Source organism: Corynebacterium sp. HMSC055G02, from assembly GCF_001809065.1.
GTDB classification, from domain to species: domain Bacteria; phylum Actinomycetota; class Actinomycetes; order Mycobacteriales; family Mycobacteriaceae; genus Corynebacterium; species Corynebacterium jeikeium_D.
Window position 1 is genome coordinate 1 of the sequence record NZ_KV795637.1, and the last position, 57,671, is coordinate 57,671.

Sequence of the window (57,671 nt, forward strand, 5' to 3'; positions counted from 1 at the left end):
TCGGTGGGCGCCGTATGTGTGGCATCATCCCGGGGCGAGCGCACATGGCACGGTTGAAGCTGGGGTACCGGGAGGCTGTGGCGCTGACTGATTCTGCGCTGTGCCCGGTAGGAACGCGCGTGCGCGGTCACGAGTTCCACAAGACAGCCCTCACCGATGACACCGCAAGTGTCGCTGCTGCGGCCGGGTGGCAACCAGCCTGGGGTTGGCGTGGATATCAAGGCGAAACAGTTCGCGACGGCTTTGTTTCCGAGTCTGGGCGGATTCATGCCGGTTACCTGCATGTTCATCCGGCGGGTGCGCCGGGGAACGTCAGTCGCTTTGTCGCTTCGTGCGCCGGGTAAAGTGTTAGCTATGAGTTTGCTTCTCAAAGACTACGGTGTGTTGGTGATTGGCGGTTCCACGGCTGCAGAGCGCGTGATTCCTCGGCTGTTGGACTCTGGCGCTGATGTCACTGTGTGTGAAGGTGGGGAAGTAACAACTGCGATTGAGGCCTGGGCTGCAGACGGCCGTATTACTTTGACCCGCACCGGTTTTACCGAGGCGATGAGCTGGGGCAAGGCTCTCATGGTCTGCTGTGACGAGGCGTTGCTGCGTGAGGTGACTCTAGAGGGACACCGCCGAGGTATTCTCGTCGATGATGAAACCGGGGCTTCCAGCCCGCTTACTCCTGTGGCGCTGACCGGCCGTCGCGCGTCGCGCGCTGGGGACCTCGCTGGTCAGGTCGCGCTTGTGGGTGGTGGCCCGGGCGACCCCGGTCTGATTACCGTTGAGGGGCGTCGCTTGCTCCGGCTTGCCGACGTCGTCGTTGCAGACCACCTCGGTCCACTGTCGCTGCTCGGTGACTTGGAGCCGGATGTCGAGATTATTGATGCCGGCAAGCTTCCTTACGGTCGCGCCATGGCTCAGGAGCGCATCAATGAACTGCTAGTTCATCGTGCCCGCGAGGGCTACTTTGTGGTCCGGCTCAAAGGTGGCGATCCGTACATCTTCGGCCGCGGTTTTGAAGAGCTTCAGGAGCTGCAGAAGGCAGGGGTACCGGTTCGAGTTGTGCCGGGTATCACCTCGGCACTGGCGGTACCGGGGACGATTGGCATCCCAGTTACCATGCGTGGCGTCAACCACGAATTCACTGTCGTGTCCGGTCACGTCCCACCGGGGCACAAGACTTCGCTAGTCAATTGGGATGCGCTTGGCCGCATGCACGGCACTATTGCCATCATTATGGGAGTTAAGAACGGGCCGAAGATTGCCGAGGTTTTGATGAAGGCCGGCCGCAGCCCGAAGACTCCGGCAGCGGTCATCCAGGACGGTACGCTGCCGAATCAGAGGTCGCTACGCTGCACGCTCGGCGAGCTCGGCGAGAGAATGGTCGAAGAGGCAATCAAACCGCCCGCCGTTATCGTCATCGGTGAAGTCGCCGGTCTGGATGAGGGCGATGAGTAAGAACAACAGGTCGAGCAACAACAAGTCGAAGAAGCGTGAGCCAGGGCAGCAAAAGGCAGGGTTTGTTACCCGACTGCTTGCCGACGATCAGCTGCGTAGCGCTATCTGGATGGGCGCTGCGACCTTCCTGGTGTTCTACCTCGGAACCATGATCATCTTCCGACTCCTTCTCCTCGGCGGAGAAGGATCGCGATACGACAGCATTTTCATCGCTATTATCGCTCTGATTGCCGCCATTGTGGCAGGCCGAAAGCGCTACAACGACGACATTTAGTTTTCCGGGACGCGGAAGATGAGGGTGTCGTCGTCAAGCGAGACGTCGTATCCTGCGGCGCGTGCGATGTCGACGGCCTCTGTGGGGGAGGTCGGTGTCGTGTCGGAAAGGGCGATGGCGCGGGCAAATAGGCCCTTGTAGTGCTTGTTGAAGTGGCTGACGATTTTGCCCTCGGCGGTGAGCACGGTCATCGTTGTCGCGCTCTTGACTTTGCCCAAATTGGCGTAGGTGCCGGAACGAAGGTCGATGAGGAAGTCGACATCATTGAGAGCCTCGGTGATGGCGGTACCCCAACGGCGCTTCATTGTGGGAGCCGCGTCGGCAGGCTGATCCGCGAAGGGGAGCTTGACCGTACCAGAGAGACGGTAGTGGGGGATGAGGTCGTCCCCGCCAATGACACCGAAGAGCGCTGACCCGATGGCGAGTCGAGCACGGCCGGTTTCCGGCAAATCGCTGGGGGAGAGTGCGTCGTAGAGCACCCCGGTATAACGCTCGAGAGCCGGCATGGTCGGCGACTCTAGGAGCGCGGCATTAGCTGTGACTTCGTCAGCAAGCCGTGGCCCCAGCTTCAGTGTTTCCATCGCGGCTTCCCTGTTCGCACTTAGCGCCACGAGATCGGCTGCAATGCGCTCGCGGATGGGGTTGAGGGAGCCGAAGCTCAGCGAGGAAAAGTCTACTGCGGGATGGCTGCCACCAGTGGCTTTGGTTTCAGAGGGGGGTAGGACTACGAGCATGGGCACCATAGTAATGCCCCGCATGTTGCGAAGAATGATCGACGGGTAAAATCAGCATTCATGATTACGCGAATGTCCCAGCTGTTCCTGCGCACACTGCGCGAGGATCCAGCTGACGCCGAGGTCCCTAGCCACAAGCTGCTCGTCCGTGCCGGCTACATCCGGCGAACTGCCCCTGGTGTGTACTCCTGGCTGCCACTGGGCTTGAAGGTTCTGCGCAACGTAGAGAAGGTTGTGCGCGAGGAGATGGAAGGCATTGGCGCACAGGAGCTGGCATTCCCTGCACTGCTCCCGCGTGAACCGTACGAGGCGACGAATCGGTGGACCGAATACGGCCCCGAGCTGTTCCGTCTGAAGGATCGCAAGGGCGCGGACTACCTGCTGGGGCCGACGCACGAAGAGATGTTCGCGCTGGCTGTCAAGGATCTTTTCAGCTCCTACAAGGATTTCCCGACGACGCTGTTTCAGATTCAGACCAAGTACCGCGACGAGGCTCGCCCGCGCGCTGGTATTCTGCGTGGCCGCGAGTTCGTGATGAAGGACTCTTATTCCTTCGACATGGACGACGAGGGGCTGGAGAATTCTTATCAGCAGCACCGCGGTGCCTACCAGCGAATTTTTGACCGGCTGGGCATTAAGTACGAAATCTGCCACGCCACCTCCGGCGCTATGGGCGGTTCGGCCTCCGAGGAGTTCCTGGCTGTTAGCGAAAGTGGCGAAGACTCCTTCGTAGTCTCCACCGACGGTGAGTACGCCGCCAATGTGGAAGCCGTGAAGATTCCGGCAGTTGAACCGCAGCCGATTGAGGGACAACCGGAGGCGAAGGTTTACGAGTCTCCGAACTGCACCACAATCGCAGCACTTGTTGATTGGGCCAATGGTGCGGACCTCGGACGCGAGGTCACTGCTGCCGATACTTTGAAGTGCGTTCTCGTCGCCGTCGACCCGAAGAAGGTCGATAAGGAGGGCAACGCCCTGCCGGAACAGCTCACCGCAATCCTGGTTCCCGGTGACCGTGAGGTCGATGAAAAGCGTCTTGAAGTCGCATTTGAACCGGGTGAGGCGCGCTTGCTGGAGGACAAGGACTTCGCAGCCAATGACTTCCTGATCAAGGGCTACGTCGGCCCGCAGGGGCTCGCCGATCGCGGTGTGAAGGTCCTAGCTGACCCCCGCGTGGCGGAGGGCACAAATTGGATTACAGGAGCCAACGAGGAAGGCAAGCACATCGTCGATGTGGTCGCTGGTCGCGACTTCCAGATTGATGGTATTTGCGATGTCGCAGAGGTGCGTGACGGCGACCCGGCTCCGGAGGGGCATGGCACGCTAAAGATCGAGCGCGGAATCGAGATCGGTCACATTTTCCAGTTGGGCCGCAAGTACACCAACGCCTTTGAAATCGACATCCTCGATGTCAACGGTAAGCGTGCTCGTCCGACGATGGGGTCCTACGGCATTGGCGTGTCCCGCCTGGTCGCTGTCCTCGCGGAACAGCAGTTGGATGAAAAGGGCCTCAAGTGGCCAGTTGCCGCGGCACCGTACAAGGTTCACATCGCTGTGGCCGGCAAGAACGCCGAAGCAGCTGAGGCCGCTGAACAGCTGGCGGAAGACCTCAGCCAGCAGGGCATTGAGGTGCTTTTCGACGACCGTCCGAAGGTCAGCCCCGGTGTGAAGTTCAAGGACGCCGAGCTGCTGGGTATGCCGTTTGTGGTCATCTTTGGCCGTGGCTACGCGGACGGCAAGGTGGAGCTGCGTAACCGCCTGACCAACGAGACCGACGAGGTCGCCGCTGACGGCATTGCAGCTCACGTCGCGGAGCTGGTTCGCAAGGCTTAGAGCCCGGGCAACGGCTCCAAGTTGTTGCCACCTAGCGCTGCCGCTCCGGCGGCAGCCACGCCAGCTGCCTGCAGCGCGAACATACGCATCCGAGGGTTATTAGCAGCGAGCAATACGTCTTCCCACGCCTGGGCACAATAGCGCTCCAATGCAATCATGTAATCGACGGGTGCCGTATCTGGCGAAGGAGCGCCTTCCGGCATATAGCCAGGTGCGCTCTCCGGCACCTCAACGTCGGAATCCTCCAAAATTAGTCGGGCACGATCGCGCAAAATTCGGTGGCGCTCGCCACGGGCCAAAAGTGCAGTAGTGGTATCGCCTCCGACACGTGGTGCGGCTACGCCGACACCGTAAATCATCATGTATTCGGCTTGCAGTGCCTTAGTCATCTGTTCTTCGGCACCCGAGATTTCATCCCTGTCACTGGGAATCAATGGGACAAGCTCCTCCCACTCAGCGCCCGCAACACGCAGAGCGAGGACGATACCGCCATCGACAGCCGTGGCGAGGCGCGCAGTGTGCTCCTCCCGCAATGCAGTGCGTGAATCCAGGGCATTCGTCAGTACGGGATTGTTTCGCGAGTCCGTGAGCAGTAGCTTCGCGTCGGAACCGGTAACCAGGGATCCTGGGACTGCTACGTCCGAGCCACATTCATCGACAGGTTTACCGTCCTTGTGGGTGCCGCAGGCGCGTGTGATTTCCTTATCCAGTTCGGTAACCTGCGCGGAGCGCACCGCTGCGAGGTCAGGATTGGCGTCGCTAAGCGACTGTGCATCGCGCGCCGCCAGCGCATGGAGAACCTCAATGGCGTAATCGGGGCGCGGTGCCACCAGATGCGAGCACGCGGAAAGCGCAGGAAGTGATCCCACGGCGAGGGCAGCAGCGAGGAAGCCACGGCGCGAGAGAGTACGAGTGCGATGCGATGCGGAAGCAAAACTGGGGGAGGGAGGTTCAACAATCACCTCACTATGGTGCCACGGCGGGCGGCACTTTGTGTCAATGCGGTATGTGGAAAGCGCCCAGGTGCGCAATTCCTAGTACTTGACCTGTAGACTCTACGACTATGGCGATACCCGCACCCGAGAAAATTGAACAGTTTGTGAGCCCGGCGCTCGCACAAATCGGCCTGGATGTGGAAGATGTCAAGGTCGTTCGCGCCGGCGCAAAGTCACAGGTCATTGTGTTAGTTGACGCAGATGAGCGTCCTGACCTCGATGTTCTGGAACAGGCCACGTATGAAGTATCTTCGGCTCTGGATGCCGCGGAGGCACGTGGTGAAGCGGACTTCGGCGCTCAGGGCTACACCTTGGAAGTTTCCACTCCTGGTATTGACGCACCGCTGACCCAGCCTCGGCACTGGCGTCGTAACCGTGGTCGTATTGCGGAGATTTCGCTTGCCGACGGTTCCGCGATTGCAGCCCGCATTGGTGCGCTGTCGCCGGATGAAGAATCCATCATTCTCGTTACCTCTAAGGGGCCAAAGGGACGTTTGAAGGCTGTTGGCCAGCGTGTCCAATTAACCAATGTGGCCCGTGCAGTGGTACAAGTTGAATTCTCTAATCCGCCCGCAGCCGAGAAGGATTTTGCGGGACTAGACTATGACGATGCCTTGACCAGGCTGGAGGATAACAAGTGAAGATTGAACTAGCTGCCCTGCGAACCTTGGAAAAGGAAAAGGGTATTCCTGTCGACGAAATGCTGGGACTGGTCGCCCGAGCATTGCGTGAAAGCTACCGTAACACCACCGCACCGGCACAGTATGCGCGCGTCGAAATCGACCGTGAGACCGGTGACGTCATAGTCTTTGCCCAGGAGCGAGACGACGAGGGCAATCTCATCTCCGAATGGGACGACACTCCGGAGGACTTCGAGCGTACCGCTGCATTCGCTGTTCGTCAGACCATCCTTTCGCGTCTGCGGGATGCGGAGAGCGATAAGGTTCTCGACGAATACGCAGACCTGTCTAATCAGGTCATTTCCGGCGTGGTCCAGCGCGATGTCTATGCCAATGAAAAGGGCATTGTCGTCGTCCACATCGGTTCGGAGGCCAACGGCCGAGACGGTATTCTGATGCCGGCTGAGCAGCTGCCAGGTGAGGAACTCAAGCACGGTGACCGCATCAAGTGCTACGTCGTCGGTGTGAACAAGACACCGCGCGGTGTTGCGATTCACCTGTCACGCACGCATCCGGAGCTCATTCGTAAGCTCTTCGAACTTGAAGTTCCGGAAGTTGCCGATGGGGCAGTGGAATTGATTTCCATTGCGCGCGAGGCCGGTCACCGCACCAAGGTTGCTGTACGCCCCACGGTCAAGGGCCTCAACGCTAAGGGCGCCTGCATTGGGCCCCGCGGTCAGCGTGTGAACTCGATTATGAATGAGCTCAAGGGCGAGAAGATTGACATCATCGACTACGACGAGGATCCGGCGAAGTTCGTTGGTAACTCGCTGGCGCCCGCCAAGGTAGTTAGTGTCAAGATTCTGGACATGGACGAGCGCCGTGCACACGTTGTGGTGCCCGACTACCAGCTCTCTCTTGCTATCGGCAAGGAGGGACAGAATGCCCGTCTGGCGGCTCGTCTGACCGGCTGGCGAATCGATATCCACTCCGACGCGGAGTAGACACAACGTCAGCGTCCCAGCGGTTGCGAAAGTGGCGGGAAAGTGCCTAGGGGGTTGGCACTTTTCCGCCTTTTCGGGTTATGCTGGGAGGTGGCCAAACGACAAGGCGTGATTTTCCTATGCGAATTTTCGCGCTGAATTTCTTAGCAGGAAGGTGGGTGCGTCAGGAGTATGACGACTTCGCGGGTGCTAAACCCGAATTCGACAACTCATACGCCTGCACCCACACGTACCTGTATTGCAACTAAGCAGCGCCACAATTGCTCGGAGCTGCTACGCATTGTCGCCACCACCCGTTCAGATGGCTCAGTAGCCGTCGTTGCTGATCCGCATCGTCGGATGCAGGGGCGAGGTGCCTGGATCACCCCAACACTAAAGGCTTGGGAGATCGCCGACAAGCGCCGTGCATTTGGCCGCGCACTGAAGGTATCTACGCAGGTAGATGCGTTTCCGGTTAAACAGTTTATCGCCACGCACTACGAAGCGGCGGAGGGTTTCGCCCCCGCTGACGATGTGCGTGTCGCTAAGCAGGGAGGCAGGAAAAATGACAACAGAAAGACCTGAACACTGATGAGCACACGATGAAGCATCAGCGATGAACGGCAATAGATAAGAGGGAGCCCTGCAGGCGCTCTCGGTGCGCGGACAAATCCGCCATCGGGCGCTGCTCGGCCCCCACTAGTGAGGAGAGCAGTGTCCGGAAAGCTACGTGTCCATGAGCTCGCTAAGCAGCTCGGGGTCACCAGCAAAGAACTACTCGCCGAGCTGAAGGCTCAGGGCGAGTTTGTTAAGACCGCTTCTTCGACGGTGGAACCACCCGTCGTCAGGAAGATGAAGAAGGTCTACGAAGAGAAGAATGCTGGCGCAGGTGCTGACGCGTCTGCCCAGGCCCCAACTACCAAGGCTGCTGCTAAGTCGGGTGCCAAGCCAGCTGCAAAACCAGGCGCTAAGCCTGCTGCACCAGCGGCGGCAAAGCCGGGTGCCAAGCCAGCTGCACCGTCCCGTTCGCCGAAGCCGGGACAAGAAATGCCACGCCCGCCGAAGCCTGCTGGCCCGAAGCCAGGGCCGAAGCCAGGCGCACGCGCACCGCGTGTGGCGAACAACCCATTCTCGACCGGCGGATCCTCCCGTCCGGCACCGCGGCCGTCCAACATGCCGCGTCCGCAGGGTGGAAACGGCCGTCCGGGCCCGAAGCCGGGAGCACGCCAGGGTGGCCCTCGCCCGCAGGGTGGAAACGGCCGTCCGGGCCCGAAACCGGGAGCACGCCAGGGTGGCCCTCGCCCGCAGGGTGGACAGGGCCGCGGTAATAAGCCGAGCGGCAATCGTCCGACTCCGGCAATGATGCCTTCGCACCCGAACCCGGGGCAGATGCCTGCAAAGGCAAGCCGCGGTGGCGGTGGCGGTGGCTTCGGCGGCCGTGGTCGCGGCCCGGGTGGCCCGGGTGGCGGACCGCGCGGTGGTCGCGGCGGACGTCGCGGTGGAACTGCAGGTGCATTCGGGCGACCAGGAGGCGCCCCGCGTCGCGGACGTAAGTCGAAGCGTCAGAAGCGCAACGAGTACGAGGCAATGCAGGCACCATCCGTGGTAGGCGGCGTTAAGCTGCCCAACGGTAAGGGCACGACCATTCGCCTCGCACGTGGTGCATCCCTGTCTGACTTCGCTGAGAAGATTAACGCCGATGCAGCATCGCTGGTCCAGGCGTTGTTCAACCTCGGCGAAATGGTGACGGCAACTGCATCGGTCTCCGACGAGACCCTGCAGCTGCTCGGCGACGAGATGGATTACAAGGTCCAGGTCGTCTCGCCTGAGGATGAGGACCGCGAGCTCCTCGAGTCCTTCGACCTCCAGTTCGGTGAGGACGAGGGCGACGATGAGGACCTGGAGCAGCGCCCGCCAGTGGTAACTGTGATGGGTCACGTCGACCACGGTAAGACGCGCCTGTTGGACACGATTCGTAAGGCCAACGTCGGTGGCCACGAGTCCGGTGGTATTACCCAGCACATCGGTGCCTACCAGGTGCCGGTGGAGCTCGACGGTGAGAAGCGCAAGGTTACCTTCTTGGATACCCCGGGTCACGAGGCGTTTACCGCCATGCGTGCTCGTGGTGCCAAGTCGACCGATATCGCGATTCTGGTTGTTGCAGCTGATGACGGCGTCATGCCGCAGACGGTTGAGGCTATTAACCACGCCAAGGCCGCTGATGTGCCGATTGTCGTTGCAGTCAACAAGATTGATAAAGAAACTGCAGATCCGCAGAAAATTCGTGGTCAGCTGACTGAATACGGTCTCACTGACGAAGAGTGGGGCGGCGACACTATGTTCGTCGATATCTCCGCTAAGCAAGGTCTCAACATCGATCAGCTTCTCGAAGCAGTGCTGTTGACTGCCGATGCTTCGCTGGATCTGCGCGCCAATCCGGATATGGACGCTCAGGGTGTCGCCATTGAGGCTCACCTTGACCGTGGCCGTGGTCCGGTGGCAACCGTTATCGTTCAGCGCGGTACGTTGCGCGTCGGTGATTCCATCGTTGTCGGTGACGCATATGGTCGTGTTCGCCGCATGGTCGATGAGTACGGCAACGACGTCGATGAGGCCGGTCCTTCCCGTCCGGTTCAGGTGCTCGGCCTGACCTCCGTACCGGGTGCTGGTGACAACCTCCTGGTTGTTGACGAGGATCGTACGGCCCGCCAGATTGCAGACCGCCGCGACGCACGTCGTCGTAATGCGCTGCAAGCACGTCGTCGCAAGCGCGTCTCCCTGGAGAACCTGGACGAGATCCTGAAGGAGACCAACACCCTCAACCTGATCCTGAAGGGCGACAACGCCGGTACCGTCGAGGCACTGGAAGAAGCCCTGCTCAAGATCGAGGTCGACGACGAGGTCGCACTGAACATCATCGACCGTGGTGTCGGTGCTGTTACTCAGACCAACGTCACGCTGGCTGCTGCGTCTGACGCCGTCATCATCGGCTTCAACGTTCGCTCCGAGGGTAAGGCCACAGAGGTTGCCAACGCTGAGGGCGTTGACATCCGCTACTACACGGTGATTTACCGTGCTATCGAGGATGTTGAGGCTGCTCTGAAGGGCATGCTCAAGCCGGTCTACGAGGAGAAGGAGATTGGTCGTGCAGAGATTCGCGCCATCTTCAAGTCCTCCGCAGTTGGCCTCATCGCCGGCTGTATGGTCGAGTCCGGCAAGGTCCGCCGCAACGCGAAGGCTCGCCTGGTTCGTGACGGCAACGTCATTACGGATTCGGCGACTATCGAGTCGCTGAAGCGAGAGAAGGACGATGCTACCGAGGTCGCAGCCGGTTACGAGTGCGGTATGGTGCTGTCTTACCCGGACATCCAGGTGGACGACGTTATCGAGGTCTACGAGATGGTCGAGGTTCCGCGCACGTAGCAACGTAAGCTAAACACTGCGTGAACTTTGATAAGGCGCTCCCTTCGGGGAGCGCCTTTTTGCGTATCGTGTTCGTTATGGGCTTCAAAACTAATCTCTTTGCACTCTCAGATGAACTGCCGCGAACGAATATTTTGAATTATCCTCCTGCGAGCGCAGAGGAGACTCTTGCGCAATTGGACAAGATTTGGCCAGGGAAATTCGCCTTTGATTCCGAAGAAACCATTGAGGATGGTCATAATTGGTACTTCCACGCGGTAGCGTTTGGGCCAACGCTGCTTTTCGGGACCGACGACGTATACGACCTTATTGAGGACCCAGCGTTGGCGAACGATCCTCGCGAAAGTTGGTCACTGTGCATCAATAGTGTTGTCGATTTCTGCCACTATAAGACTCCTACCAGGGAATTAGAAGCAAGCTGCGAAGACTATGATTTTGACATGCAGCGGTTTTTCAGCTCTGGACGACTGTTGGATTTTGAGGTACCGTTCGCTAACGGTGAACACGTCGAGGTACTACATCCGACGGATGTGGCTGAATGGGAACAAACCCATGGCAGTGTGGCGCCCAAGGATAAAAATGGTGAGGTAAGTTACCTTTTCCATCCGCTGGAGCTAGGTAATGCTGCGGTTAAATGGATTTTCGGCATCGAGGGAGAAACACCATTGCAGGATAGTGTGATGGATTCACTGCCTGACTGCTCCCATGTTAATGGGTTACCGATGTACAACTTCGTGGAGCGCCGTTAAGAGCGTACGGGTAGGCTGCGTTTCAGCTGCGCAATTCCGTAGTAGCGACTCCCCATGCCGTCGATGACATCGATGGTGGTGGCAGTGTTGTCGTGATGATTAATGGGTTAATAACAAAGGGCGAGCGTGCGGCGAAGCAATTGACTGCACTCGGTAAACGGGTGCGGGCGAAGTCGCGAAACATGCGGTTCGAAGTTGAGTAGTGTTTTGCGTGTTAGTATTAGCAGTCCTTTGTATTGAACCGTTTTGCCGGATCCCAAATGGGTCTTTGTCAGCGAAGGGGCACTTCAGGCCCCACGCTAAATGGGGTCTAGCTACGAATCGTTACGCACAGGTAGAGATAGATAGGGAGTAGCCAAAAATGGCAGATCCAGCACGCGCGCGCAGGCTGTCCAAGCGTATTCAGGAGATTGTCGCCAGCGCAATTGAGCGTGAGATTAAGGACCGGCGGCTGGAGTTTGTGACTATCACCGACTGCCGCGTCACCGGCGATTTGCACGACGCCACAGTTTTCTACACTGTGCGCGGACGTACGCTCGACGAGGAACCGGACTACGAGTCGGCAGCAGCAGCGCTGGAAAAGGCGAAGGGGCAGCTACGTTCCCTGGTCGGTCGTGGCACCGGTGTGCGCTACACACCGACGCTGGCTTTTGAGGTTGACACGGTGCCGGAGATTTCCGCGCACCTTGAGGAGCTGCTCGATAAGACTCGCGCGCGCGACGCGGAATTGGCTGAGCAGGCTAGAAACGCAAAGCCCGCAGGCGATGCCAACCCATACCGCGACGAGGAGTAAAACTCTCCACCGGCCACATCTATCGATGAAAGGGGCACCCACGTGACCACTTCTCCGCAGGCTCAGGAGCAGGCAGCTCACCAGCTTTCCCAGGCGATTAATCGCCGCATGTCCAAGCCGATTCAGCAGATGCAGGATATGCTTGCCGACGCCAAGAAGGTCGGCGTCATTGCCCATGTTCACCCCGATGCGGATGCGATTGGTGCTGCATCTGCGATGGTCATGGCACTTGTACAGCGTGGCATTTCGGCTGTAGCCAGCTACGGTGAGAGCGATTTGCCAGCCAAGTCGCTGTTGACCATCCCCGGATGGGAGCGATTTGTCGAGTACACGGACTTGGATGAAGACATTGACACGTGGGTGACTGTCGACTGCGCAAGCCCGGGGCGCCTCGGTGCGCTGGAAGATCGCGTGATGGCCTCCGACCGCGTTATCAATGTTGACCATCACGCGACCAACACTCGCTTTGGGTCCGTCAACATGGTTGACGAACGCGCAGAGTCCTCGACCATGGTGCTCCTGGACTTCTTTGGTGTCTGGGGTATCAAGCTGACCACGCCGATGGCTCATGCTCTCTATGCAGGGCTGTTGACGGACACCGCATCGTTCCAGTTCGGCCATTCCCGCATGCACACTGCAGCGGCGCGCCTGCTGGATAAGGGGCTCAATCCGCGCACGATTGGTGCACAGCTGCTGGAAGAACATCCGTTTGCCTACCTTCCATTCCTGGGCAAGGTGCTTTCCACCGCGACATTGGTGCCCGAGTGGGGCGACGGCGCTGGCCTAATCCACGTCGTCATTGAGCACGACCAGACCGCCGAAGTTGGCCACGATGAGATTGAATCGGTCGTGGACATTGTGCGTACGACTAATGCGGCCGACGTCTGTGCCGTGCTTAAGGAGTATGAGCCAAACCAGTGGGCCGTCTCGCTGCGTTCTCGCGAGCTTGTCGATGTCTCCCAGGTCGCCCTGGAAATTGGCGGCGGTGGCCACGAGCGTGCCGCCGGTCTGACTCGGGAGTGCAGCAAGGATGAGCTGCTGCAGGCCATCCTGGACACCAGCGATGTCGCAGCCCAGGCACGCCGAGGCACGAGCGAGGCCTAGGGGATTGTCGGACTCGCGAGAAACTCAGGAGCGCACTGAGATTGAGCAAACTGGCATAGAGCGAACCGGGCACAGTGCGAAGTCAGATGTCAGCCTTCGCGCAATCGTTTCGCTGGCGCTGCCAGCGTTGGGTGTTCTTGCCGCGCCCGCACTCTATGTGCTGCTGGATACGGCTGTCATTGGTCGGCTTGGAGCTGTCCAGCTTGCGGCGCTTGCCGCTGGTTCGACGGTATTTTCCGTGGTAACTACGCAGCTCACTTTCTTGGCTTACGGCACGACCGCCCGATCAGCGCGAGCCTTTGGCAGGGGCAACGTGGACGAGGCGGTTGAAGAGGGATTGCAAGCGACGTGGGTCGCCATCTTTGTGGGCCTTAGCCTCTTTGCCATCATCGTGGGGTTGGCACCAGTATTTACCGGTTGGTTAGCTCCTCATCCGGAGGTCGCTCATGATGCCGGGCAGTGGTTGCGAGTTGCTGCCTTCGCCATTCCGCTGACGTTGATTGCGCAGGCTGGAAATGGTTGGTTGCGCGGTATCCAAAACACCCGCGCGCCGCTGCTATTTGTGCTCTCAGGCCTTGTTCCGGCCGCCATTGTGATTGTGCCGCTGGTCCGCGCCTTCGGCCTCGAGGGCTCTGCGCTGGCCGTTCTCTTCGGCGAATTGATTACCGGCGGACTGTTCCTCCGCAGTCTTTTCAAAGAGTGCTCTAGCCGCAAGCTTTCCATGCGCCCGAATGGCGCCATTATCAAAAGCCAGCTGGTCCTCGGCCGCGATCTCATCGTTCGCTCCTTGTCCTTCCAGGTAGCGTTCCTCTCCGCCGCAGCGGTTGCTGGCCGCGTTGGGCCGACCACGCTCGGTGGGCACCAGGTCATGCTGCAACTGTGGAACCTGATTTCGTTGGTGCTCGACTCGCTAGCGATTGCTGCACAGACGCTCGTCGGTGCAGCGTTGGGCGGTAGCTCCACGGCCGTTGCCCGCTGGACTGGCAAGCGCGTGACGGTCTGGTCAAGCGTCATTGCCCTCGGCCTAGCGGCTGTTTTCGCAGTAGGTAATGCCAGCATCGTCCGCATTTTTACCGACGCAACAGGCGTGATTGACGCAGTCACCGCCGGACCATGGTGGATTCTTGTCGCAATGATTCCTATCGGCGGTGTCGTCTTCGCGCTCGATGGCGTGTTGCTCGGCGCCGGCGACGCAGCCTTCCTCCGTAACGCCACCGTTAGCGCGGTCCTGTGCGGATTCCTCCCACCGGTCTGGCTGGCGCAGGCATTTGGCTGGGGGCTGACCGGCGTGTGGTGCGGTCTCTTGGCCTTCATGATTCTGCGACTAATCTTTGTCGCTACCCGTTTCCGTGGAGAGAAATGGTACGGCATCAGCGCATGAGTGTGCTTGCCGACGTCCAGGAGTATCTGGCCAGGCATTTGCCCGCCGGTAGCCGGCTAGTTATTGACTCCAATGCCGAGCGGCCGTTTAGTGATGCGGAATTGCAGCAGCTCCGTAGCGCTGAGTTGAGGCTGTCTGATAGTGCAGCACCTGTTCGAATCCGTGATTTCACCCGAGGGCGCCTCGCTGCGCATGAGGCGGTGCAACGGCTAGGAGAGCCTGCCCCACATGGGATTGGCATGTCGACCACCGGAGCGCCGCTGTGGCCGCGAGGAGTCGTGGGGTCAATTAGCCATTGCGACGGGGCCGTGGCAGCCGTGTCCGCGAGCGCTGAACAGCTGCAGGGGATTGGCATCGATGTCGAGGTCGAGCAGACTCTAGAGTTAGGAATCATCGAGGCAGTCTTGCGCACTGACGAAGCACGCCTTGACCCGCTGGTGCAATTTAGCGCCAAGGAATCAATGTACAAACTCTGGGAGCCGATAGTCGGGCAGTGGCTAGACTTCGACGAAGTCTCCGTCCAACTGCGAAAGAAACGGATAGCAGCGCGAGGTTTTTCCCGAGGACTCACAGGCGGACCTTTACAGCTAACGTTTCACCGTGAGATTCCCGACGCCTTCTGCGGAGTAAAAGGCTTCTGGGCTCGCGGTGCAGGCATCGTTGCAACCGCGGTGTGGCTCGAGCAGTCTTAAAATCCTTGAGAGGTAGTCACAGCGTGGCCGGGCGCACCACGAAGACCGTCTTAGCCCGTTTGCCAGATTCTGTGAGCAGCGCCGGAACCTTTCCCGTTGGTGACACCGCCGCATAGACTCCAGGTTTTCCGATCGGCTCCAGCCACTTGCCCTGAGCCAAATCAGCCGCCTGCTGTTCAGTAATTTCGCGGGTATCAAAGCAACGCAGGCAGGCCTCGTCCAGACTCATCGGCAGCAAGGAAGCGGCGCGCTCCGGGACTGGGCGTCGCATCTCCGCAATTTCTGGATGGGCGGTGTCGAACTGCTCGGCCTTCGCCGTGAGCTCGTCGATAGTCAACGCCTCATCAATAGTGAAAACGCCGGCGGCAGTACGCCGCAGAGCAGTGAGATGACCACCGACTCTCAGTGCATCCCCCAAGTCACGAGCTAGGGCGCGGATGAAAGTGCCGGCAGAGCAGTCGACCTCCACGTCGATATCGATGCACTCCCCGGGGCGCGAAGGATCGGAGTCGTGGCGGATGTCCAGAACCTCATAGCGGGTGATCGTCACTGGGCGCGCAGGGATATCGACCTTCTCACCACGGCGGATGCGCTCGTAGGCGCGGACACCGTCAATCTTCACCGCTGATACCGCCGCGGGTTTTTGCATGATTGTGCCGGTGAACTTCGCAATTTCCGCTCGAACCATTTCATCAGTCACCGATGCCGCCGAGGATTCGGAGAGCAACTCGCCTTCGGCGTCGTCGGTAAGCGTGGCAGCGCCGAGTCGAATGGTGGCTTGGTAGGACTTCGTGTCGGCGTGGACATGTGGCAGGAAACGGGTGCCGCGGCCGATGCCGAGGACGAGCACACCGGTGGCCATTGGGTCGAGGGTACCGGAGTGGCCGACCTTCTTGGTGCGGAAGATGCGACGGAGTTTGCCCACTACATCGTGGCTTGTCCAGCCTTGGGGCTTGTCGACGATAACAATGCCGGAGTCTGCAATCGGATCGAAGTCGGTCATAGACGCAATCCTATGTTGCGCTATATGCGGTGTGTTAAACGGTGACCAGTTACACTGGCTCTTTGTGGAGATTTGGTATGGCTTGGACAATGCACCCGAAGACCTGGGGGACACGGTCGTAACCATCGGAGTGTTCGATGGTATTCATCTTGGGCATAAGCGCCTGATAGCTGCTGCGGTCAGTGACGCTCGCGCTCGTGGCGTGAAGTCGCTGTTGATGACTTTCGATCCCAATCCCGTAGCGCTGTTTGCCCCGGATAAGGTGCCGCCGGCACTGTCCACCGTGTCCCGTCGCGCCGAGCTGGCAGAAGCGGAGGGAATCGATGCCATGCTTGTCGTGCCTTTCGACAAGAACTTCTCCAGCATCCCCGCAGAAGACTTTGTACGCACCGTTGTCCGCGACAAGCTGAATGCACAGGCCGTCTTCGTTGGCCAGAACTTCACCTATGGGCAGAAGGCCGCAGGTACCGCCGAGACTATGCCGGAGCACGGCTGTAAGTGTGGGGTCGACGTCACCATCGTCGACCTTCTCGACGTCACTGCCGCGGACTCGACCGAACGTGTTTCGTCGACACGTATTCGCGGTTTGCTTGCCGACGGTGCGGTGTCCGCAGCCGCCTCGTGTCTCGGGTACTTCTACCGTGTCGATGGTGATGTTCTTCCAGGTCAGGGGCGTGGAGGAGCGCAGCTGGGCTTTCCGACCGCCAATATTGACTTCGCTGAGGGCCTGGCAATCCCGGCTGATGGTGTCTACGCGGCATGGTTCACGGTTCAGCCGACGGCAGCCCGCCCGGAGCCGGACCCGAAGGGCGATATCGAGTTTGGGGTGCGCTACCCAGCGGCCGTGTCGGTGGGCACTAATGTGACCTTTGGAGACACTGATCGAACGGTCGAGGCCTACGTGATTGACCGTCATGCGGACCTCTACGGCACCGCTGGGCAGGTTGAGTTTGTCGACCGGATTCGCGGCATGGAGAAGTTCGACTCGGTCGAGGAGCTCATTGACCGGATGAACCAGGACGTGGCAGACACCGAAGCCATTTTGGCTAAGACCGATTAGCTGTTAAAGTAAAACGTCGGCTGTGACTGCGGTCCACAAGCAGTTGCGAGGAACCAGTTGCCAGACGCTGTTTGGTTCCGGGAAAGCCGAGAATGTGGACTGAAAAAACGACCATAATTTGATTCAAGGAGTTAGATTTACATGGCTTTGAACACTGCAGAAAAGGCTGAGATTCTCAAGGAGTTCGGCCTGCACGAGACCGACACCGGTTCCCCGGAGGCTCAGGTTGCACTGCTGACCGCACGTATTCGTCAGCTGACCGAGCACCTGAAGTTCCACAAGCACGATCACCACTCCCGTCGTGGTCTGCTGCTGCTGGTCGGTCGCCGCAAGGGCCTGCTGCAGTACCTGCAGGACAACGACGTTGAGCGCTACCGTAAGCTGATCGAGCGCCTGGGTCTGCGTCGCTAAGGTTCTCCTTAAGGTCCTGTTTGTCAGAGCTTCATTGGTGTAAGTTGCTCTGTTAATTCAAGGCTTTTAAGCTTTTTAGACTCGCCGTTTGGGTTTCCATTGGATGGAAGCTCACGGCGGGTCTTTTTTTTGATCACTTGTCGTTGTGGTATTCACTCATCGATGCGCTGTAGCGTGGCCACAAGTGAATACCTCATCGACAGGTGGAGGGGCTGATCGAAAGCGTGCGCATAAGTGCCGGGGCACCATCGATAAGACACGGTAATTCGTCGATAAGACACGGTAAACCATCGATGAGTCAAGAAAAGTCATCGATAAGTGCCCCCCGCCCCGCAAACTCCTAGAACCCCGCGTAGGTGCAAGAACCCAGATGCAGTGAGAGATCTCCGATCCGTCCAATACGAGAACTTTCCGCGTTAGCTGGTAGAATGCGTGACGCAAACGAAGTTCATTCGATCTTTTACAGGCGACATCGATGATCGCCGCTATTTCTAGGAGTAAGAAACCTATGGCCAACAGCAAGGCTGTTGAATTTTTCTTTGATGAGGATTTCGGTATTACCGAGGCCGTTGCCACCATCGACAATGGTGATTTCGGCACCCGCACCATTCGCTTTGAAACGGGCCAGCTGGCTCGTCAGGCCGATGGTTCGGTGACCACCTACTTGGACGAGGAGACCATGCTCCTGTCCACCGTCACCGCTTCCAACCAGCCCCGCGAGGGCTTTGATTTCTTCCCGCTGACCGTCGACGTTGAAGAGCGTATGTACGCTGCGGGCAAGATTCCGGGTTCGTTCTTCCGCCGTGAGGGCCGCCCGTCTACCGATGCCATCCTGGCATGTCGTCTGATTGACCGTCCGCTGCGTCCGACCTTCGTCAAGGGCCTGCGCAACGAGGTACAGGTTGTTGTCACCGTCATGTCCTGGGATCCGAAGGACCGTTACGACGTTGTCGCAATCAACGGCGCGTCAGCTGCAACTCAGCTTTCCGGGCTGCCGGTCTCCGGCGCTGTCGGTGGCGTCCGCATCGCGCTTGTTGCTGATGACAAGCACCCAGAGGGTGCATGGGTCGCTTTCCCGACCGAGGAGCAGCACGAGCAGGCTCTGTTCGAGATGGTCGTCGCTGGCCGTATCGTCACCCGCAAGCGTCGCGGCAAGAACGTCGAAGATGTCGCCATCATGATGGTGGAGGCCGGAGCAGGGGAGACCGTCGTCAAGCGTATTGCTGACGGTGCACCGGCGCCGACCGAGGACATCGTCGCCGCTGGCCTCGAGGCAGCAAAGCCGCACATCAAGGTTCTGTGTGAGGCACAGAAGGGTCTGGCTGAGCGCGCAGCGAAGGAAACGCAGGAGTTCCCGCTGTTCCCGGCATACAGCGATGAGATTTTTAACGCAGTCGAGAAGAAGTCCGCTAAGAAGCTGGCCAAGCTGCTCACCATTCCGGGTAAGCAGGAACGAGATGACGCCACCAATGAGTACATGGAGGACGTCGAGGGGCAGCTGCTGGAGCGCTTCGTATCCGATGATGTCGACGAGCAAGCTGCATCTAAGCAGATTCGCGCTGCATACAACGCAGTGATGAAGCAGATTGTCCGTGAGAAGATTCTGGCTGAGGGCTTCCGCATCGATGGTCGCGGTGTCACCGACATTCGTGACCTGGGCGTTGAGGTCGGTCTGATTCCGCGTGCCCACGGCTCTTCGCTGTTTGAGCGCGGCGAGACCCAGATTCTGGGTGTCACCACTTTGGATATGCTGAAGATGGAGCAGCAGATTGACTCGCTGACTCCTGTTACCTCCAAGCGCTACATCCACCACTACAACTTCCCGCCGTACTCCACCGGCGAGACCGGTCGTGTTGGCTCTCCGAAGCGCCGCGAGATTGGTCACGGGGCACTGGCTGAGCGCGCTCTGCTGCCGGTCGTGCCGTCCCGCGAGGAATTCCCGTACACCATTCGCCAGGTCTCCGAGGCTCTTGGATCCAATGGTTCGACCTCCATGGGCTCGGTCTGTGCTTCGACTCTGTCGCTGTACAACGCCGGTGTGCCGCTGAAGGCTCCGGTTGCCGGTATCGCCATGGGCCTGGTTTCCGGCGAGGTTGACGGTGAGAACCGCTTCGTCGCACTGACCGATATTCTCGGTGCCGAAGACGCATTCGGTGACATGGACTTCAAGGTCGCTGGTACTGCGGACTTCATTACCGCACTGCAGCTGGACACCAAGCTCGACGGTATTCCGTCGAAGGTTCTGGCCGATGCTCTGTCCCAGGCTCGTGATGCACGTCTGGCCATCCTGTCCACCATGGCTGAGGTCATCGAGTCTCCGGACGAGATGAGTGGTCTCGCTCCGAAGATCACCACCGTTAAGGTTCCGGCTTCGAAGATCGGTGAGCTCATCGGTCCGAAGGGCAAGACCATCAACGGCATCACCGAGGAAACCGGTGCTGATATCTCTATCGAGGACGACGGCACCGTATTTGTCTCGGCAACTTCCGGTAAGGCCGCGGACGCTGCAATCGAGCAGATTAATGCCATTGCTAACCCGCAGCTGCCGAAGGTCGGCGAACGCTACCTGGGCACTGTCGTGAAGACTGTCGCTTTCGGTGCTTTTGTCTCCCTGACTCCGGGCCGTGACGGTCTGATCCACATCTCCAAGCTCGGTGGCGACAAGCGCATCGAGAAGGTCGAGGATGTCATCAATGTCGGCGACAAGATTCAGGTCGAAATCGCTGATATCGACAACCGCGGCAAGATCTCGCTGGTTCCGGTCGAAGACGATTAATGCTTGGCGACGGAGGATGTGCTTTAGGTAGCCTCCAACAACGCGTGTAGCGATGGCGCGGTTAGGTCACAAATTGACCTAACCGCGCTTTTGTTTTGGGTTAATCTCGGGTTTCGAAGGGATTAATTTTCGAACCCACGTGGAAGGTAATTTGCGCATGCAACTTGTCGCGCACGATCATGAATTCATCGACATTGCGGCCGGTGGCTATGTCGCAAGTATTTCCCAGTTCGGTGGTGGACCGAGATCACTGGAGTACTGTGGCCTGCCACTGCTGACTGACTATCCCAAAGGGTTCAATCCACCGTTGTCCGCAGGTACGCTCCTGGCTCCGTGGCCGAACAGGGTCGCTGACGGAGTATTCATCTTTGATGGGGAAGTCCATCGACTAGATATTTCGGAGCCGTCCCGGGCGAATGCTATTCACGGATTTGTTGCAGATCGCGTTTGGTCTGTGGTCGATTCTGATGACAGCAGCGTCACCTTGGGCGTGGAAGTTGAGCCGCAACCGGGCTGGCCTTGGGAACTCGGTATGACCGTGCGCTGGCAAGTCACGTCTGCAGATGGCCTATCGGCGGAGTTCACAGTGCATAATCGCAGCGATAGGGAGTGCCCGTTTGGTCTGGGCTGGCATCCCTATTTAAGCGCGTTGGGCGCTGACTTCGGCAGTTGCACACTACGGTTGCCCGTTGATAACAACCTGCCACTGGAGCCAATTCGAAACTTGCCCGCCGGCCCAGCGGTGCCAGCGGAGACAGTGGTTCCCAGCCTTCGAGAGGGGGTATCCCTGGATGGACTGTGGCTGGATCACTGCTTCTTTGCTGCCGCGGAGGCAGCGGGGAGTCACTCACCGTGCCGTCGTGAAGCACATTTGGTTGGACCAAATGGCAAGGGTGCTGTGCTCTGGGCCGATGATGAATTCCGCTTCTTCCAGGTCTATGTTGCCGACGCTGGACGACGAGAAGGATTTCCTGGGCACGGGAATGCGATTGCGGTGGAGCCAATGACATGTCCGCCGGATGCGCTACGCTCCGGTACCGGTTTGCTGCGAGTTCAGGCTGGAGAGACAACAACTCTTGTCATGGGACTGCGCGCGGAAACGGGCGGAAAATAGTTTTCCCAGCGCAGAAGAGTGCAGCCCCCTCAATCGGGTTAAAACCTTCTTAATTAATTCACCTGGAATTAAGAATGGAAAATACACTTGGGGACGAATGTAAAAGAATAGGTCTTCCTTTTGTTCCGGATAGTGGCTATCTGGCCCCACACTTCGGGGTAGGTCGAGCCACTTTCACGGCCTTGATGGGCGTGCACCAGCCAGGTGCCGAGAAAAAGAAATCCCAATTCGTGCATTTCCTGAATACGTTTTGACTCCCTAATTGTGAGGAGGCCGTCGTGATAGTGGCGCAATCAGCCCTACGGCTCGAGGCATCATGGGTGGATTACTCCATTGTTGCCCTATACTTCCTATTCGTCCTAGGCATTGGCTGGGCTGCACGAGCCAAAGTGTCCAGCTCCATTGACTTCTTCCTCTCTGGGCGCTCACTGCCGGCTTGGGTGACAGGGTTGGCGTTCGTCTCAGCCAACCTAGGCGCAGTGGAAATCGTCGGTATGTCCGCAAATGGTGTGGAATACGGTTTCCAGACCATGCACTACTTCTGGATTGGTGCGGTTCCCGCCATGGTGTTCCTGGGCATTGTCATGATGCCCTTTTACTATGGCTCCAAGGTTCGCTCAGTACCAGAATTCATGCTGCGTCGTTTTGGTCCCGGAGCGCACCTTGTCAACGCGATTTCATTCGCCGTCGCGCAGCTGCTCATCGCGGGTATCAACCTTTTGCTGCTGGCCAAAGTGGTCAATGCGCTACTCGGCTGGCCACTGTGGCTGACATTGGTCGTCGCTGCAGTCATTGTGCTGTCCTACATCACGTTGGGCGGACTGTCCGCAGCGATTTACAACGAGGTACTTCAGTTCTTCGTGATTGTCGCAGCTCTAATGCCACTGACTCTAATCGGTCTGCACAGCGTCGGCGGCTGGTCGGGGCTTAAGGAAAAAGTTGCCACTGAATCGCACTTCCACACCTGGCCGGGCACGGATATTTCTGGTTTTGACAACCCGGTAGTTTCAGTCATCGGATTGGTATTCGGTTTGGGATTCGTGCTGTCCTTTGGCTATTGGACAACGAACTTCGTGGAGGTTCAGCGATCCATGGCAGCCGATTCGCTGTCGGCCGCACGCAAGACTCCAATTATCGGCGCGTTTCCAAAGATGTTCATTCCGTTCATCGTGGTGCTGCCGGGCATGATCGCCGGCGCGACTGTCGCACCCATCATGGATCAGACTGCCAAGCCTAACGACGCAATTCTGTACCTAATGAGAGATTTGCTTCCCAACGGCCTGCTGGGCATCGCTATTGCAGGGCTACTAGCAGCCTTTATGGCAGGTATGGCGGCGAATATCTCCGCGTTCAACACAGTCTTTAGCTACGACATTTGGCAGACCTACGTCGTCAAAAATCGAGCAGATGATTACTACCTCAAGGTTGGTCGTATCGCTACCATTGGCGCGACCGGCATCGCAGTGTTCACCGCATTGATTGCCGATAATTTCGGCAACGTCATGGACTACCTGCAGACGCTATTCGGCTTCTTCAACGCACCGTTGTTCGCTACCTTCCTTATCGGTATGTTCTGGAAGCGCATGACGCCGACAGCAGGTTGGACGTCTCTGCTCGCAGGAACGGGTGCTGCGATTTTGTACTGGTACATCTCCGAGTTCACGTCGGCAAGCGCAACCATCTTTGAGCTGCCGGGGCAAGGCACTGCGTTCGCTGCCGCCTCCGTGGCATTCGTCGTCGATATTGTGGTGGCTGTGGTCGTTTCGCTCATGACAACGCCGAAACCCGATGAGGAGCTGGTGGGCTTCGTCAAGTCCGTCACGCCGAAGGCTCACTTCACAGACGCTGCTGAGGCAGAGCTGCCATTGTTACAGCGAACTGTTCCGCTGGGTATTTTGTGCCTGGTGATGGCCGTAGTTCTTAACATCGTTTTCGCATAGGAGCTAGTGAGAAATCATGTCACGGACACACAACAATTCAACTGTAGAAGCGACTATCAGCACCGGTAATAAGAAAGCAGGTGCCTTTGACATTCGCAATGTCATTGGGGCGCTGCTTGGTCTTTACGGCATCATTTTGCTGCTGTCGTGGCTGTTCCTCGATCCTGGAGTTAACCCGGAGACCAGTGTTGCCAAAGAGCCGATGTATAACCTGTACAGCGGCATAGCCCTGCTTCTCTTTGCAATCGTTTTCTATGCCTGGGCAAAACTGCGCCCAACGGTTGTCGAAGAATCATAAGGAGTAAAAATGACAACCGATGACCAGCCTTCTCACGCTTTTTCGGTAACGCGCACTACGCTTGCCGACGGTCGCGAGCTAATCTACTTCGACGATGAACCGGACTATGTCTCGGGCAAAAAGACTCGAAAGTTAACCGACGAACGTGATTTGCCACAGGCGATTACGGAGTCGGAGCTGCGCCAAGATCCGCTGACAGGTGATTGGTACTGCTACGCGGCGCACCGCATGAACCGCACCTTTATGCCTCCTGCTGGTGAGAACCCACTAGCTCCGACGCTGCCGGAACAACTTCCCACAGAGGTGCCTGCCAGTGACTACGACGTGGTGGTTTTTGAAAACCGCTTCCCTTCGCTTTCCATGCACATGGAAGTTCCGGATGACTTTGCCCAAACTGTCGACGGCGCCGAGATTTTCCCGCGGAAGCCGGCCTTGGCTCGGTGCGAGGTTGTCTGCTTTACCCCGAATGTTTCGGACTCCTTCCGGGATCTGACCTTTACTCGTGCTCGCACCGTTATTGAAGCGTGGGCGCACCGCACTGCGGAACTCAGCAAGCTCGAAGGTGTGAGGTTGGTGTTCCCCTTTGAAAACAGGGGCAAGGAAATTGGGGTAACGCTGCAGCATCCTCATGGGCAGATTTACTCGTACCCGTATCTGCCCCCACGTGCGGCAGCCATTGTTTCACGCGCGAAAGCCCACTTCGAAACCACCGGTCGTGACCTCTTTGAGGATGTCCTGGAGGCCGAAAAGGCTTCAGGTCGACGGATCATCGCAGAAGGGGAGTACTTCACCGCATTCGTCCCAGCTGCAGCTAAGTGGCCAGTCGAAGTCATGATTATGGCTAACCGCGCTGTCGGTAGTTTTCAGGAGCTGACCGATGCGGAGAAGGACGAACTGACAGCAATGTACCTTGACCTGCTGCGACGTATTGACCGATTCTTCCCCGGCATCGACAAAACGCCGTACATCGCAGCATGGAACCAAGCTCCGGTAGGCGAGGATCACCAGTTTGGCCGCCTCCACCTGCAGCTCTATTCCATGATGCGCTCTGCAGGACGCATGAAGTTCCTCGCGGGTTCAGAGTCCGGGCAAGGAGCCTGGATTTCGGACACGACCCCGGAGGCAATCGCTGACCGCTTCCGGGAAGTTGGCCAGACTCGCTGGCTTCCCACTCGCTCCCATAAACAGGCGGTATCTGACGTAACTGAGCAATTCCGCCGCAGTTTCGGTTCGGAACCACAGGGCGTCTTCCGCGCCCCAGGCAGAGTCAACCTGATTGGCGAGCATGTCGATTATGCCGGTGGTATCTGTCTGCCATTCGCGTTGGCACAGAGTACTTTCGCAGCGGTGGGTGCCCAGGCTGCTGGTGACTCGTGGACAGTGCGAGTTGTTTCGGACTTGATGGACAAGGACGACGCCGCAGACGGTGACAAGCCGGTTGCTATCGCAATGTCCGATGTCGGTCCGAACTCTCCTGCAAATTGGACGGGATACGCAGTTGGCACTATCTGGGCTATGCGTGAGGCAGGGCTGTTGCCCGCGGATTGTCCAAGCCTTGACATTGCGATTTCCTCCGATGTTCCGATCGGTTCCGGGCTCTCCAGCTCCGCCGCTCTGGAGTGTTCTGTCGGCGTTGCAGCCTTTGAGCTCGTCCACGGGCGCGCACCAAACGATGAAGAGCAGCAGGGAATTGTTGAGGCGGCTATCCGCGCAGAAAATGAGGTCATTGGTGCCTCTACCGGCGGTCTGGATCAGCGTATTTCCATCAAGGGCAAGGAAAACCACGCACTGGTCATTGATTTTGCGAAGAGTTCTGACCAGCTTGTAAAGGCTGCTTTCGCAGACGAGGACCTAGAGGTTTTGGTAATCAACACCAACGTTCGGCATAGTCTCTCGGATGGTCAGTATGCGACGCGTCGCGGAATCATCGATGCCGTGACAAATGGTCTTGGGGTATCTGATTTCCGCGGTCTGGATGATGCAGTTGGTGCTGCTATCAATTGGGCGAAGGAGAACGTCCCAGCTGAGGCAGATAGGGATCAATGGGTTGATACCGTGGCGCGCCGAGTACGTCACGTTGTTACCGAAATTGACCGGACGGCACAGGCGATTGAAAAGCTTTCCGAGGGGGACTTCGAGGCCTTTGGCACGTTGATGGTGGTAAGCCATCTTTCGCTGAGGAATGACTACGAAGTTTCCTGTCCAGAGCTGGATCTTGCTGTGGACGTAGCGCTTGAGCAGGGGGCGCTTGGTGCCCGAATGACTGGCGGTGGCTTTGGCGGCAGTGCCATTGCGCTGCTGCCACACGACCGTGTCAGTGCTGCAGCGAATGCAGTTGCGTCGGCCTTCCGTGACAGAGGAATGCCGGAACCGGAGTTTTTCGTTGGAAATCCCGGGCCGGGAGCAAGCCGCCTAGTTTAGGCGGTATTCCCCCCCCCGGTCTTGGGGGGGGCTACTGTAATGCAATCTTCTTCCGCTGCGGCTTGAGCAGCGTGGTGAGGAAGATTAGCACCACGGCAAATCCCGCGGCGGTAAACATCGCAATGCTATAGCCACGAATCAAGTCGTCGGCGGCAGGAGCTGCTGCACCAGTGCCGGACAGGCCAGTGGCAATAACAGCTGACAGCGCCACAAACAGTGCGGTACCGACAGCGCCGGCAACCTGCTGTAGCGTGTTCATGATTGCTGAGCCATCCGGGTAGAGGCGCTTCGGAAGATCACCAAGACCGAATGTGAACAGCGGAGTAAACAGCAGCCCCAGGCCAATCTCAAGGACGATGTGGCAGGCGACAATCCACCATAGCGGAGTCGATGCTGAGATGAAGCCGAGCCCGAAAAGACCGAGGGCAAGGACAATGGAGCCGGGAATTGCCAGTGGGCGCGGACCATAGCTGTCAAAGAGCCGGCCGACAGCCGGTCCCATCAGACCCATAACCAGTGGACCAGGCATCACAATCAAACCAATAGTCTTGACGTCGACACCTCGCAGATTGAGGTAGAGCGGCAAAATGATGATCACACCGAACATCAGCATGAAACCAATGGTCAGAATGATTGTGGACAGCCTAAAGCTCTTTGTGCGGAAGGTTCGAAGATCCAGCAGAGCTCGGTTGTGCGGTGCCAAACGGCGCTGGCGCATGATGAAGAACACCAACAGCACGATGCCGACTGCGCACAGGATTCCGTCGATAAGCGAAAACTCTGCGCCTACGCGGCTCAGCGCGTACACCAGCGGGCCGAATGCGCCGGCACTGAGGAACACCGAGAGGATATCGATGGGCTTCGCGGAGTTTTCCTCAATATTGGGAACGAGGATGACGCCCACTACCAGCACAATTAGGCCGAGCGGCAACATCGTGTCGAAAAGCGCATGCCAATTGTTATTGGCAATCTCCAGAATGAGACCGGAGATGGTCGGTCCGATAGCAGGCGCGACAGCGATGACCACGCTCATTCGTCCCATCATGCGCCCGCGCTCATGCTCCGGTACTACGTTGAGCACCGTGGTCATCAGCAGCGGCAGCAGCACTGCGGTACCGGACGCTTGGACAATGCGTGCGAGCAGAACGATCGCGAAGTTTGGCGCGAAAGCACCGATGAGAGTGCCCACGACGAATAGTCCTTGACTGACCGCGAAAAGAATGCGGAACGGCACTGCCGAAATGAGAAATCCAGTGACCGGAATGACAACTGCCATGGTCAGTAGGAACGATGTTGTCAGCCAGCCTGCGGTAGCTGCGCTGATTCCGAGGTCCGCCTTGACGACGGGAATTGCGACGCTCATGACCGTCTCGTTCAAGATAGCCATGAATGCCGCAGCTAGTAGCACGTAAATGGCCATATAAGCACTTTTGGGCGCATCGGCCTGTGGTGCCTCCGAACTTGGGCTGAGTTCGGAATCTTCAGATTCAGAAACCAATTGAAGTCTCTTTCTATATATCGGTACAGAAATAGGTAATTGTCGAAGATATGGAATCTTAGCGCAACAAAAACCCCGTCGTAAGTCGACAAAAAGGCAAAGCGGACGGGGGCATTGGCACACAAGTTGGCCAACACATTCTAAGGTAAGGGAGAAAGATAAACCCGTTGGGAAAGGACAATAGCTGTGAGCAATATCAAGGTCGGCGTACTTGGCGCCAAGGGCAAGGTAGGGTCCACCATCTGCGAGGCAGTCGAAGCCGCCGACGATTTGGAGCTGGCAGCGGGTCTCGACTCTGGCGATGACCTGAATGAACTTGTCACCGCTGGTGTGCAGACCATTGTTGACTTTACTCAGCCCGACGCTGTGATGGGCAATCTTGAGTTCTGCATTAAGAATGGCATCAACGCCGTCGTGGGTACTACGGGTTTTACCAAGGAGCGCCTCGATCAGGTGCAGCGCTGGCTTGACGACGCCGCCGGTGAGGCCAATGTTCTTATTGCACCGAACTTCGCAATCTCCGCGGTACTGACGATGAAGATGGCGGAGCTAGCCGCTCCGTACTTCGATTCCGCTGAAGTTATCGAAATGCACCACCCTTTTAAGAAGGATGCCCCCTCGGGCACCGCTATCCACACTGCTGAGGCTATTGCTCGTGCTCGCAAGGAAGCCGGCATGGGGGAGCAGCCGGACGCCACTGAGCAAACTCTCGATGGTGCTCGCGGTGCTGAGGTCGAGGGCATTCCGGTGCACGCAGTCCGTATGACCGGTTCGGTGGCTCACGAGACCGTTATCTTTGGTGCAGAAGGGCAGTCGCTCACCATCAAGCAGGACTCCTACTCGCGCACCAGCTTCGTACCAGGCGTTCTGCTGGGTGTGCGCAAGATTGAGGATTTTCCGGGCCTGACTGTGGGACTGGAGCCGTTCCTGGGACTTTAATGGCCGGGAGTTAACTGAAAATGTCTGAAAATGTCACTCTCAAGGCGCAGCTAATCGCCGCGACCAACTTCTTCCCGCCGGAGGACATCGACTTTGATACCGATGCCGATGGTGGGGAAGCATTGATTGAGTTCTCCGGCAGGGCTTGTTATGAAACGTGGGACAAGCCCAATCCACGAACGGCGACGAATAGGGGATATCTGCGACATGTGCTTGAGGTAGGCCACACCTCACTTTTTGAACACGCAAGTGCAAGCATCTATGTTCGTGGGCTGTCGCGCTCGTGTGCACATGAACTCACACGGCACCGCCACTTTTCCTTTTCGCAGTTGTCGCAGCGGTTTGTGCCGGCCAGTTCCAACAATGTTGTGGTTCCTCCCGCAATTGCGGAGGACCCGGATCTGTTGCGAGTTTTCGAAAGCGCGGTTGATCAGTCCCGTTTCGCCTATGGTGAGTTATTAGACGCACTGGAAGAGAAGTGGGCCGACGAGCCCAACGCTATCTTGCGGCGAAAGCAGGCACGCCAGGCAGCCCGGGCGGTTTTGCCCAATGCCACCGAAACTCGAATCGTGGTTACTGGTAATTTCCGGTCTTGGCGCCACTTCATTTCGATGCGTGCGACTGAGCATGCCGATGCTGAAATTCGGGAGTTGGCAGTGGCTTGCCTGCGGGAGCTGCAGCGCTGTGCTCCTGTTGCTTTTGGGGATTTTGAGATTAACACTCTGAAGGATGGGTCGGTCGTCGCGTCGAGTCCTTACGCCTTCGAGGGGTAATCGCACGTACAGTGTGAAGATATAGTCGATTGAGATTTTTAAGAAAAGGTAGTCAACAATGAGCACAGGAATTGCGTCAACTCGCGGTGCTGACATTTTCGGCACCGTCGCCGTAGCTATGGTGACCCCTTTTGATAAGGACGGAAACCTCGATGTCAAGGCGGGTGTGCAGCTCGCTGGTCATCTTGTAGACGGTGGCTGCGATGCACTCATTCTGGCCGGTACTACCGGCGAGTCGCCTACTACGACGGTTGAGGAAAAGCTTGAGCTTCTCCGAGCTGTCCGTGCAGAGATGGGTGACGAGGTTAAGCTCGTGGCCGGTGCCGGCACCAATGACACGGCCGGGTCCATCGAGCTGGCAAAGGCTTCTGTGGAGGCGGGCGCGGATGCGCTGCTCGTCGTCACGCCGTATTACTCCAAGCCGTCCCAGGAGGGGCTGTACCGTCACTTTACGGCAGTGGCTGACGCAACCGAGGCGCCGGTGTGTCTGTATGACATTCCACCGCGTTCGGTTATTCCGATTGAAGTTGATACCATTTACCGGTTGGCGGAGCACCCGAGAATCCAGGCTGTTAAGGACGCCAAGGGGGATTTGGGAGCTGCCGCCGGCATTATCGCTAATACTGATTTGGCGTGGTACTCCGGTGACGATGTGCTGAACCTTCCGTGGCTGTCTATTGGCGCCACCGGGTTTATTTCCGTTATTGGACATGCAGCCCCGCAGCTGCTGGCTGAGGTGCGCTCTTGCTTTGACAAGGGAGACCTTGCTGGTGCGCAGGCTGCCCACGCGAAGATGACTCCGCTGTTTGCCGCTCAGGCTGCACTTGGCGGTGTAAGTTTTGCTAAATCCGCTCTGCGTCTGCAGGGCATTGAGATAGGAGATCCACGCTTGCCGCAAATTGCAGCAAATGACCAGCAGCTTGAGGTGCTTGAAGAAGCTATGCGGAAGGCAGGTGTTCTGTAGTGGCTGAAGGACGCAATCGCGCCCGCAAGGTAACTCGTAAGGCTGGTCCGCCTTCCGAGTCCGACGTGGCTGCAGCAGAGCAGTCCAATAACTCTGCATCCAAGGGTTCCGACAAGGGTGGAGCTAAATCCAACGGCTCGAAGTCCTCGCAGCGTTCCGGTGAGCGTAAGAACTCCGGTAACGCTAAGAAGTCCCAAGGTTCCTCGAATTCTTCCAACCGCGGTTCCCGCGGTGGTCGCGGTGGCCGTGGAGGTAATCGCGGAAATAGTTCGAGGGGTGGCCGTGGCGGACGCGGTGGCAACCGTCGTAACGTAGTCCAGTCGATGCAGGGTGCGGACTTGACCCAGCGTCTTCCTGCACCGCCGAAGGCCCCCAAGGACGGCCTGCGCGTGGTTGCACTGGGCGGTATTTCCGAAATCGGTCGCAATATGACCGTGTTGGAGTACAAGAACCGCCTGATCATCGTCGACTGCGGCGTGCTGTTCCCGAGCTCGGATGAGCCGGGTGTTGACCTGATCCTGCCTGACTTCTCCTACATGGAAGACAAGTGGGATCGCGTGGAAGCTCTCGTGGTCACCCACGGTCACGAGGACCACATCGGTGCTATCCCTTGGTTGCTCAAGCAGCGCGCGGACATCCCGATTATTGCTTCTCGCTTTACCCTGGCACTGATTCAGGCCAAGACACAGGAACACCGTCAGCGCCCGAAGGTCATCGAGGTCAACGACACCAGCCACATTCAGCGTGGCCCGTTCGATCTGCGTTTCTTCAATGTCAACCACTCGATTCCGGAGTGCCTTGGCATCGTCATTAAGACCGGAGCCGGCATGGTCGTCCACACCGGTGACGTGAAGATGGATCAGACCCCGCCGGACGGAAAGCCGACTGACCTGCCGGCGCTGAGCCGCTACGGTGATGAGGGAATCGACCTCTTCTTGTGTGAGTCCACCAACGCTACGATTCCGGGCTTCTCGGGATCCGAGGCGGAGCTGGCTCCAACTCTGCGCCGTCTGATTATGGATGCCAAGCAGCGCGTTATCGTCGCGGCCTTCGCATCGAATGTTTACCGCGTGCAGGCGGTCATCGACGCAGCTGTTAAGGCTGGCCGCAAGGTTGCCTTCAACGGTCGCTCTATGATTCGCAACATGCGCATCGCGCAGGAATTGGGGCTGCTGACCGCTCCGGAAAATACCATTGTGGAAATGAACGAGGCCGCTCGCATGGCGCCCCACAAGGTCGTGCTGGTGACTACCGGTACGCAGGGTGAGCCAATGGCTGCGCTGTCTCGCATGGCCCGCCGTGAGCACCGTCAGATCACCGTCCGTGATGGCGACCTGATTATCCTCAGTTCTTCGCTGGTACCCGGTAACGAAGAGGCAGTCTTCGGCGTTATCAACATGCTGGCCCAAATTGGTGCCACGGTTATCACCGGTAAGGATGCGAAGGTTCACACCTCCGGTCACGGCTTTGCCGGCGAGCTGCTGTTCCTCTACAACGCAGCTCGTCCGTCGAACGTCATGCCGATTCACGGTGAGTGGCGCCACCTCCGTGCCAACAAGGAGCTGGCTGTGTCCACTGGCGTGAAGCCAGAGAACGTTGTCCTGGCTCAGAACGGTGTGGTAGTCGACCTCGTTGATGGCCGCGCTCGTGTAGTTGGCCAGGTTCCGGTCGGTAACCTCTACGTCGATGGCGTCACCATGGGTGACGTCGACGCTGACGTGCTGGCAGACCGTGCTGAAATGCGTGAAGGTGGTCTTATCACCGTCACAGCCGTCATTGATAACCGCACTGGCCGCCCGTTGGAGAAGCCACGGGCTCAGGCTCGCGGTTACTCGGACGACGCCAAGGAAGTGCTCGAAACCGTCGAGCAGGTCGTTGACGATACTCTCTTTGACCTGGCTGGCAGTGGCGAGAACAACCCGTACCGTATGGCTCAGGAAGTTCGTCGCCGCACCGAGCGCGTCATTAACCAGAAATGGCGTCGCAGTCCGATGGTTGTTCCGACCATCGTGCCGATGTCCTCTGAGGCAGCCGAAGAGGTTACCGATGAGGAAATCCAGGAGTCGCGCGAAAGTATCTAAATTTCTAGAGCGTCTTTTAGCGTAAGAGCCCGCATCCACCTACAACCGTGTGGATGCGGGCTTCTCCGTGCCTGGTCTAGGCTGGAGCTATGACTTTTGCTGAACGGGAACGTGAAGACCTAGCTAATCTACTGCTCAGCGTCGGCCCCGACGCCCCGACCTTGTGCGAGGGGTGGACGACCCGGGATCTTGCCAACCACCTGTACATTCGTGAAAACCGTCTGGATGCCGCGGGCGGGATGTTCGTCAAGGCGCTTTCGGACCGCCTCGATGCTGTTACCGCTGAGGTCAATCGAATGCCCTACGTCGAAGTGGTGGGGAAGTGGGGTAGTGGTGCTCCGCGATGGAATCCAATGAACTGGGCAGACCGCTACGTCAACGCTGCGGAGAACTTCGTCCATCACGAGGATGTCCGTCGTGCCCAGGAAGGCTGGACCGTTCGTCAGCTGCCGCCCTCCGGAGTGTCGGACCTGTGGCGTCTGGTCACTACTGCCGGCCGTATGATGTTGCGCGGTTCGACCTCGACCGTGGTGCTAATGCGTGACGACGGAGTTGCGGTGACCCTAATCGACAACAGTGCTAAAGGTGCTCCAGTTGTGACTGTCCGCGGAAGCGTCGGGGAACTGGTGCTGTGGCTCTATGGCCGTGACGAGGTACGCGTCACCATCGACGGTGACGAATCGGGCATCAAGCGCAACAGTCTTTAAAATCACGTTCTCAGTTCTGGACGGTCGCGACAGCACGCCTGTTAAACAATGACACGCGTGTGACTAATGTGAAAACGATCCGGTGTTAGCTGTAAGGTAATGGTCATGTCTGCGACCAGCCGAACCAGAACTGACAATCGTCGTGGATCTTCCCGCTCTGCGGAGACAGATGCCACGCGGCGATACCCCGTGCACAGCGCCACGGAGGAATTCGAGCGCACTCCTAGCGCCATGTCGTTCGTGGCCAATAGCTTGGCCAGCGCCTGGACTGAAACTGCCCGCGGCGTGGCCGGTCTTGCCCGGCGGGTCAGCGGTCGCAAAAATAAGCGAAACGAAGAGGAGAATATGTCGCGGCGCGAAAGAGACGCCGATTTTTCGACGAAGCCCCGTAGGAAGCGTCGTAAAGCAGCTAGCGGCTATGACGATGTAATTGAACCGCCGGCACCGGCCTCCGTGCCAGCTGACGAGTTCGACGCAGACTTCGATGAGGGTGGCGAACCGGGATCGAAGGATGGCCTCGCACTACTCGTGCTGGCGTTGGCGATTGTGCTCGCTGGCTCGACATGGTTCCACCTGGCAGGGCCAGTGGGGGAGTTCATTGAAACGGCAGTGCGCACGCTCATTGGTATCGGCGCTTTTGTACTTCCGGTGCTGCTCGGTGTTGTTTCCGTATTAATGATGCTGGATGCTATGCCGCGCCGTGAACGTCTGACACCTACCATCACTGGAGCTTCGCTGATCGTGGTGGGGCTGCTCGCAATTGTGCATATCGGCTCGGGTCGTCCTGCGGACTGGCAGGGGCGACGTGCAGCTGGTGGCGCAATTGGTGGTTATATCGGTTCGCCGCTAGCAGCCGGGTTTACCTCGTGGGTCGCCGTGGTTTTGTTGCTGGGTATCGTTTTTTACGGCGCTCTGGTGCTCTCTGGCGCGACGGTGCGCCAGCTTATCGATGCCACTAAGGAATACTTCAACTTTTCCGAGTGGTCTTCGCGTCGTGCCGGCGACGAGCCGGAATCGGACGATCCCTACGGCAATGTCGATGACATGCTGGAACGTCGTGCGAGCTGGGATTCCGATACCGCATATGCCGATGAGGACTTTGACCAGCCGACGCAGCTAATTGAGCGTCGCCCAAGCCACAGCAGCCGCACGCAACATTCCTCGTCTCGTTCGACCGGTCGCCCTGCTTACCGAGCGTCCCGCCGTGGCGCGGATAGCCGTATATCCGCACCCGAACCCGCGCCTTACGACGAACCGGATACTGACGGTAACCTCTACGATCTTTTGGACGAAGAGCCGCAGAGGAACCGACAGGCTCCGCGACGTGCCCGTCAGGTTGAGGATGTCGACTACGATTCGGCAAAGACCACAGTGTTCGATGTCCGGAATGGGGCACCGCACTCCAATCGAGTTTCCCCAGTGGAGCCGGCGTTTCCGGCAGCTGAGTACGTGGAGGAAGCTCAGTCGGATGCAGTACATCGCGACACCGCTGAGACAGAATCGACTATTCCAGCTGTCGGGGGCACGAACTACCACGCTGTCGACGAGGATTATGACGAGTACTCCGAGTACCCGACGCAGGAGGCTGCTGCAGCTAATAACAGCGAACGGAATTGTGTTTCCGATTCCCGAGCTCCGAAACAGCCCGCTGTTCAACCTGAGGCCGTAGAGCCGGCGAGCGCGCCGCAGGGCGAGTCGTCTGTCGATGATTCGCGGGATGCAGTGTCTGAGGCTACCCGCCGCACAATGGATGCCATTGCCGCTCGTTCTGGTATCGATGCCTCTAAGATTCCGGCCACAACTCCGAAGTCTGAATTGGAAAAGGATGCCGAGGGTACTTCCGGTTCGTCGGCACGCACGCCGGAATCTGACTACCACCTGCCATCGACTAATTTGTTGATTCCAGGTGAGCGTCCCAAGACACGTACGGCGACGAACGACCGCATGATTGAGGCGATTACTGAAGTATTCGCAGAATTCAAGGTCGATGCTGCGGTGACTGGTTTCTCTCGCGGTCCGACGGTGACTCGCTACGAGGTCGAGCTTGGCCCGGGCGTGAAGGTCTCGAAGATCACGAACCTGCAGTCCAACATTGCCTACGCGGTAGCGACCGACAATGTCCGCTTACTGACTCCGATTCCGGGAAAGTCGGCCGTTGGTATCGAGGTGCCGAACAACGACCGTGAGATGGTTCGGCTTGCCGACGTACTCAACGCGCCCAAGACCGTTGCGAACGATGACCCGATGCTGATCGGTCTCGGTAAGGATATTGAGGGCGAGTTTATCTCGCACTCCATCCAGAAAATGCCGCACCTTCTCGTTGCCGGTTCGACCGGTTCGGGTAAGTCCGCGTTCGTAAATTCGATGTTGGTTTCGCTGCTGACTCGTGCGACCCCGGAGGATGTCCGCCTGATTCTGGTGGACCCGAAGATGGTCGAGCTGACTCCATATGAGGGGATTCCTCACCTGATTACGCCAATCATCACTCAGCCGAAGAAGGCCGCGGCGGCTCTGCAGTGGCTGGTTGAAGAGATGGAACAGCGCTACATGGACATGAAGGCCGCCCGCGTCCGTCACATCAAGGACTTCAACCGTAAGGTCAAGTCCGGTGAGATTACGACCCCACTTGGCTCGGAGCGCGAGTACCGTCCGTACCCGTACATTGTCTGTGTCGTTGACGAGTTGGCAGACCTGATGATGACCGCACCCCGCGATATCGAAGATGCGATTGTGCGCATCACGCAAAAGGCCCGTGCTGCCGGTATCCACTTGGTGCTGGCTACGCAGCGTCCGTCTGTGGATGTGGTCACCGGCTTGATTAAGACGAACGTGCCATCGAGACTGGCATTCGCTACCTCGTCGCTCACGGACTCCCGCGTCATTCTTGACCAGGGCGGTGCTGAAAAGCTCATTGGTATGGGCGATGGCCTGTTCATCCCACAGGGTGCAGGCAAGCCGCGACGTCTTCAGGGGGCCTTCGTCACAGACGAAGAGATTCAGGCAGTAGTCGATGCAGCTAAGGCGCAGGCCGAGCCGGATTACACCGAGGGTGTCACGGAGGATAAGAGTGCTGAGGCTGAGCGCAACATTGACCCCGATATCGGAGATGACCTGGAAGATTTGCTTCAGGCAGTCGAGCTGGTGGTCACCGCACAGCACGGATCGACCTCGATGTTGCAGCGCAAGATGCGAGTCGGTTTCGCCAAGGCCGGTCGACTGATGGATCTGATGGAAACTCGCGGAGTGGTTGGACCGTCAGAGGGATCTAAGGCACGTGAGGTGCTGGTCAAACCAGAGGAGCTCGAAACCATTAAGTGGATGATCAAGGGCGCAAACCCGGAGGATGCTCCTAAGGAAGAAGTAAACGTAGTCGACGCTGATCCGAATCAGTCTATGGCGTAGGACGACCCAGCCTTACCGCCGTTTCTGATTGCGTGTATAGTCGGCACACGTGGAGGGGAGTATCCCCGGTAAAAGTGGATGTTTTCCGCTAGCCCGTGACGGTTATCGTCAGCACGGATTGGACGCACAGACTCGTCTTGCGCACATCGAATCCCGGTGCCGTCACTTTTGCCACTATGGCAGAAGCAGGAGAGACCTCCGGTTCATGTTCGCACGACCGGAGGTCTTTTTTTAATATGCATGTCCCCGCATTGGTATGGATTATCACCATTGTGGTCGTCATGGGTTTTATCGCCTTTGACTTCTATGCACACGTTCGCACGCCGCATAACCCAACTATGAAGGAAGCCGGCATCTGGACCGCTTTCTACGTAGTCTTGGCATTAATTTTCGGCGGAATGGTGTGGTTGTTATGGGATCACCACCGAGGCATTGAGTTTCTATCGGGCTATATCACCGAAAAGGCGCTCAGCGTAGACAATCTATTTGTCTTTGCACTCATCATCGGCGCATTCAAGATTCCGCGCCAGTACCAACAAAAGGTTTTGCTGTTCGGTATTGCGATGGCGCTGGTATTCAGAGGCCTGTTCATTTGGGCTGGTGCGGCAGTTATTGCCAAGTGGTCTGACGTTTTCTACCTGTTTGCAATCTTCCTGATTTACACGGCTATCAAGACGGTGTACGACGAAGCCGTCGATAAGCCGGAACCCGATCCGTCGGATATGAAGCTGATTCAATGGCTGCGTCGAATCGTCCCAATTTCGGACCATTACAACAAGGACAAGCTGACCGTTAAGGAAAACGGCAAGCGTTACTTGACTCCACTTGCCATCGCGCTGGTGTCCATCGGTTTTATCGATGTGATGTTTGCGTTTGACTCTATCCCGGCTATCTACGGCCTGACGGATGAGGCATATATCGTCTTTACTGCAAATGCCCTTGCTCTCATGGGGTTGCGACAGATGTACTTCCTGCTCGACGGTCTGCTGGATCGCTTGGTGTACCTGGCTTATGGCCTGGGTGTCATCCTGGCCTTTATTGGTGTGAAGTTGCTGTTGCACGCACTGCATGAAAACAACCTGCCGTTTATCAACAGCGGTGAGAACGTGTCGGTGCCTGAAGTATCGACCTGGGCGTCGCTGGCGGTCATCGTCATCGTTCTGGTGGTGACTGTCCTGGCATCGTGGCTCAAGAGCAAGCGTGATGAAAACATGGGTGCGATTGCCCTTCCGCGTGTTCACCACGATGATGATGGAAGCCGCGATGGCCTCGGCTCTCACGCCTCCTCTACTTCTGTCAGTGAGGGGTCAACGTCGGCCGGAAGCGAAACTAACGGTTCACACACCGGTAAGAACGAGCCTGGGCGTTAATCGAACACGATTGTGAGATAAGGTAACAACTGTGACTGCTCCAAGTGCTGATACAAGCCGTGTTTCCAACTGGAACTTGCCCAATTTCCTGACCGTGCTTCGCATCCTCGGAGTACCGGTGTTCCTGTGGGTACTTCTTCAGGAGGGCGGCGAAGCCACCAATTGGCGCTGGTGGTCGTTTGTCGTATTCGCGCTTCTGATGGCGACTGACAAGTTGGACGGGCACCTCGCACGTAGCCGTAACCTCATTACCGACTTTGGCAAGATTGCCGATCCGATTGCCGATAAGGCTCTAATGCTGGCTGCGCTGATTGGTATGAACATCATCGACATTCTGCCGTGGTGGGTGACTGTCATCATCGTGATTCGCGAAGGTGGCATCACCATCTGGCGTATGTTCGCCCTGCGTCAGGGGCGTGTTGTTCCGGCTTCTCGGGGCGGCAAGATAAAGACGGTCCTGCAGTCTGTAGCAGTGGGGCTCTTCCTGATGCCAGTGGACTGGTTGTTCTGGCCGTCCTGGATTGTGATGGTTGCCGCCATTGTCGTCACCGTCGGTACTGGTATCCAGTACATTGTGGATGCGCGAAAGGTCTCGTAGAGAAATTAAGTGGAGGGTAAAGCTGTGAACACAGTCGAACGCCTCGCCCAGAGCGACGAAAACGCTGACGGTGTCGATGGCGTTTCGCTTCAACTCGTCCAAACGCTTACGGCTCGTGGCGAGACTTTTGCAGCCGCAGAATCACTTACCGCAGGTCTTCTCTGCGCTACAGTTGCCTCCGTACCGGGAGCCTCCGCCGTTCTCCGCGGTGGCGTGGTCACTTACGCCACTGACACGAAGGCGTTGCTTGCCGACGTGCCAAAGGATGCTTTGGCCGCATATGGCCCCGTGTCCGAGTTGACGGCCCGGTATATGGCACTTGGAGTGGCAAATAAAGCAGTGGCGGACTGGGGGATTTCGCTAACTGGCGTTGCTGGTCCAGCGATGCAGGATGGGCACCCAGTAGGTGAAGTCTGGTGTGGTCTGAAACCGCCGGGAGTTTCGTACCTTGATGGGGTAACTGCTGTTAGGTTGCCGGTGAATAAAGAGGGGTCGCGCGCGGAGATTCGTCGTCAAGCAGTGGTATTGGCGTTAGAACTGTTGTTGCAGAATCTCGACGGTGAGTAGAATTTTTGAAAATTGGGAACAGGTCGGCCTTCTAAAGCGTTAGAGAAAGTGATGACCAACAATACTGCACTTATGACCATTCGCTACCCAGAGGTAGATAGCGCTGCCGCTTTCGAAGTTTCCATGGATGCCACAGCACCGTCGGCGCGGGTGGCTGTAGGGGAGCAGCCTGGATCGGTTGCAAAGTTAACGGCACAGGATTTGGCGGAACGGGGAGAATCCCGTGAGCCACTCCTGCGAGAGGCACTGGGGGAGACGCTGCGTGATATCCGTTCGCGCAGTGGACAGACGCTGCGTGAGCTTTCTGAAAATGCGGCTATTAGCCCTGGTTATTTGTCTGAGCTTGAGCGTGGACGGAAAGAAGTCTCATCTGAGCTGCTGGCGTCGGTATGCGCGGCGCTTGGTGTGACGGTGTCGGATTTGATGATGGAAGCAGCCACAGCGATGGCCCTGCATTCGGCGAGCCCAGAATTGGCAGCGATGTAGAAATTGGTTGCGGCGGTGGAATTTCATTCCATTGCTCCGGTACTTAGCACCCGAAGACGCTCGGCTTTAGTTAAGATTGGGTGCGCGATAAGCACAGACCTGCTTTGAGGTAGTTGCAATAAGAAAGGTGTATGGGACGCTATGGCTAATCCATTTGTAAAGCTGTGGAATTACTTGATGGCCGCTTTTGATTCCAAGATTGAGGAAAACGCTGATCCGAAGGTGCAGATTCAGCAGGCTATCGAGGATGCTCAGCGGCAGCACCAGGAACTATCGCAGCAGGCAGCGGCGGTGATTGGTAATCAGCGCCAGCTGGAAATGCGCCTTAACCGTCAGCTCGCTGAGATTGAGAAGCTGCAGGGGAACACTCGTCAGGCATTGCAGCTCGCTGACAAGGCTCGTGCTGAGGGGGATACTGCCAAGGCTACGGAGTATGAGAACGCAGCTGAGGCTTTCGCAGCTCAGTTGGTTACTGCTGAGCAGTCGGTAGAAGATTTGAAGGCTCTGCACGATCAGTCGCTGCAGCAGGCGGCTCAGGCTAAGAAGGCCGTCGAGCGTAATTCCATGCAGCTGCAGCAGAAGGTCGCGGAGCGCGCAAAGCTCCTCAGCCAGCTGGAGCAAGCAAAGATGCAGGAGAAAGTCTCTGAGTCCCTGCAGTCGATGAATCAGATTTCTTCGGGGGCTACACCTAATCTGGATCAGGTTCGTGACAAGATTGAGCGTCGTTACGCTAACGCTCTTGGTCAGGCCGAGCTAGCTCAGAACTCGGTTCAGGGGCGTATGGCTGAGGTAGAGGCCGCAGGCGTTCAGCTTGCTGGGCACTCTCGCCTGGAGCAAATCCGCGCAGAAATGAACGGTGGCAACGAGCTCTCTGGTGGCGAGGCTCAGAAGTCCATCGAGGGAAGCGCTGCCTCCAACGTTGACCCTGCTGTTGCTGAGCGCATGCGCCAGCTGCGTGAGGGCAATTAATTCTCCTACTCACCTTCACCACGTGCGATTAGCGAATCACCCATTGCCTTCGAGCGATTAATGGTTCGGATGACCACAGGTACGCCGAAGGCAATGATTGAGCCGGCAGCCCCTCGTGCTTTTCGAGCCTCCAGTACCTCGGCAGCGGCCATAACCTGAAGCGGAATCATACGCAGCGTCAGCGATAGTGCGAGCGCGATGGTGTCGACTGGTAGGCCGAAACGGGCGAACGGCTGCATCGCAGTGGTCAAAGTATCCATGATGTCGCTGACGCGGGTCGTCAGCGTTAGCAATATTGCCGCTGCGATTGCGGCGAGAAGCGCGAGGAAGGTCGTCAGCGCTTGCTCACCCCCGGCGCGCCACCACAGGAGAAGCGAAAGCAGCGCCAAAATGACTACGGCTCCACGGAGCTGTCGGAAAGCAACCATTGGTGGCACCTTGGCCACCGCATAAGCGAGGGTGACAATTGCCAGGGCAATCGCCCCGCCTAGCCAGGTATCCACGAGAATCCCGGTGAGCAATAAAAATGCGATGACAATGATGAGTTTGGGGGCCGTCGGGAGCCTGTGCGCAGGCGACTTATGGTTGAGGTAAAGCCCTAACGGGACATCGGCTGGATGAATCATGAGCGGCCTTCTTCCGCACGAGTCATATCGCTGACGTATCGGTCAATAACTTCCTTCGGCGCACCGTCGTCGACGATTTCTCCTGCGCTTACACGGATAACTCGGTCGAAGTCCATAAGAAAATCCAGATCATGAGTGACCACGATAATTTGCTGCTCAAGCTGGGCGAAAATACTCCGAATGTGGAGACGATTGCGCAAGTCGAGGAGCGTAGTGGGCTCATCGGCAATAATGGTCGTGGGATTAAGAATTAACACTGCCGCCAGCGCCAGTAGCTGTTTTTGTCCACCCGAGAGCAAGTGTGGCGAGGCGTCAGCATGATCGGCAAGCCCAAACCGCTCGAGGGCTTCCTGCACCAGCTGGTTGCGCTCATCCTTTGGTAGTTTTCGCTTGCGTAGTGAAAAGGCAATGTCCTCTGCGACTGTAGGCATCACAATTTGATTATCCGCATCAGAAAAGATGAAGCCGACATTCTTGCGAATTGCCTTTGCCTGCTTTGCGACATTCATGCCCTCATACGTGACCGTGCCACCAGTGACCGGGCCCAGGCCGTTAATGAGTCGCACCAGCGTGGACTTACCGCCACCGTTTTCGCCGATAATGCCAATGCGCTTCTCTGTGAGAGTTAGCGTGGTCGGCTTCAGTATCTGGCGTCCCGAATAGGTTGCGGAAGCGCGGTCAAAAGCGATGGTGGGCATAGTGCGACTCGAGACCCTTTCTAATTCTGTGGGGTTAATTGCCCGAGGTGGCTGCTTCCTTAACCAAACGACTTTGCTTACGGTTGGCAGCGTCGGGAAGCAAATCAGGGAAAGCCTGCAGTACTGCAGTAGCAATAAGCGCGGCTACGACAACCTTTGCCACGTCGCCTGGGATAAACGGGACGTTGGTAATCAGTGCGTCGGTGAAGCTAAGTCCCATACGCCAAGCCAATCCGACAGATCCGAAGAAGTACTGTAGTAGAACTCCAACGAGGCCCGCGCCGATGAAGACGCTGATTCGTGAAACTTTCGCCCGTGGTGCTTGCTGGGCAATCGCGCCGATTGCGAAACCTGCAATTAAGTAGCCGACAATGTAGCCCACGGTAGGGCCGGGAAGTGCGGCGAGAAGTGGTTTCCAGCCCGCCATGTTTGGGACGCCCACGAGACCAACAGCCAGGAACAGGGTAGTGGCGAGGCCACCGCGTTTGAATCCGAGAATCATCCCGGCCAGTGCGATGCCCATGTTCTGTAGCACGATTGGCACGCCGAGGCCGCCAACGGGAATGGCAATGCCGCCGAGCACGATAATCAGTGCTGCGAAAGCAGCGATAAGAGTGAGGTCATACACCTTGGAATTATTCACAGCTCTCATCTTAAACCCATGGGTTGAGCACTGTTCAGGCAGGGGAGCGGGGATTAGGTTATGAAAAGAGGGTGGCCAGGTAGGTATCAGTGACAGGTATCTTGTACGTTGGTCTCATGCGATTGGCCGATTTTCACAACTTCGTCAACCACGAATTTGGGCCTCAGCACGGCCCGTGGCTGTTGCATTCCCACGTACTGATGGAATATGGAAAAACTCCCGCGGAATTGCTCGAGGACGGGGTCGAACCTCGGGATATCTGGTGGGCGCTGTGTAGGGAACACGATATTCCCGAAGACCGCTGGTACGGTCCTGACGAATAGGTTCCGGCGTAGACGACGGTGAATGCTTGCCGACGGCTCTTGCGTGTCGTTGCCATTCGAACAGGGTTTCGCATATTATCGAAAGTGCTGATGAAGTCAATCCGTCTGATTCGGTATAACTTCCGGGTGTAACCGGCAGTAGAGGTGTCGCGGACCAATTTGGAACCGGAACGGCTAGTTTCGCGCCTAATTAAGTGTGAGCGAAGTTTCTGTTTTGGATGAAAATCGGGAGACACATTCTCTGAGTACGGCTCCAGAACCCGATACCGTACGCGACAATGACCGCGACAATGACAATGAGGAAGAACAACGAACTATGGCTCGTAAGAAGGCTACGGCTTCGAACCAGGGCAATGATCGCCTGAAGGCGCTCGATGTAGCTCTGGCGAATATTGAGAAGGACTTTGGTAAGGGTGCAGTTATGCGCCTGGGGGACGACAATCGTCCTCCAATTCAGGTTATTCCCTCCGGCAATATCGCTATCGACGTGGCCTTGGGCCTGGGCGGGTTCCCGCGTGGTCGTATCGTAGAAATCTATGGTCCAGAATCCTCGGGTAAGACCACAGTCGCACTGCATGCTATTGCAGAGGCGCAGCGGCAGGGCGGTATTGCCGCATTTATTGATGCGGAGCATGCGCTGGATCCGGTTTATGCGCGCAAGCTTGGAGTAGATACGGACAACCTTCTGGTATCCCAACCAGATACCGGTGAGCAGGCACTTGAGATCACAGATATGTTGGTGCGTTCCGGTGCTATTGACATCATTGTGGTTGACTCGGTGGCCGCGTTGACTCCGAAGGCTGAAATCGACGGTGAAATGGGCGATTCCCACGTTGGTCTGCAGGCGCGGTTGATGAGTCAGGCGCTGCGCAAGATGACGGGTGCGCTGTCCCACACCGGTACCACTGCCATCTTCATTAACCAGCTGCGTGAAAAGATTGGCGTCATGTTCGGCTCTCCTGAGACCACCACGGGTGGTAAAGCACTGAAGTTCTACGCTTCCGTTCGCTGTGACGTACGCCGAATTCAGACGTTGAAGGACGGCCAGGATGCGGTGGGTAACCGCACGCGCTTGAAGGTAGTCAAGAACAAGGTGTCGCCGCCGTTCAAGCAGGCAGAGTTTGACATCATCTACGGCGAGGGCATTTCGCGTGAGGGCTCGTTGATTGACATGGGCGTTGATAACGGCATTGTCAAGAAGTCCGGTTCGTGGTTTACCTACGAGGGCGATCAGTTGGGTCAGGGCAAGGAAAAGGCTCGTATGCACCTGCGCGAGAATCCAGAAATTGCCCAGGAAATCGAAGTCAAGATCAAGAAGAAGCTCGGTGTCGGGGAATTCGCGGAGGTCGAGGACGAGACCGATATCGATGCCCCTGTCGATGTCGTGCCGGACATCGACTTCGATGATTTGGAAGACTAGCTAGCTCGAGGCGTAGTGCCGCGACACACGAAAAGTGAGGACCGTGGAGGATCGTAACGGCCGCGATGTGCGGGAGACTATCGAAAAGCTTGCTCAGCAAATTGCGGAAGCTGACGGTAGTTCGCTCTACGATGCGGGTCGTGAGGAATCCAAGGCCCCGATTCGTGCTAAGGCACTGCGCTTGCTCGATCAGCGAATGCGTTCCCGCAAGGAACTCGTAGAAAGGCTCGAGGCAGTCGAGGAGTTTCCAACCTCGATGATTGAAGAAGTCGTTGATGACCTGACCCGAAGTGGATTGGTTAACGACGAGCTTTTCGCATCCGAATGGGTGCGGCAGCGCTTTGCCAGTCGTGGCAAGTCGAAGATGGTTTTGAACCGGGAGCTGCAGAAAAAGGGCATTGATGCTTCGCTTCGTGCAGATGCGTTGGAGCAGATTACGCACAACGCGGAAGAAGAAGTCGCCCGGAAGCTAGCGGCGAAGAAAGCGGCCACTATTAAAACAGTGGCGCCTGACTTCAACTCCAAGCAAAAGGATTTACGCAAAGTCGTCGGTGTGCTGGCGCGGCGCGGTTTCCCCTCTGAATTGTCCATGAGCATTGCTCGGGATCAGTTAGAAGAGCGATACCGAGAACTTGAAGAGGACACAGATTAGCGCCGGTGCCACCACACGCCGGATTAGCACGCCGGCTGCGGACCGGTCAGGTTTAAAGGGATCGCTGATTGGGGAAATGGGCCATAAACAGCTAACCTAAACTGCCGTGACTACCCCTTCTTTGAACTCTCAGCAGCAGTCTTCGCCTCGCACATATGAGGTACGTACGTTCGGTTGTCAGATGAACGTCCATGACTCGGAACGACTGTCTGGCTTGCTGGAAGAAAACGGTTATGTAGCGGCTGCAGAAGGCGAGAATCCTGATCTGGTCGTTTTCAACACCTGTGCCGTTCGAGAGAATGCGGACAATCGCCTTTATGGCACGTTGGGACAGCTCAAACCAGTCAAGGATGCTCACCCAGGCATGCAGATTGCCGTCGGTGGCTGCTTGGCCCAGAAGGATAAGGACGTCGTCGTAAAGAAGGCCCCATGGGTGGACGTCGTCTTCGGTACACATAACTTGGGTTCGTTGCCAGCACTGTTGGAACGCGCCGCCCATAATGACCGGGCTGAAGTCGAGATTAAGGATGCTCTGGAAGAATTTCCCTCGGTGCTGCCGGCCAAGCGCGAATCCACTTACGCAGGTTGGGTGAGTATCTCCGTAGGCTGCAATAACACGTGCACCTTCTGCATCGTCCCCAGTTTGCGTGGTAAGGAACGCGATCGTCGTCCAGGCGAGATTCTCGCTGAGGTGCAGGCACTCGTGGAGCAGGGCGTTACTGACGTCACCCTCCTCGGTCAGAATGTCAACGCCTATGGCGTTAACTTCGCCGACCCTGACATGGAACGCGACCGCTCGGCTTTTTCCAAGTTGCTGCGCGCCTGCGGCCAGATTGAAGGGTTGGAACGTGTGCGCTTTACGTCTCCGCACCCAGCTGAGTTCACCGATGATGTCATCGACGCCATGGCGGAGACACCGAACGTGGTTCATCAGTTGCACATGCCACTACAGTCCGGTTCTGACCGAGTGCTGAAAGACATGCGCCGTTCCTACCGCACCAAGAAATTCCTGGGAATTCTGGAGAAGGTTAGGGAAAAAATGCCGGATGCGGCCATTACCACTGACATCATTGTCGGCTTCCCAGGCGAGACTGAAGAGGACTTCCAGCAAACTCTCGACGTGGTGGAAAAGGCTCGCTTTAGCTCGGCTTTCACCTTCCAATACTCGCCTCGCCCGGGAACTCCGGCGGCGACCATGACTGATCAGGTTCCACCAGAGGTTGTGAAGGAACGCTATGGCCGTCTGTTAGCGCTTCAAGAGCGCATTTCCGAGGAAGAAAACGCCAAGCTAGTCGGTAGGGAAGTAGAGCTGCTGGTCAGCCAGTCCGATGGCCGTAAAAATGCGGAGACTCATCGCATGTCTGGTCGTAGTCGGGATGGCCGCCTGGTGCACTTCAGCCCGTCGGAAAGCGAACCAGGCATCGTCGACCGCAAGATTCGCCCAGGTGATTACGTGACAGTACGCGTGACCGACTCCGCACCGCACTTCCTCATTGCTGACTCCGGTGTGCTCACACACCGCCGCACTAAGGCGGGGGATAATGTAGAGGTCGGCCAGACTCCGACGACCGCGCCGATCGGAGTTGGTCTGGGCTTGCCAAAGATTGGGCGCCCGGAGAAAACGAGTGTAAGTGAGGGATGCGGCTGTGAGTAGTGACAAGGCTTCGCCGGAAAGTGATATGGAATCCACTAGCGAGCAGTCGGTGGAATCCGCGCAGGCGTTGCGGGTTCAGGAGCGCAAGGCCGCTGGCGAGCTGGATCTCGGCCGTGCGGTGATTCCGATGATGGTTGCCGTCATCGGCCTCATTACGAGTTTCTTCCTTCCGCACTCTGGCGTCGTTTTGGGCTTTGATGTGTTGCTGGATACGGATGTTGCGCATCAGTACTTCACGACTCGACCGGAGCGAATTTACTCCATTCTCGTGGTGGTAGGTGTCTTGCTAGCTATTGCCACGCTGATTACGCGGACGACGATTCTCGCATTCGTCACCTGGTTTTTTGCCTGTATTCAGATGGTCTACTCAGTCTTCGCTGGCTGGATGCGTCAGTCTCGTCCACAGGAACTGGCCGGCGAGGGTATTTCTTTCGGCCTGATGCTCGGTATTTTCTGCAGTTTTCTACTGGCCATCTCCGTGACTTTCATCGCTTTCCGACGTAGTAAGGAGCAGCTCGCAATCGCGACGAAACGTCGCAAGCACGCTGACACCGATCCGGTACTGCGCGCGCAGCAGGTTTACCTGCGGGCGGGCCTGACACCGAATACGACAACGGATGTTGAGGTCGTCGACGACCGCCGTGAACGTGCTCGCCGACGCAATCGCGGCCAGCAGGGCAGTAGTGCGGACAATGTCTCTCAGCAGACCGGCGAACAGGACGAACAGGTCAGCGACGAGTAGTGAGACTTTTTAACTAGCGCAGTAAGTAAGGGGCTCTCTTCCACTCCGGAAGAGAGCCCCTTACTTTTAACCATCGACGCGTTGCCAGCGCGTAGCTGAGCCAGGATTCTGTTGCGGACGCCGGAGAGCGAGAACATGCTTCCCCGACACACAACTAGCTTCTGTTAGAGCTCCTTGAGAGTCTCCGCGGCCTGCTCTGCCCACTGTCGCCACTGTTCGGCCTGCTCCCGAGCCTTGGCGGCCTGAGAAGCCTTGCCCTTCGCCTCGAGTTCGGCGGCCTTCTGCTCAAACTCCGCTGCGCGGTTGGCGAACTGCTGGACGCGAGCCTGTGCTTCGGGGTCGGTACGGCGCCACTGCGAATCGGCAGCATCGGAGACGCGCTTTTCCAGTGCGCCAATGCGGTTTTCATACTCACGCACACGACCACGCGGCACAAAGCCGATGGCCTCCCATTTCTCCTGCAACTGACGCAGTTCGTTGCGAGCGTGATCGAGGCCCTTGGACGGATCAATGCGGTCTTCGTATTCAGCCAGCAGTGCGTCCTTGGCCGCAGCGTTTTCCTCGAACTCCTTGTCTCGAGCTTCGTTGACCGCGTTGCGAGCACCAAAGAACTCATCCTGGGCGGCCTTGAACTGCGCCCACAGCTTGTCATCGACCTCGCGTGGGGCTCGACCAGCGGCCTTCCACTCAGCCATCAGGTCACGGAAGGCAGCAGCGGTGCCACCCCAATCAGTGGAGGTCTTCAGGGCCTCAGCTCGCTCAATGATGTCCTCCTTAACGCGGCGAGCAGCCGCACGGTTGCGGTCCAGTTCCGCAAAATGGGCACCGCGGCGGCGGTTGAAAGAATCACGCGCGCGAGAGTAACGGCGCCAGAGTTGATCATCAGTTTTGCGGTCGATGCCGCGAATCTGCTTCCACTCCGTGAGAATCTCGCGGATACGGTCGCCGGCGACCTTCCACTCGGTGGAGTTCTCTGCGAGCTCCTCGGCCTCTGCGGCGAGCTCTTCCTTACGTGCGATGGCGTTCTTACGGCGCTCTGCCTTGTCGTGAGCGACTTTCTCCTCTGCGACGTGGGAGGTGGCAATGACCTCTGCAAGGCGCTTATCCAGCGCATCGATATCGCCGAGAACCGTGGCGGTGGCAAGGCTCTCACGCAGTTCAACTGCGTTGTGAGAAATGGTCTTTGCCTCCTGCGGGTGGGAGACTACACGAGATTCCAGTAGCTCGACCTCGGTGGCCAGATCCTCGTAGCGCTTGCCGTAGTGGGCATAACCCTCTTCTACGGTGCCAGCCTGCCAGGAGCCAATATTGCGTTCGCCGGCGCTGGTGACCAGCCAAACAGTGCCGTCTTCGTCAATGCGGCCAAACTTCTTTGGATCATTGTGGACGGCATGTGCCACAGCGGCCGACCCCGCAGGCGCTGGAGTAGCTCCAGGGGCCTTACGATGAGCCGGCATTGCGCCTGGTCGAGGTCCCGGACGTGGACCCGGGCGTGGACCTGGCTTAGGGGAATTGCTGGTACCGGTCATAGTGGGTAAACCTCTTCCAATCTTCATGCAGAACTGCCGCGCGACACGGCTGCCATCAAACACTTACGGTATGTGCTCGAGTATCCCAAAAATTTTGGCACAGCGCGCGTAACACCGCCGGAATAAGGCATCGACTAGCCCCTCACGGTAGCGTTGAGGACGTGAATTCGCGTTTGCCTCGGCTTGTTATCGTTCCGCGTGCGCTCCTCATCGTCGAGGAGCTGGGTGGTTTTGCGCCCACCGCCACGGAATTGCGCCGTCATGCCCGTGAAACCGTCGCGACGCTGTGGACAGATGACGAACCCGGGGAGCCCGGCGCGGTCGCTATTATCACTGGCAGGATGCAGGCGAAGTCCCCGCACCAGACCAGCGCACCCGACAGTTTTTCTCCGTATGGGGTTGATGTCACGGTGTCAGGCGGAACCGAATTACCTGAGCTGCTGGGACGCTGGCTTATCGAAGACTACGCGCGACGGAATTCTGAAGGACCCACTGGCCGCGTCATTCAGGCAACGTGCTTCGACTCTATCGCTGAGGCACTCGCTGCCGGTCACACGCGTCTGCTTGTGCTTGTCGACGGCGCATTCGGCCTTGCGGACGATTCCCCGGTCGGCGTAATTGAAGGTGCAGCGGAGGTTGATGCGCTGTGCAGTCTAATTGCTGGTCAGGACTGCTCAAGCATTAACGTGGAAAATATTGTGTTTCCAGCTCCCGGCGCGTACGCGGCCGAGTTATGGCAGCAGCTGAGTAAAGCTGCTGAAAGCTGGACGGGGTCTGGAATGACCGTCGTAAAGCGTTCTTACTATGACAGGGCGCCTTACGGCATCGGTTACCACGTGGCCAGCTGGCAGTGTGTTGCGAAGTAAGAGCTCGCGTTTTTAGTTTTTGTGCAGGAGTGTGAACTGGGTAGTGACGGCTTTCGAGAGTGAGAGCTTGCCGGTGCCGATTGCGGTGGTAGGGCCGACGGCGTCGGGAAAGTCGGATTTGGGGCTGGTACTTGCGGAGCAGCTTGGCGGTGAGGTCGTTAATGTTGATTCGATGCAGCTCTATCGAGGAATGGATATCGGAACAGCGAAGCTGTCGGTGGACCAGCGGCGGGGGATTCCGCACCACCAACTCGATGTGCTGAACGTGACGCAGCCGGCGAGTGTGGCGACGTATCAGCGTGAGGCGGTCGCGGATGTTGAGGCCATTCGCGCGCGGGGGAAAGTCCCCATCCTTGTCGGCGGGTCGATGATGTATGTGCAGGCGTTGGTGGACGACTGGCAGTTCCCACCTACGGACCCTGAAGTACGTGCGAAGTGGGAGACAGTGCAGGACGAGATCGGTCCGGCGGCGTTGCATGATCGGCTGGCAGAGATTGATCCGGATGCGGCGGCAATTATTGAGACCAATGACCCGCGGCGCACCGTCCGCGCCCTGGAGGTCATCGAGCTCACGGGCAAACCTTTTGCAGCGTCGAAGCCGTCGATTGATAAGCCACCGCGGTGGAACACTCGCATATTGGGGTTGCGCACGCAGGCGGAATGGCTAAATCCGCGGATTGAACAGCGTACGCGGGGCATGTTTGCCGCTGGCCTGGTGGAAGAAACTGAGAGTTTGATTGCGCAAGGGTTGCGCGAAGGTGTGACCGCTAGTCGCGCGATCGGCTATGCGCAGGTGCTGGACTACTTCGATGGGGTTTACGACCTGGATACGGCTTGTGAACGCACGATTACTGGTACGCGCAGGTATGTGCGACGTCAGCGCTCCTGGTTCAACCGTGATCATCGGATCATGTGGCTAGACGCTGCCGGTGACGTGCCGGGACAGGCGTTTTCCGCACTTGGTCTGTAAGAGATTCGGACCTCCCGCTAGCATCAAGGGCATGGTTTCATTTGCCAAAGGCCACGGTACGCAAAACGATTTCTTGATTTTTCCAGATGATTTGGTGTCGATTGATTTGACCGAATCACTGGTCGCAGCAGTGTGCGATCGACAGCGAGGTCTTGGCGCTGACGGCGTCCTGCGGGTTGCCCGTGCGGGGAAACTCGTCGATGCCGGTGTTTTGGCGGCATTGCCGGAGGGCGTTAAAGCCGACGATTGGTTTATGGACTACCGCAATAGTGACGGTTCTATTGCCGAGATGTGCGGGAATGGTGTCCGCGTCTTTGCACACTATATTGCCGCGATTCACAGCCCGGACAGTGTCGTCGACGGAACTTTGCGGGTGGGCACTCGAGCAGGGCTGCGCGCTGTTTCGATTGATGAGCACAGCCGCAGGCACGCGGTCGTTGGGGTGGATATGGGCCAGCCGGAAGTCCTCGGCCTCGCTACTGCGTTCATTGGTTCGGGCAACAATGCCCAGAAATTCGCCGGGATTGGTGTCGACGTGGGAAATCCGCATTTGGCCTGCGTCATGCCTGGCCTAAATGCCGCCGCTCTGGCGGAGCTGGAATTGGAAGCGGCGGGTAGTGTCGCGAAGCCAGTGCGTGCCGACGAAGCCATGTTCCCGAACGGCCTCAATGTGGAAATTGTCACCCCGCTGGATGCCTGTGATTCGGTGTCCATGCGAGTAATTGAACGTGGAGTTGGTGAGACCCGCTCGTGTGGCACCGGTACGGTTGCGGCAGCTATTGCCGCGCTGGCCGATGCCGGCCGGACTGAGGGGGTTGTGACAGTCAAGGTGCCCGGCGGTGTGGTGACTGTGGATGTCCACAAGGCCAGCAATGCGGATGGGGACTTCTCGGCGACCTTGACCGGGCCGAGCGTGATTCACACGCTCGGCGATATTGAGCTGGAAGCCCTGTGACTGGTAGCTATTGCTGCAGGAGCACTAGCGGGGTAGTGGAAGCGGTGGGGAATCAGCGGACTAGTGTCCGCCGCAGCCACCGTCGCCACAACCACAGCCGCCATCGCCACAGCCGCCTCCGCAACCTTGAGGCGGAATGATCTCACCGGTCAGTGAGAAAGTACCGGAAACGACCATGCCTGGCTGGGGAGCTTCGTCGCCGCCGGGGACAAGTACGTCCATAGGAGTCGGCAGAGCAAGGTTGAGCACCCAGAACTTCTTGCCGGTTAGCTCATTGACATGCTTGCGGGAGTTATTGATAACACCAGCCAGTTTCACGGTTGCGCTAGGCGATGCCTTCCCGACCTGATCTCCGACAATTGCCTTAGCACCTTCGAAGTCCAATGTTGTCGGGGTTGCCCCGGTGCGCTTCTCGTACTCTTCGATGGATGCGTCGAGGGTGAAATCAGTTGCTAGAGCTGATAGCGCGACATGCTCAAAAGTCTGAGTTCCGGCATCAACAATCATTGGCCCCTGTGACAGCAGGCAGGTAGCGACCTCGATGACCTTGTCAAAGTTATCCGAGGAGGGATCATCCTCGACGATTTCCACGAGCGCCAAGACATCGTCCACGCTGGATACATGGGCAGTGACGGTCGGGCTGCCCGCGAAGCCGGCGTAGGTAGAAAATGGTTCAACACCCAGGATGTGCAGACGCGCACCAGAGGAATCTTCGAAACGGACCAGCTGGCCACCGCGGACCTCGCCGATGACCGACAGATTGTCACTAGCGATCGCGGCTTCCATCGCGTCTCGCCAGCTGGGGTAGTCCATGCCAATGCTTCGCAAGTCAGTAGTCATACTTTTCGATGATACTTCCCATATCTTCATCTGCGAACTAACGAATCGCACGTGAGCACATTGTGCTCTGGGGTACCTAGAAGCATTCCTGCACGCCGCGGCAACTATTCGGATGGGACTAACAATTCTGCCACGCTAAATAGGTAAAGGTTAAGTGTGGCATAAATAACTTTCCTTAGGTGTGCCGGGTTTATTCCATTTAGGCATGCCTAAGAGTAAGCTCATCTCTGTAAACACGATTTGCTTAGCTTAATTCTTATCTATATAAGCGAGGTTTCTCATGCTCGGATTGCGGTCTCGAAAACAGTCGGATGACATTCAGTCGCTTGCCGACGTCCCGGTGGGGGTAACCGTCACTCTGGGAGCGTCGCATGTGGATGAGCGCCTGTGCCGCAGGCTTTCGCAACTGGGGCTTCGCCCTGGAATGAGTGTCACTGTGGGACGGAGTACGAGCGGCGGTGGGCGAATCGTCCATGCTGGCGCAACGCGCTACGCCATCGATGCCAGCACGCTGCACAAGATGTCCGTCGTGGGTTAGGTCCCCTACATCTCTTTTCTCACCTCCCTTCTGAAAGTAAACAATGACAACACCTATGGATTCCTCAACGCGAAAATTCGCATCTACGCCCAGCTGCCATGCTTGCAGTGGCGGAGCGCCAGCAAAGGATGGTGCACCTGTTGTCGCAGTGGTCGGCGCACCGAACTCCGGTAAGTCAACACTGTTCAATAGTTTGACTGGTGCGAAAGCGCAGATGGGCAATTGGCCTGGTACGACCGTAGAGGTCAGCCGCGGCGCGTGGAAGACCGATGCCGCTGAGTACGATGTCATCGATTTCCCGGGTGCTTACTCGCTGGATGCCATGAGCCCGGACGAAGAGCTCACTCGCGAGATGCTCATCGAGAAACCGGAAGAAGAACGCCCGGATCTCGTCGTTGTCGTTGTCGACGCCACGGCACTGGGCCGTGGTCTCTACATGGCCGCGGAATTGGCGGAACAGCCCCAGCGCATCGTTCTGGCTCTGACCAAACTAGATGTTGCCAAGGCCAAGGGCATCGATGTGAATCCGGACGCATTGCAGTCAGCTATGGGGATGCCGGTGGTGGCGCTGGATCCCCGTCGTAAAGCGGGAATGGCGCGGTTGGCCGACGCGGTAGCAGCGGCTCTGGACGGATGTAGTTCGGTGTCGTCACCGATTCGCCAGGTCGATGGTGAATCGATTGAACGCCGGGACGACGCACGCTTTGCCGCGATTGATGCGGCGGTTGCGGCATCTACGGGCGGGGTGGAAGATCGCCAGACTTTCTCCGACCGCATTGATAACGTGGTTCTTCACCCGGTGCTCGGACCGATTGTGTTCCTGGCAGTTATGTGGGCAGTCTTCCAAATCACGACGACGGTAGCAGCACCGTTGCAGGACGGTTTGGAAACCCTTATTACCGGTAATTTCGCAGATTTGGTTACCCGTGGATTAGAAGCGGTGGGATGGGACCATCCGATTGTCACCGGGCTGCTTGTAAACGGCATCATCGGTGGTGTCGGCATGGTGCTGACCTTCGTTCCGCTAATGGCACTCATGTTCCTGTGCCTCGCAGTACTCGAGGATTCAGGGTATATGGCGCGTGCAGCCGTGGTGGCGGACCGTGTCATGCGTGCAATTGGTCTTCCGGGTAAGGCATTTATTCCGCTCATCGTCGGCTTTGGCTGTAATGTGCCAGCAATCTCGGCAACACGTGTGCTGAGTAATCCGCGCCACCGCATTTTGACGGCTCTACTGGTTCCGTTTACCTCCTGCTCGGCGCGCCTGACCGTGTATGTCATGTTGGGTGCGGTGTTCTTTCCGGAACACGCGGGCACAGTCGTCTTCGCTATGTACGTGATCTCGATTCTGCTGATCGTTCTGACCGGCCTTGCACTGCGTAAGACCCTGTGGCGCACCATGCCGTCGGAACCGCTGGTCATTGACCTGCCAACCTACCAGCTTCCGACCGCACGGCTGGCACTATCTGTGATGTGGATGCGTCTGAAGGGATTCCTGCAGACCGCTAGTGGAATCATCGTCAGCACCGTCATCGTCGTATGGCTACTGATGTCTATTCCGGTTGTCTCCGGGCACTCCTTTGCCGATGAAGACCTGGCACCGCAGGACTCCGCATACGGTGCAGTCAGCGAAACTATTGCTCCTGTGTTTAACCCGGCAGGATTCGGTACATGGTCTCTGACAGGTCCGTTGGTGACGGGCTTTGTGGCCAAGGAAGCCGTCATTTCTACCTGGGCACAGACCTATGCAGTGGAGGACGTCACCGACTCCAATTCGAGCGAACAGGCCTCCAGCCCGCTCGCGGAGAATATTCGACGTGACTTTGACAATGCATCCGATGGACACGGATTGGCAGCAGTCTGGGCCTATATGATCTTCCTGCTGGCTTACACACCGTGCGTGGCTACGCTCGCGGCACAACGTCGAGAGATCGGCGTGAAGTGGACGGGCTTCGGTTTGCTAGCGCAGCTGGTCGTTGCATGGGCACTGGCCGTGATTGTTTTCCAAGGGTTGAAGCTGTTCCTGTAAAGCCTCGTTGATTCCTAGTAGCTTCGGCAAAGCTACTAAGTCACACTTGCGAACTAGAAATCAGATCCAACAAGAATCGCGATACGGAAAGGAGCTATCGCCGTGGGACTCTTTAGAGCCAGGAAGAATACGACGGTTACTCGTCGGCCTTCAGAAGCCGTTCAGGATGCAATTGCGCAGGGCATTAGCTCCCGACGCAAGATTTGCGAAATCACTGGCCTGCAGCGAGCAACGGTAGACCTCATCCTTGACCGCATGGAACACACCGGCCAACTGCGCCGGGAATCCCTCGGTGGCATGTGCCCAGGCGGAGGTTGTTCCAACTGTGGAATGTCCGACAGTGGTACGTGTGCTGGTGGTAGTTCTAAGAGTGGTCCGGTCGCACTGGTTCTGACACGCAGGCCACCTTCTGCAGCCTAAGTCTTGAGCTTCGGCTCGGTATTCTCCGCACACAATGCGGAGAATTTGGCTTGTCATGCGACAATAGCAGCTAGTATGACGAATTTTTCCAACAACTTTGATGAGGTCAGCGGCGAAACGTCGCAGCAAGCTCGCACCTCGCACGAGATGGACGATTTTTTCATCGACGCTAATGATGCTGGCGAAAACGCTGATAGTGCCTCCGGGGATGCGTTCGCAACGAACGTCGGCACGCAAAGGGAACCTACCGTCGGTGATTTGGATCTGGAGGCGCGTTCCTCTCTGCGCCGGCTGACCAGGTCAGTAGCACATACTGAGTCTGAAGAAGTGATGGTCGAGTACCGTCAGCTCCGACTGGAACGCGTTGTGCTGCTCGGTGTCTGGACATCCGGGACCCTGCAGGAAGCCGAAGTGGCGATGGAGGAGCTCGCCGCACTGGCAGAGACTGCAGGTTCGGAAGTTTTAGAGATGGTGCTGCAGCGTCGCGATAAGCCGGACCCTGGTACTTACGTGGGATCCGGCAAGCTCAACGAGCTTCGCGATATTGTCGCCTCTACCGGCGCAGATACAGTTATTTGCGACGGTGAGCTGTCTCCCGGCCAGTTGGTGGCGCTGGAGGATCGCCTTGACGCCAAGGTTATTGACCGCACCATGCTGATTCTGGATATCTTTGCTCAGCACGCGAAGTCCAAGGAGGGCAAGGCGCAGGTCTCGCTGGCACAAATGCAGTACCTGTACACGCGTCTGCGCGGCTGGGGCGGCAACCTATCGCGTCAGGCTGGTGGTCGCGCGGGCTCCAACGGCGGCGTGGGTCTGCGTGGTCCGGGTGAAACTAAGATCGAAACCGATCGTCAGCGCCTACGCCAAGATATGGCGCGAATCCGCAAGGAATTAGCTGGCATGAAGACTGCGCGTGAGATCAAGCGCGCACGTCGTAAGGCTGGACACCTGCCGCGCGTGGCAGTTGTCGGCTACACCAACGCGGGTAAATCTTCGTTGCTCAACGCACTGACAGGCGCTGGTGTGCTGGTGGAAGACGCGCTGTTTGCGACGCTGGATCCGACGACTCGTCGCACCAAGCTTCGCGACGGTCGCACGGTGATTATGACCGATACGGTCGGATTTGTTCGCCACTTGCCGACGCAGCTCATTGAAGCTTTTCGCTCGACCTTGGAAGAGGTGCTCGAAGCCGACGTCATCATGCACGTCGTAGACTCCTCTGACCCATTCCCGCTGGAGCAGATTAAGGCTGTCAACAAAGTCATCAACGAAATCGCGGAGGAAGAAAAGGCCGAGATTCCGCCCGAGCTGTTGGTAGTCAACAAGGTGGACAAGGCCGATGGCATCACTCTGGCGCAACTGCGCCACCAGCTCGATGATGCGGTCTTTGTCTCTGCGCGAACGGGTGAGGGGATCGGTGAACTGGAGACCCGACTCGAGCTTGCACTCAATGAGCTGGAGTCTCACGTCCACATGTTGATCCCCTATGACAAGGGCAATATTGTCTCCATGCTCCACGAAGATGCGACCGTGCTGTCGGAGACATGGACAGAGCAAGGCACCCAGATGGATGTGCGTTTGCCCACTAGCCTCGCGGATGAACTGTCGGCATACCGCATCGAACCTGCAGCGGATCCTCACTTCACGGCGGATGCGAATGAGGATAGTAGCAACGACGCCTAGTCGGAAAAGGGAGAGCGGAGTTGGAATAGGGAGAGCGACAAAGAGCTCCGGCAGTCCTGGGTTTAATGCGGTATCCGTGGCGTGATCTGCGGTGGGCATCCACTAGCATTACAACCATGAATTCTACTTCTGACGCGGAGACCCAACAGGGAACCTCCGCAAATCCGCCTGCTGAAAACGCCGAACGTGGCCGTCTTTTCGGTTGGGATATTCACGGTGACGGTCGAAAGATTGCACCGGGAGCCGTGGTGGCTCCCAACGAACGCCTCGATTGGCCTCGTACAATTGGCATTGGCGCACAGCACGTCATTGCCATGTTTGGTGCAACTCTTCTGGTGCCGCTGTTGACTGGTTTCCCAGTCAATACCACACTGCTGTTCTCGGGTATCGGCACGATTGTCTTCCTGCTAATCACCCGAAACCGCTTGCCCTCTTACCTGGGCTCGTCGTTTGCCTTCATCGCACCACTGACCGCGACACAGGCGCAGGGTATTGGTGTTCAGCTCGGTGTCGTGCTCTGCGCCGGCATCGCGCTCATGCTCGTTGGCTGCGTTGTAAAGTTCGCCGGCAAGCGTGTCCTCGATGCAGTGATGCCACCTGCAGTAACCGGTGCCATCGTCGCTCTCATCGGACTTAACCTGGCGCCTGCCGCCACGGAGAACTTCGCCACTCAGCCGTT

General features: G+C 57.7%; 52 protein-coding genes and 1 pseudogene (1 of these 53 running past the window's edge). 44 read left to right on the forward strand and 9 right to left on the reverse strand.

Features of this window, described 5'->3' with window-relative positions:
• The 3 genes and pseudogenes from HMPREF2547_RS02650 to HMPREF2547_RS02660 all read left to right on the forward strand — a co-directional run.
• Positions 1-344 (forward strand): annotated as a pseudogene (locus HMPREF2547_RS02650) (cobyrinate a,c-diamide synthase); the annotation flags it as partial.
• Between the two features lie 10 nt (positions 345-354).
• On the forward strand, positions 355-1,446 hold the full coding sequence (cobA, locus tag HMPREF2547_RS02655; protein WP_070604657.1) for a uroporphyrinogen-III C-methyltransferase: 1,092 nt from the start codon (positions 355-357) through the stop codon (positions 1,444-1,446).
• A complete protein-coding gene (locus tag HMPREF2547_RS02660) occupies positions 1,439-1,720 on the forward strand; it encodes a hypothetical protein (RefSeq protein WP_246819603.1) in 282 nt (93 codons plus the stop codon). Before cobA ends, HMPREF2547_RS02660 begins: the two co-directional genes overlap by 8 nt.
• On the opposite strand, the gene HMPREF2547_RS02665 is transcribed toward HMPREF2547_RS02660, so the two are convergent.
• Positions 1,717-2,454: a YaaA family protein gene (locus HMPREF2547_RS02665; RefSeq protein WP_042389272.1), complete on the reverse strand. Its 738-nt coding sequence runs from the start codon at positions 2,452-2,454 to the stop codon at positions 1,717-1,719. The two genes, HMPREF2547_RS02660 and HMPREF2547_RS02665, sit on opposite strands and share 4 nt — an antisense overlap.
• Before the next feature lie 60 nt (positions 2,455-2,514).
• On the opposite strand from HMPREF2547_RS02665, the gene HMPREF2547_RS02670 reads away from it, so the two are divergent.
• A complete protein-coding gene (locus HMPREF2547_RS02670; protein WP_016422581.1) occupies positions 2,515-4,287 on the forward strand; it encodes a proline--tRNA ligase in 1,773 nt (590 codons plus the stop codon).
• Here HMPREF2547_RS02670 and HMPREF2547_RS02675 read toward each other — a convergent pair.
• Positions 4,284-5,249 (reverse strand): DUF4439 domain-containing protein, encoded by a 966-nt coding sequence (locus HMPREF2547_RS02675; RefSeq protein ID WP_049189652.1) that lies wholly within the window; start codon positions 5,247-5,249, stop codon positions 4,284-4,286. The two genes, HMPREF2547_RS02670 and HMPREF2547_RS02675, sit on opposite strands and share 4 nt — an antisense overlap.
• 101 nt (positions 5,250-5,350) lie before the next feature.
• Between HMPREF2547_RS02675 and rimP the strand changes: the two genes are divergently transcribed.
• The 9 genes from rimP to HMPREF2547_RS02720 all read left to right on the forward strand — a co-directional run bounded on the left by rimP (position 5,351) and on the right by HMPREF2547_RS02720 (position 15,027).
• Positions 5,351-5,923: a ribosome maturation factor RimP gene (gene rimP, locus HMPREF2547_RS02680; protein ID WP_016422583.1), complete on the forward strand. Its 573-nt coding sequence runs from the start codon at positions 5,351-5,353 to the stop codon at positions 5,921-5,923.
• The gene (gene nusA / locus HMPREF2547_RS02685) at positions 5,920-6,906 is read left to right on the forward strand and encodes a transcription termination factor NusA (RefSeq protein ID WP_016422584.1); all 987 of its coding nucleotides are present in this window, start codon (positions 5,920-5,922) and stop codon (positions 6,904-6,906) included. Before rimP ends, nusA begins: the two co-directional genes overlap by 4 nt.
• A 171-nt stretch (positions 6,907-7,077) precedes the next feature.
• The gene (locus HMPREF2547_RS02690) at positions 7,078-7,470 is read left to right on the forward strand and encodes a YlxR family protein (RefSeq protein ID WP_016422585.1); all 393 of its coding nucleotides are present in this window, start codon (positions 7,078-7,080) and stop codon (positions 7,468-7,470) included.
• Positions 7,471-7,599: 129 nt separating this feature from the next.
• Positions 7,600-10,308, forward strand: coding sequence for a translation initiation factor IF-2 (gene infB, locus HMPREF2547_RS02695; protein WP_016422586.1), 2,709 nt, complete (start codon positions 7,600-7,602; stop codon positions 10,306-10,308).
• Between the two features lie 20 nt (positions 10,309-10,328).
• Positions 10,329-11,057 carry a hypothetical protein gene (locus HMPREF2547_RS02700; protein WP_048733528.1) on the forward strand — a complete coding sequence of 243 codons (729 nt, stop codon included), beginning with the start codon at positions 10,329-10,331 and terminating at the stop codon, positions 11,055-11,057.
• 361 nt (positions 11,058-11,418) lie between these two features.
• On the forward strand, positions 11,419-11,850 hold the full coding sequence (rbfA, locus tag HMPREF2547_RS02705; RefSeq protein WP_016422588.1) for a 30S ribosome-binding factor RbfA: 432 nt from the start codon (positions 11,419-11,421) through the stop codon (positions 11,848-11,850).
• A 42-nt stretch (positions 11,851-11,892) separates the two neighbouring features.
• Positions 11,893-12,954: a DHH family phosphoesterase gene (locus HMPREF2547_RS02710; RefSeq protein ID WP_049170820.1), complete on the forward strand. Its 1,062-nt coding sequence runs from the start codon at positions 11,893-11,895 to the stop codon at positions 12,952-12,954.
• A 4-nt stretch (positions 12,955-12,958) separates the two neighbouring features.
• A complete protein-coding gene (locus HMPREF2547_RS02715; RefSeq protein WP_080969546.1) occupies positions 12,959-14,335 on the forward strand; it encodes an MATE family efflux transporter in 1,377 nt (458 codons plus the stop codon).
• Positions 14,314-15,027: a 4'-phosphopantetheinyl transferase family protein gene (locus tag HMPREF2547_RS02720; RefSeq protein ID WP_049170823.1), complete on the forward strand. Its 714-nt coding sequence runs from the start codon at positions 14,314-14,316 to the stop codon at positions 15,025-15,027. The genes HMPREF2547_RS02715 and HMPREF2547_RS02720 overlap by 22 nt, the downstream gene beginning before the upstream one ends.
• A gap of 16 nt (positions 15,028-15,043) precedes the next feature.
• Here HMPREF2547_RS02720 and truB read toward each other — a convergent pair whose 3' ends face one another.
• A complete protein-coding gene (gene truB / locus HMPREF2547_RS02725) occupies positions 15,044-16,030 on the reverse strand; it encodes a tRNA pseudouridine(55) synthase TruB (protein WP_016422592.1) in 987 nt (328 codons plus the stop codon).
• A gap of 64 nt (positions 16,031-16,094) precedes the next feature.
• Between truB and HMPREF2547_RS02730 the strand changes: the two genes are divergently transcribed.
• The 7 genes from HMPREF2547_RS02730 (at position 16,095) to galK (ending at position 26,050) form a co-directional block, all read left to right on the forward strand.
• Positions 16,095-17,090, forward strand: a complete 996-nt coding sequence (locus tag HMPREF2547_RS02730) for a bifunctional riboflavin kinase/FAD synthetase (protein ID WP_042388641.1) — start codon at positions 16,095-16,097, stop codon at positions 17,088-17,090.
• Positions 17,091-17,231: 141 nt separating this feature from the next.
• On the forward strand, positions 17,232-17,501 hold the full coding sequence (rpsO, locus tag HMPREF2547_RS02735) for a 30S ribosomal protein S15 (protein WP_016422594.1): 270 nt from the start codon (positions 17,232-17,234) through the stop codon (positions 17,499-17,501).
• 508 nt (positions 17,502-18,009) lie between these two features.
• Positions 18,010-20,277, forward strand: coding sequence for a polyribonucleotide nucleotidyltransferase (locus tag HMPREF2547_RS02740; protein WP_048733516.1), 2,268 nt, complete (start codon positions 18,010-18,012; stop codon positions 20,275-20,277).
• A 157-nt stretch (positions 20,278-20,434) separates the two neighbouring features.
• Positions 20,435-21,391: an aldose 1-epimerase family protein gene (locus tag HMPREF2547_RS02745; RefSeq protein WP_070604661.1), complete on the forward strand. Its 957-nt coding sequence runs from the start codon at positions 20,435-20,437 to the stop codon at positions 21,389-21,391.
• A 278-nt stretch (positions 21,392-21,669) separates the two neighbouring features.
• The gene (locus HMPREF2547_RS02750) at positions 21,670-23,331 is read left to right on the forward strand and encodes a sodium:solute symporter family protein (RefSeq protein WP_172954607.1); all 1,662 of its coding nucleotides are present in this window, start codon (positions 21,670-21,672) and stop codon (positions 23,329-23,331) included.
• 16 nt (positions 23,332-23,347) lie between these two features.
• Positions 23,348-23,629 carry a hypothetical protein gene (locus HMPREF2547_RS02755; RefSeq protein WP_049170832.1) on the forward strand — a complete coding sequence of 94 codons (282 nt, stop codon included), beginning with the start codon at positions 23,348-23,350 and terminating at the stop codon, positions 23,627-23,629.
• 9 nt (positions 23,630-23,638) lie between these two features.
• A complete protein-coding gene (gene galK / locus HMPREF2547_RS11105) occupies positions 23,639-26,050 on the forward strand; it encodes a galactokinase (protein ID WP_080985596.1) in 2,412 nt (803 codons plus the stop codon).
• A 31-nt stretch (positions 26,051-26,081) separates the two neighbouring features.
• Here galK and HMPREF2547_RS02765 read toward each other — a convergent pair whose 3' ends face one another.
• Positions 26,082-27,470: an MDR family MFS transporter gene (locus tag HMPREF2547_RS02765; protein WP_224433133.1), complete on the reverse strand. Its 1,389-nt coding sequence runs from the start codon at positions 27,468-27,470 to the stop codon at positions 26,082-26,084.
• A gap of 264 nt (positions 27,471-27,734) precedes the next feature.
• Between HMPREF2547_RS02765 and dapB the strand changes: the two genes are divergently transcribed.
• The 11 genes from dapB (at position 27,735) to HMPREF2547_RS02820 (ending at position 40,404) form a co-directional block, all read left to right on the forward strand.
• A complete protein-coding gene (dapB, locus tag HMPREF2547_RS02770) occupies positions 27,735-28,487 on the forward strand; it encodes a 4-hydroxy-tetrahydrodipicolinate reductase (protein WP_049170836.1) in 753 nt (250 codons plus the stop codon).
• A 20-nt stretch (positions 28,488-28,507) separates the two neighbouring features.
• Positions 28,508-29,260, forward strand: a complete 753-nt coding sequence (gene thyX, locus HMPREF2547_RS02775) for an FAD-dependent thymidylate synthase (protein WP_049170838.1) — start codon at positions 28,508-28,510, stop codon at positions 29,258-29,260.
• Between the two features lie 58 nt (positions 29,261-29,318).
• Positions 29,319-30,224, forward strand: a complete 906-nt coding sequence (dapA, locus tag HMPREF2547_RS02780) for a 4-hydroxy-tetrahydrodipicolinate synthase (RefSeq protein ID WP_049170841.1) — start codon at positions 29,319-29,321, stop codon at positions 30,222-30,224.
• Positions 30,224-32,305 (forward strand): ribonuclease J, encoded by a 2,082-nt coding sequence (locus tag HMPREF2547_RS02785; protein WP_049170842.1) that lies wholly within the window; start codon positions 30,224-30,226, stop codon positions 32,303-32,305. The genes dapA and HMPREF2547_RS02785 overlap by 1 nt, the downstream gene beginning before the upstream one ends.
• A gap of 89 nt (positions 32,306-32,394) precedes the next feature.
• Positions 32,395-33,012, forward strand: a complete 618-nt coding sequence (locus HMPREF2547_RS02790) for a TIGR03085 family metal-binding protein (protein WP_049170848.1) — start codon at positions 32,395-32,397, stop codon at positions 33,010-33,012.
• Between the two features lie 105 nt (positions 33,013-33,117).
• Positions 33,118-36,414 (forward strand): DNA translocase FtsK, encoded by a 3,297-nt coding sequence (locus HMPREF2547_RS02795; RefSeq protein WP_049193034.1) that lies wholly within the window; start codon positions 33,118-33,120, stop codon positions 36,412-36,414.
• Between the two features lie 236 nt (positions 36,415-36,650).
• Positions 36,651-37,784 carry a TerC family protein gene (locus tag HMPREF2547_RS02800; RefSeq protein WP_016422604.1) on the forward strand — a complete coding sequence of 378 codons (1,134 nt, stop codon included), beginning with the start codon at positions 36,651-36,653 and terminating at the stop codon, positions 37,782-37,784.
• Between the two features lie 31 nt (positions 37,785-37,815).
• Complete coding sequence (gene pgsA, locus HMPREF2547_RS02805) at positions 37,816-38,382, forward strand: CDP-diacylglycerol--glycerol-3-phosphate 3-phosphatidyltransferase (RefSeq protein ID WP_016422605.1); 567 nt, start codon at positions 37,816-37,818, stop codon at positions 38,380-38,382.
• Between the two features lie 24 nt (positions 38,383-38,406).
• Entirely contained in the window at positions 38,407-38,949 is a 543-nt protein-coding gene (locus HMPREF2547_RS02810; protein WP_016422606.1) for a CinA family protein, read from the forward strand.
• Between the two features lie 51 nt (positions 38,950-39,000).
• Entirely contained in the window at positions 39,001-39,435 is a 435-nt protein-coding gene (locus HMPREF2547_RS02815; protein ID WP_070595175.1) for a helix-turn-helix domain-containing protein, read from the forward strand.
• Positions 39,436-39,576: 141 nt separating this feature from the next.
• Positions 39,577-40,404 carry a PspA/IM30 family protein gene (locus tag HMPREF2547_RS02820; protein WP_005509356.1) on the forward strand — a complete coding sequence of 276 codons (828 nt, stop codon included), beginning with the start codon at positions 39,577-39,579 and terminating at the stop codon, positions 40,402-40,404.
• Positions 40,405-40,409: 5 nt separating this feature from the next.
• On the opposite strand, the gene HMPREF2547_RS02825 is transcribed toward HMPREF2547_RS02820, so the two are convergent.
• The 3 genes from HMPREF2547_RS02825 to HMPREF2547_RS02835 are packed head-to-tail and all read right to left on the reverse strand — an operon-like array spanning position 40,410 to position 42,380.
• Complete coding sequence (locus HMPREF2547_RS02825) at positions 40,410-41,030, reverse strand: energy-coupling factor transporter transmembrane component T family protein (protein WP_070604663.1); 621 nt, start codon at positions 41,028-41,030, stop codon at positions 40,410-40,412.
• Positions 41,027-41,728, reverse strand: a complete 702-nt coding sequence (locus HMPREF2547_RS02830; RefSeq protein ID WP_049170859.1) for an energy-coupling factor ABC transporter ATP-binding protein — start codon at positions 41,726-41,728, stop codon at positions 41,027-41,029. Before HMPREF2547_RS02830 ends, HMPREF2547_RS02825 begins: the two co-directional genes overlap by 4 nt.
• A gap of 34 nt (positions 41,729-41,762) precedes the next feature.
• The gene (locus tag HMPREF2547_RS02835; protein ID WP_049170862.1) at positions 41,763-42,380 is read right to left on the reverse strand and encodes a biotin transporter BioY; all 618 of its coding nucleotides are present in this window, start codon (positions 42,378-42,380) and stop codon (positions 41,763-41,765) included.
• A gap of 80 nt (positions 42,381-42,460) precedes the next feature.
• On the opposite strand from HMPREF2547_RS02835, the gene HMPREF2547_RS02840 reads away from it, so the two are divergent.
• The 5 genes from HMPREF2547_RS02840 (at position 42,461) to HMPREF2547_RS02860 (ending at position 47,162) form a co-directional block, all read left to right on the forward strand.
• The gene (locus HMPREF2547_RS02840) at positions 42,461-42,694 is read left to right on the forward strand and encodes a DUF3046 domain-containing protein (RefSeq protein WP_005509697.1); all 234 of its coding nucleotides are present in this window, start codon (positions 42,461-42,463) and stop codon (positions 42,692-42,694) included.
• 316 nt (positions 42,695-43,010) lie between these two features.
• Positions 43,011-44,114 (forward strand): recombinase RecA, encoded by a 1,104-nt coding sequence (gene recA, locus HMPREF2547_RS02845; RefSeq protein ID WP_049170952.1) that lies wholly within the window; start codon positions 43,011-43,013, stop codon positions 44,112-44,114.
• Positions 44,115-44,157: 43 nt separating this feature from the next.
• Entirely contained in the window at positions 44,158-44,766 is a 609-nt protein-coding gene (locus tag HMPREF2547_RS02850) for a regulatory protein RecX (RefSeq protein WP_070566274.1), read from the forward strand.
• Positions 44,767-44,872: 106 nt separating this feature from the next.
• Entirely contained in the window at positions 44,873-46,420 is a 1,548-nt protein-coding gene (miaB, locus tag HMPREF2547_RS02855) for a tRNA (N6-isopentenyl adenosine(37)-C2)-methylthiotransferase MiaB (RefSeq protein WP_070604665.1), read from the forward strand.
• Positions 46,413-47,162: an Rv2732c family membrane protein gene (locus tag HMPREF2547_RS02860; RefSeq protein ID WP_224433130.1), complete on the forward strand. Its 750-nt coding sequence runs from the start codon at positions 46,413-46,415 to the stop codon at positions 47,160-47,162. The genes miaB and HMPREF2547_RS02860 overlap by 8 nt, the downstream gene beginning before the upstream one ends.
• Positions 47,163-47,326: 164 nt before the next feature.
• Here the strand turns inward: HMPREF2547_RS02860 and HMPREF2547_RS02865 are convergent, their stop codons facing one another.
• Complete coding sequence (locus tag HMPREF2547_RS02865) at positions 47,327-48,691, reverse strand: DUF349 domain-containing protein (RefSeq protein WP_070604666.1); 1,365 nt, start codon at positions 48,689-48,691, stop codon at positions 47,327-47,329.
• Positions 48,692-48,852: 161 nt separating this feature from the next.
• On the opposite strand from HMPREF2547_RS02865, the gene HMPREF2547_RS02870 reads away from it, so the two are divergent.
• The 3 genes from HMPREF2547_RS02870 to dapF are packed head-to-tail and all read left to right on the forward strand — an operon-like array spanning position 48,853 to position 51,482.
• Positions 48,853-49,557: a hypothetical protein gene (locus HMPREF2547_RS02870; protein WP_070546958.1), complete on the forward strand. Its 705-nt coding sequence runs from the start codon at positions 48,853-48,855 to the stop codon at positions 49,555-49,557.
• A 43-nt stretch (positions 49,558-49,600) separates the two neighbouring features.
• Entirely contained in the window at positions 49,601-50,527 is a 927-nt protein-coding gene (gene miaA / locus HMPREF2547_RS02875) for a tRNA (adenosine(37)-N6)-dimethylallyltransferase MiaA (RefSeq protein WP_370546255.1), read from the forward strand.
• Positions 50,528-50,558: 31 nt separating this feature from the next.
• On the forward strand, positions 50,559-51,482 hold the full coding sequence (gene dapF, locus HMPREF2547_RS02880; RefSeq protein WP_049193014.1) for a diaminopimelate epimerase: 924 nt from the start codon (positions 50,559-50,561) through the stop codon (positions 51,480-51,482).
• A gap of 60 nt (positions 51,483-51,542) precedes the next feature.
• Here dapF and HMPREF2547_RS02885 read toward each other — a convergent pair whose 3' ends face one another.
• Positions 51,543-52,322, reverse strand: coding sequence for a hypothetical protein (locus tag HMPREF2547_RS02885; protein ID WP_049189638.1), 780 nt, complete (start codon positions 52,320-52,322; stop codon positions 51,543-51,545).
• 280 nt (positions 52,323-52,602) lie between these two features.
• Here HMPREF2547_RS02885 and HMPREF2547_RS10575 point away from each other — a divergent pair, with 280 nt between their 5' ends.
• From HMPREF2547_RS10575 to HMPREF2547_RS02900, 5 genes are all read left to right on the forward strand, one after another.
• Positions 52,603-52,860: a FeoA family protein gene (locus HMPREF2547_RS10575; RefSeq protein WP_016422620.1), complete on the forward strand. Its 258-nt coding sequence runs from the start codon at positions 52,603-52,605 to the stop codon at positions 52,858-52,860.
• 55 nt (positions 52,861-52,915) lie between these two features.
• Positions 52,916-54,889, forward strand: a complete 1,974-nt coding sequence (feoB, locus tag HMPREF2547_RS02890; protein ID WP_070549544.1) for a ferrous iron transport protein B — start codon at positions 52,916-52,918, stop codon at positions 54,887-54,889.
• 102 nt (positions 54,890-54,991) lie between these two features.
• Positions 54,992-55,309, forward strand: coding sequence for a FeoC-like transcriptional regulator (locus tag HMPREF2547_RS10705; RefSeq protein ID WP_101687554.1), 318 nt, complete (start codon positions 54,992-54,994; stop codon positions 55,307-55,309).
• 75 nt (positions 55,310-55,384) lie between these two features.
• Positions 55,385-56,992: a GTPase HflX gene (gene hflX, locus HMPREF2547_RS02895; RefSeq protein WP_070566265.1), complete on the forward strand. Its 1,608-nt coding sequence runs from the start codon at positions 55,385-55,387 to the stop codon at positions 56,990-56,992.
• Between the two features lie 116 nt (positions 56,993-57,108).
• Positions 57,109-57,671, forward strand: the 5' portion of a protein-coding gene (locus HMPREF2547_RS02900) for a uracil-xanthine permease family protein (RefSeq protein WP_224433128.1). 781 nt of this gene lie beyond the right edge of the window; only the first 563 of its 1,344 coding nucleotides appear in the window; its start codon is at positions 57,109-57,111; the stop codon falls past the right edge of the window.

Bases quoted from the DNA above. Each gene is read 5' to 3' on its own strand.
- feoB (WP_070549544.1), top strand. From the start codon at position 52,916: ATGGATTCCTCAACGCGAAAATTCGCATCTACGCCCAGCTGCCATGCT.
- recA (WP_049170952.1), top strand. From the start codon at position 43,011: ATGGCTCGTAAGAAGGCTACGGCTTCGAACCAGGGCAATGATCGCCTG.
- HMPREF2547_RS02835 (WP_049170862.1), bottom strand. From the start codon at position 42,380: ATGAGAGCTGTGAATAATTCCAAGGTGTATGACCTCACTCTTATCGCT.
- HMPREF2547_RS02825 (WP_070604663.1), bottom strand. From the start codon at position 41,030: ATGATTCATCCAGCCGATGTCCCGTTAGGGCTTTACCTCAACCATAAG.
- dapA (WP_049170841.1), top strand. From the start codon at position 29,319: ATGAGCACAGGAATTGCGTCAACTCGCGGTGCTGACATTTTCGGCACC.
- cobA (WP_070604657.1), top strand. From the start codon at position 355: ATGAGTTTGCTTCTCAAAGACTACGGTGTGTTGGTGATTGGCGGTTCC.
- HMPREF2547_RS02745 (WP_070604661.1), top strand. From the start codon at position 20,435: ATGCAACTTGTCGCGCACGATCATGAATTCATCGACATTGCGGCCGGT.
- thyX (WP_049170838.1), top strand. From the start codon at position 28,508: ATGTCTGAAAATGTCACTCTCAAGGCGCAGCTAATCGCCGCGACCAAC.
- hflX (WP_070566265.1), top strand. From the start codon at position 55,385: ATGACGAATTTTTCCAACAACTTTGATGAGGTCAGCGGCGAAACGTCG.
- HMPREF2547_RS02665 (WP_042389272.1), bottom strand. From the start codon at position 2,454: ATGCTCGTAGTCCTACCCCCCTCTGAAACCAAAGCCACTGGTGGCAGC.
- HMPREF2547_RS02720 (WP_049170823.1), top strand. From the start codon at position 14,314: ATGGTACGGCATCAGCGCATGAGTGTGCTTGCCGACGTCCAGGAGTAT.
- dapF (WP_049193014.1), top strand. From the start codon at position 50,559: ATGGTTTCATTTGCCAAAGGCCACGGTACGCAAAACGATTTCTTGATT.
- HMPREF2547_RS02820 (WP_005509356.1), top strand. From the start codon at position 39,577: ATGGCTAATCCATTTGTAAAGCTGTGGAATTACTTGATGGCCGCTTTT.
- HMPREF2547_RS02865 (WP_070604666.1), bottom strand. From the start codon at position 48,691: ATGACCGGTACCAGCAATTCCCCTAAGCCAGGTCCACGCCCGGGTCCA.
- HMPREF2547_RS02790 (WP_049170848.1), top strand. From the start codon at position 32,395: ATGACTTTTGCTGAACGGGAACGTGAAGACCTAGCTAATCTACTGCTC.
- rpsO (WP_016422594.1), top strand. From the start codon at position 17,232: ATGGCTTTGAACACTGCAGAAAAGGCTGAGATTCTCAAGGAGTTCGGC.
- HMPREF2547_RS02795 (WP_049193034.1), top strand. From the start codon at position 33,118: ATGTCTGCGACCAGCCGAACCAGAACTGACAATCGTCGTGGATCTTCC.
- HMPREF2547_RS02830 (WP_049170859.1), bottom strand. From the start codon at position 41,728: ATGCCCACCATCGCTTTTGACCGCGCTTCCGCAACCTATTCGGGACGC.
- HMPREF2547_RS02670 (WP_016422581.1), top strand. From the start codon at position 2,515: ATGATTACGCGAATGTCCCAGCTGTTCCTGCGCACACTGCGCGAGGAT.
- truB (WP_016422592.1), bottom strand. From the start codon at position 16,030: ATGACCGACTTCGATCCGATTGCAGACTCCGGCATTGTTATCGTCGAC.
- HMPREF2547_RS02740 (WP_048733516.1), top strand. From the start codon at position 18,010: ATGGCCAACAGCAAGGCTGTTGAATTTTTCTTTGATGAGGATTTCGGT.
- HMPREF2547_RS10575 (WP_016422620.1), top strand. From the start codon at position 52,603: ATGCTCGGATTGCGGTCTCGAAAACAGTCGGATGACATTCAGTCGCTT.
- HMPREF2547_RS02800 (WP_016422604.1), top strand. From the start codon at position 36,651: ATGCATGTCCCCGCATTGGTATGGATTATCACCATTGTGGTCGTCATG.
- HMPREF2547_RS02885 (WP_049189638.1), bottom strand. From the start codon at position 52,322: ATGACTACTGACTTGCGAAGCATTGGCATGGACTACCCCAGCTGGCGA.
- HMPREF2547_RS02765 (WP_224433133.1), bottom strand. From the start codon at position 27,470: ATGGCCATTTACGTGCTACTAGCTGCGGCATTCATGGCTATCTTGAAC.
- HMPREF2547_RS02660 (WP_246819603.1), top strand. From the start codon at position 1,439: ATGAGTAAGAACAACAGGTCGAGCAACAACAAGTCGAAGAAGCGTGAG.
- HMPREF2547_RS02690 (WP_016422585.1), top strand. From the start codon at position 7,078: ATGACGACTTCGCGGGTGCTAAACCCGAATTCGACAACTCATACGCCT.
- galK (WP_080985596.1), top strand. From the start codon at position 23,639: ATGACAACCGATGACCAGCCTTCTCACGCTTTTTCGGTAACGCGCACT.
- HMPREF2547_RS02755 (WP_049170832.1), top strand. From the start codon at position 23,348: ATGTCACGGACACACAACAATTCAACTGTAGAAGCGACTATCAGCACC.
- HMPREF2547_RS02815 (WP_070595175.1), top strand. From the start codon at position 39,001: ATGACCAACAATACTGCACTTATGACCATTCGCTACCCAGAGGTAGAT.
- rbfA (WP_016422588.1), top strand. From the start codon at position 11,419: ATGGCAGATCCAGCACGCGCGCGCAGGCTGTCCAAGCGTATTCAGGAG.
- rimP (WP_016422583.1), top strand. From the start codon at position 5,351: ATGGCGATACCCGCACCCGAGAAAATTGAACAGTTTGTGAGCCCGGCG.